Annotated in this window: 80 protein-coding genes and 1 pseudogene (1 of these 81 cut by a window edge); 10 read left to right on the top strand and 71 right to left on the bottom strand. The window is 65.9% G+C overall.

Translation table 11 applies throughout. The features are described 5' to 3' along the window. From ABT130_RS08815 to ABT130_RS08700, 24 genes are all read right to left on the bottom strand, one after another. Positions 1–229, bottom strand: the 5' portion of a protein-coding gene (locus ABT130_RS08815) for a hypothetical protein (RefSeq protein ID WP_350954041.1). 641 nt of this gene lie to the left of the window's left edge; 229 of the gene's 870 nt are visible here — the first part of the coding sequence; its start codon is at positions 227–229; its stop codon lies off the left edge, out of view. A 1-nt stretch (position 230) separates the two neighbouring features. Continuing rightward, positions 231–2,609, bottom strand: a complete 2,379-nt coding sequence (locus tag ABT130_RS08810) for a phage tail family protein (RefSeq protein ID WP_350954039.1) — start codon at positions 2,607–2,609, stop codon at positions 231–233. Between the two features lie 184 nt (positions 2,610–2,793). After that, on the bottom strand, positions 2,794–3,300 hold the full coding sequence (locus ABT130_RS08805; RefSeq protein WP_350954037.1) for a DUF7426 family protein: 507 nt from the start codon (positions 3,298–3,300) through the stop codon (positions 2,794–2,796). 3 nt (positions 3,301–3,303) lie between these two features. Beyond that, entirely contained in the window at positions 3,304–3,771 is a 468-nt protein-coding gene (locus tag ABT130_RS08800; RefSeq protein WP_350954035.1) for a phage tail tube protein, read from the bottom strand. Between the two features lie 74 nt (positions 3,772–3,845). After that, on the bottom strand, positions 3,846–4,292 hold the full coding sequence (locus ABT130_RS08795; protein ID WP_350954033.1) for a minor capsid protein: 447 nt from the start codon (positions 4,290–4,292) through the stop codon (positions 3,846–3,848). Next, positions 4,289–4,648, bottom strand: coding sequence for a hypothetical protein (locus tag ABT130_RS08790; protein ID WP_350954031.1), 360 nt, complete (start codon positions 4,646–4,648; stop codon positions 4,289–4,291). The genes ABT130_RS08795 and ABT130_RS08790 overlap by 4 nt, the downstream gene beginning before the upstream one ends. Further along, on the bottom strand, positions 4,648–4,959 hold the full coding sequence (locus ABT130_RS08785; RefSeq protein ID WP_350954030.1) for a hypothetical protein: 312 nt from the start codon (positions 4,957–4,959) through the stop codon (positions 4,648–4,650). Before ABT130_RS08785 ends, ABT130_RS08790 begins: the two co-directional genes overlap by 1 nt. Next, positions 4,956–5,348, bottom strand: a complete 393-nt coding sequence (locus ABT130_RS08780) for a head-tail connector protein (protein WP_350954028.1) — start codon at positions 5,346–5,348, stop codon at positions 4,956–4,958. The genes ABT130_RS08785 and ABT130_RS08780 overlap by 4 nt, the downstream gene beginning before the upstream one ends. A gap of 3 nt (positions 5,349–5,351) precedes the next feature. Continuing rightward, complete coding sequence (locus ABT130_RS08775) at positions 5,352–5,699, bottom strand: hypothetical protein (RefSeq protein ID WP_350954026.1); 348 nt, start codon at positions 5,697–5,699, stop codon at positions 5,352–5,354. Continuing rightward, entirely contained in the window at positions 5,686–6,009 is a 324-nt protein-coding gene (locus ABT130_RS08770; protein ID WP_350954024.1) for a hypothetical protein, read from the bottom strand. Before ABT130_RS08770 ends, ABT130_RS08775 begins: the two co-directional genes overlap by 14 nt. After that, on the bottom strand, positions 6,009–6,380 hold the full coding sequence (locus tag ABT130_RS08765) for a hypothetical protein (RefSeq protein WP_350954022.1): 372 nt from the start codon (positions 6,378–6,380) through the stop codon (positions 6,009–6,011). The genes ABT130_RS08770 and ABT130_RS08765 overlap by 1 nt, the downstream gene beginning before the upstream one ends. A 77-nt stretch (positions 6,381–6,457) precedes the next feature. After that, positions 6,458–7,396 carry a major capsid protein gene (locus tag ABT130_RS08760; protein WP_350954020.1) on the bottom strand — a complete coding sequence of 313 codons (939 nt, stop codon included), beginning with the start codon at positions 7,394–7,396 and terminating at the stop codon, positions 6,458–6,460. Positions 7,397–7,437: 41 nt separating this feature from the next. Then, complete coding sequence (locus ABT130_RS08755) at positions 7,438–8,256, bottom strand: hypothetical protein (protein ID WP_350954018.1); 819 nt, start codon at positions 8,254–8,256, stop codon at positions 7,438–7,440. 96 nt (positions 8,257–8,352) lie between these two features. Next, positions 8,353–8,517 (bottom strand): Rmf/CrpP fold protein, encoded by a 165-nt coding sequence (locus ABT130_RS08750; RefSeq protein WP_350954016.1) that lies wholly within the window; start codon positions 8,515–8,517, stop codon positions 8,353–8,355. Beyond that, positions 8,514–10,499, bottom strand: coding sequence for a phage minor capsid protein (locus ABT130_RS08745; RefSeq protein WP_350954014.1), 1,986 nt, complete (start codon positions 10,497–10,499; stop codon positions 8,514–8,516). The genes ABT130_RS08750 and ABT130_RS08745 overlap by 4 nt, the downstream gene beginning before the upstream one ends. Then, a complete protein-coding gene (locus tag ABT130_RS08740; protein ID WP_350954012.1) occupies positions 10,499–12,058 on the bottom strand; it encodes a phage portal protein in 1,560 nt (519 codons plus the stop codon). Before ABT130_RS08740 ends, ABT130_RS08745 begins: the two co-directional genes overlap by 1 nt. Before the next feature lie 21 nt (positions 12,059–12,079). Beyond that, positions 12,080–12,247, bottom strand: a complete 168-nt coding sequence (locus ABT130_RS08735; RefSeq protein ID WP_350954010.1) for a hypothetical protein — start codon at positions 12,245–12,247, stop codon at positions 12,080–12,082. Continuing rightward, the gene (locus tag ABT130_RS08730) at positions 12,247–12,507 is read right to left on the bottom strand and encodes a hypothetical protein (protein ID WP_350954008.1); all 261 of its coding nucleotides are present in this window, start codon (positions 12,505–12,507) and stop codon (positions 12,247–12,249) included. The genes ABT130_RS08735 and ABT130_RS08730 overlap by 1 nt, the downstream gene beginning before the upstream one ends. Positions 12,508–12,519: 12 nt before the next feature. Further along, complete coding sequence (locus tag ABT130_RS08725; protein ID WP_350954006.1) at positions 12,520–12,810, bottom strand: hypothetical protein; 291 nt, start codon at positions 12,808–12,810, stop codon at positions 12,520–12,522. Between the two features lie 9 nt (positions 12,811–12,819). Next, the gene (locus tag ABT130_RS08720) at positions 12,820–14,526 is read right to left on the bottom strand and encodes a hypothetical protein (RefSeq protein ID WP_350954004.1); all 1,707 of its coding nucleotides are present in this window, start codon (positions 14,524–14,526) and stop codon (positions 12,820–12,822) included. A 2-nt stretch (positions 14,527–14,528) separates the two neighbouring features. Then, a complete protein-coding gene (locus ABT130_RS08715; protein ID WP_350954002.1) occupies positions 14,529–15,002 on the bottom strand; it encodes a hypothetical protein in 474 nt (157 codons plus the stop codon). Positions 15,003–15,180: 178 nt separating this feature from the next. Beyond that, on the bottom strand, positions 15,181–16,458 hold the full coding sequence (locus ABT130_RS08710) for a PBSX family phage terminase large subunit (RefSeq protein ID WP_350954000.1): 1,278 nt from the start codon (positions 16,456–16,458) through the stop codon (positions 15,181–15,183). Further along, positions 16,455–16,880, bottom strand: coding sequence for a hypothetical protein (locus tag ABT130_RS08705; RefSeq protein WP_350953999.1), 426 nt, complete (start codon positions 16,878–16,880; stop codon positions 16,455–16,457). The genes ABT130_RS08710 and ABT130_RS08705 overlap by 4 nt, the downstream gene beginning before the upstream one ends. 83 nt (positions 16,881–16,963) lie before the next feature. After that, the gene (locus tag ABT130_RS08700) at positions 16,964–17,692 is read right to left on the bottom strand and encodes a ParB N-terminal domain-containing protein (protein ID WP_350953998.1); all 729 of its coding nucleotides are present in this window, start codon (positions 17,690–17,692) and stop codon (positions 16,964–16,966) included. A gap of 88 nt (positions 17,693–17,780) precedes the next feature. Here ABT130_RS08700 and ABT130_RS08695 point away from each other — a divergent pair, with 88 nt between their 5' ends. From ABT130_RS08695 to ABT130_RS08675, 5 genes are all read left to right on the top strand, one after another. After that, a complete protein-coding gene (locus ABT130_RS08695) occupies positions 17,781–18,101 on the top strand; it encodes a PadR family transcriptional regulator (protein ID WP_350953996.1) in 321 nt (106 codons plus the stop codon). Next, the gene (locus ABT130_RS08690; protein WP_350953994.1) at positions 18,098–18,739 is read left to right on the top strand and encodes a hypothetical protein; all 642 of its coding nucleotides are present in this window, start codon (positions 18,098–18,100) and stop codon (positions 18,737–18,739) included. Before ABT130_RS08695 ends, ABT130_RS08690 begins: the two co-directional genes overlap by 4 nt. A gap of 73 nt (positions 18,740–18,812) precedes the next feature. Then, the gene (locus ABT130_RS08685; protein WP_350953992.1) at positions 18,813–19,751 is read left to right on the top strand and encodes a hypothetical protein; all 939 of its coding nucleotides are present in this window, start codon (positions 18,813–18,815) and stop codon (positions 19,749–19,751) included. A 222-nt stretch (positions 19,752–19,973) separates the two neighbouring features. Beyond that, a complete protein-coding gene (locus ABT130_RS08680; protein WP_350953990.1) occupies positions 19,974–20,339 on the top strand; it encodes a PadR family transcriptional regulator in 366 nt (121 codons plus the stop codon). Beyond that, complete coding sequence (locus ABT130_RS08675; protein ID WP_350953989.1) at positions 20,336–20,854, top strand: hypothetical protein; 519 nt, start codon at positions 20,336–20,338, stop codon at positions 20,852–20,854. Before ABT130_RS08680 ends, ABT130_RS08675 begins: the two co-directional genes overlap by 4 nt. Here ABT130_RS08675 and ABT130_RS08670 read toward each other — a convergent pair. From ABT130_RS08670 to ABT130_RS08660, 3 genes are all read right to left on the bottom strand, one after another. Then, a complete protein-coding gene (locus tag ABT130_RS08670) occupies positions 20,844–21,629 on the bottom strand; it encodes a DNA adenine methylase (protein WP_350953987.1) in 786 nt (261 codons plus the stop codon). The two genes, ABT130_RS08675 and ABT130_RS08670, sit on opposite strands and share 11 nt — an antisense overlap. 210 nt (positions 21,630–21,839) lie before the next feature. Beyond that, entirely contained in the window at positions 21,840–22,604 is a 765-nt protein-coding gene (locus ABT130_RS08665; RefSeq protein ID WP_350953985.1) for an endonuclease domain-containing protein, read from the bottom strand. Then, positions 22,601–23,650, bottom strand: a complete 1,050-nt coding sequence (locus ABT130_RS08660; protein WP_350953983.1) for a tyrosine-type recombinase/integrase — start codon at positions 23,648–23,650, stop codon at positions 22,601–22,603. Before ABT130_RS08660 ends, ABT130_RS08665 begins: the two co-directional genes overlap by 4 nt. A 152-nt stretch (positions 23,651–23,802) precedes the next feature. Here ABT130_RS08660 and ABT130_RS08655 point away from each other — a divergent pair, with 152 nt between their 5' ends. Then, positions 23,803–24,360 (top strand): hypothetical protein, encoded by a 558-nt coding sequence (locus ABT130_RS08655; protein WP_350953981.1) that lies wholly within the window; start codon positions 23,803–23,805, stop codon positions 24,358–24,360. Here the strand turns inward: ABT130_RS08655 and ABT130_RS08650 are convergent. From ABT130_RS08650 to ABT130_RS08505, 30 genes and pseudogenes are all read right to left on the bottom strand, one after another. Continuing rightward, positions 24,357–24,479, bottom strand: coding sequence for a hypothetical protein (locus ABT130_RS08650; protein ID WP_350953979.1), 123 nt, complete (start codon positions 24,477–24,479; stop codon positions 24,357–24,359). The genes ABT130_RS08655 and ABT130_RS08650 overlap by 4 nt on opposite strands. Positions 24,480–24,711: 232 nt before the next feature. After that, the gene (locus ABT130_RS08645) at positions 24,712–25,320 is read right to left on the bottom strand and encodes a hypothetical protein (protein WP_350953977.1); all 609 of its coding nucleotides are present in this window, start codon (positions 25,318–25,320) and stop codon (positions 24,712–24,714) included. Positions 25,321–25,568: 248 nt separating this feature from the next. After that, on the bottom strand, positions 25,569–26,294 hold the full coding sequence (locus tag ABT130_RS08640; protein ID WP_350953975.1) for a hypothetical protein: 726 nt from the start codon (positions 26,292–26,294) through the stop codon (positions 25,569–25,571). 74 nt (positions 26,295–26,368) lie between these two features. Beyond that, positions 26,369–27,166 carry a hypothetical protein gene (locus ABT130_RS08635; RefSeq protein WP_350953973.1) on the bottom strand — a complete coding sequence of 266 codons (798 nt, stop codon included), beginning with the start codon at positions 27,164–27,166 and terminating at the stop codon, positions 26,369–26,371. A 57-nt stretch (positions 27,167–27,223) separates the two neighbouring features. Continuing rightward, entirely contained in the window at positions 27,224–28,069 is an 846-nt protein-coding gene (locus ABT130_RS08630) for a collagen-like domain-containing protein (RefSeq protein WP_350953971.1), read from the bottom strand. A 456-nt stretch (positions 28,070–28,525) separates the two neighbouring features. Then, positions 28,526–29,119 (bottom strand): hypothetical protein, encoded by a 594-nt coding sequence (locus ABT130_RS08625; protein WP_350953969.1) that lies wholly within the window; start codon positions 29,117–29,119, stop codon positions 28,526–28,528. A gap of 3 nt (positions 29,120–29,122) precedes the next feature. After that, positions 29,123–29,953 (bottom strand): hypothetical protein, encoded by an 831-nt coding sequence (locus ABT130_RS08620; RefSeq protein ID WP_350953967.1) that lies wholly within the window; start codon positions 29,951–29,953, stop codon positions 29,123–29,125. Between the two features lie 105 nt (positions 29,954–30,058). Continuing rightward, positions 30,059–30,238: pseudogene (locus ABT130_RS08615) on the bottom strand (DnaJ domain-containing protein); the annotation flags it as partial. Between the two features lie 318 nt (positions 30,239–30,556). Beyond that, positions 30,557–31,684 carry a hypothetical protein gene (locus tag ABT130_RS08610; protein ID WP_350953965.1) on the bottom strand — a complete coding sequence of 376 codons (1,128 nt, stop codon included), beginning with the start codon at positions 31,682–31,684 and terminating at the stop codon, positions 30,557–30,559. Beyond that, positions 31,681–32,229: a hypothetical protein gene (locus ABT130_RS08605; RefSeq protein ID WP_350953963.1), complete on the bottom strand. Its 549-nt coding sequence runs from the start codon at positions 32,227–32,229 to the stop codon at positions 31,681–31,683. Before ABT130_RS08605 ends, ABT130_RS08610 begins: the two co-directional genes overlap by 4 nt. Further along, positions 32,229–32,591: a hypothetical protein gene (locus ABT130_RS08600; protein ID WP_350953962.1), complete on the bottom strand. Its 363-nt coding sequence runs from the start codon at positions 32,589–32,591 to the stop codon at positions 32,229–32,231. Before ABT130_RS08600 ends, ABT130_RS08605 begins: the two co-directional genes overlap by 1 nt. Then, positions 32,584–32,877 (bottom strand): hypothetical protein, encoded by a 294-nt coding sequence (locus tag ABT130_RS08595; protein WP_350953960.1) that lies wholly within the window; start codon positions 32,875–32,877, stop codon positions 32,584–32,586. The genes ABT130_RS08600 and ABT130_RS08595 overlap by 8 nt, the downstream gene beginning before the upstream one ends. Continuing rightward, positions 32,874–33,185 (bottom strand): WhiB family transcriptional regulator, encoded by a 312-nt coding sequence (locus ABT130_RS08590; protein ID WP_350953958.1) that lies wholly within the window; start codon positions 33,183–33,185, stop codon positions 32,874–32,876. The genes ABT130_RS08595 and ABT130_RS08590 overlap by 4 nt, the downstream gene beginning before the upstream one ends. Continuing rightward, complete coding sequence (locus tag ABT130_RS08585) at positions 33,182–33,502, bottom strand: hypothetical protein (protein WP_350953957.1); 321 nt, start codon at positions 33,500–33,502, stop codon at positions 33,182–33,184. The genes ABT130_RS08590 and ABT130_RS08585 overlap by 4 nt, the downstream gene beginning before the upstream one ends. Positions 33,503–33,716: 214 nt before the next feature. Next, positions 33,717–34,073 carry an HNH endonuclease gene (locus tag ABT130_RS08580; RefSeq protein ID WP_350953955.1) on the bottom strand — a complete coding sequence of 119 codons (357 nt, stop codon included), beginning with the start codon at positions 34,071–34,073 and terminating at the stop codon, positions 33,717–33,719. 154 nt (positions 34,074–34,227) lie between these two features. Continuing rightward, a complete protein-coding gene (locus tag ABT130_RS08575) occupies positions 34,228–34,776 on the bottom strand; it encodes a hypothetical protein (RefSeq protein WP_350953953.1) in 549 nt (182 codons plus the stop codon). Continuing rightward, positions 34,773–35,015, bottom strand: a complete 243-nt coding sequence (locus tag ABT130_RS08570) for a hypothetical protein (RefSeq protein ID WP_350953951.1) — start codon at positions 35,013–35,015, stop codon at positions 34,773–34,775. The genes ABT130_RS08575 and ABT130_RS08570 overlap by 4 nt, the downstream gene beginning before the upstream one ends. Beyond that, complete coding sequence (locus ABT130_RS08565; protein ID WP_350953949.1) at positions 35,012–35,311, bottom strand: hypothetical protein; 300 nt, start codon at positions 35,309–35,311, stop codon at positions 35,012–35,014. The genes ABT130_RS08570 and ABT130_RS08565 overlap by 4 nt, the downstream gene beginning before the upstream one ends. 53 nt (positions 35,312–35,364) lie before the next feature. Further along, positions 35,365–35,604, bottom strand: coding sequence for a hypothetical protein (locus ABT130_RS08560; protein WP_350953947.1), 240 nt, complete (start codon positions 35,602–35,604; stop codon positions 35,365–35,367). After that, complete coding sequence (locus tag ABT130_RS08555) at positions 35,601–35,927, bottom strand: hypothetical protein (protein WP_350953945.1); 327 nt, start codon at positions 35,925–35,927, stop codon at positions 35,601–35,603. Before ABT130_RS08555 ends, ABT130_RS08560 begins: the two co-directional genes overlap by 4 nt. Continuing rightward, positions 35,924–36,253 carry a hypothetical protein gene (locus tag ABT130_RS08550; RefSeq protein ID WP_350953943.1) on the bottom strand — a complete coding sequence of 110 codons (330 nt, stop codon included), beginning with the start codon at positions 36,251–36,253 and terminating at the stop codon, positions 35,924–35,926. The genes ABT130_RS08555 and ABT130_RS08550 overlap by 4 nt, the downstream gene beginning before the upstream one ends. After that, entirely contained in the window at positions 36,253–36,492 is a 240-nt protein-coding gene (locus ABT130_RS08545; RefSeq protein WP_350953941.1) for a hypothetical protein, read from the bottom strand. The genes ABT130_RS08550 and ABT130_RS08545 overlap by 1 nt, the downstream gene beginning before the upstream one ends. Positions 36,493–36,559: 67 nt before the next feature. Then, the gene (locus ABT130_RS08540) at positions 36,560–36,814 is read right to left on the bottom strand and encodes a hypothetical protein (protein WP_350953939.1); all 255 of its coding nucleotides are present in this window, start codon (positions 36,812–36,814) and stop codon (positions 36,560–36,562) included. A gap of 67 nt (positions 36,815–36,881) precedes the next feature. Then, positions 36,882–37,271: a hypothetical protein gene (locus tag ABT130_RS08535; protein ID WP_350953937.1), complete on the bottom strand. Its 390-nt coding sequence runs from the start codon at positions 37,269–37,271 to the stop codon at positions 36,882–36,884. Beyond that, positions 37,268–38,572, bottom strand: a complete 1,305-nt coding sequence (locus ABT130_RS08530) for a hypothetical protein (RefSeq protein ID WP_350953935.1) — start codon at positions 38,570–38,572, stop codon at positions 37,268–37,270. Before ABT130_RS08530 ends, ABT130_RS08535 begins: the two co-directional genes overlap by 4 nt. Further along, positions 38,569–39,498 (bottom strand): lambda-exonuclease family protein, encoded by a 930-nt coding sequence (locus ABT130_RS08525; protein ID WP_350953933.1) that lies wholly within the window; start codon positions 39,496–39,498, stop codon positions 38,569–38,571. The genes ABT130_RS08530 and ABT130_RS08525 overlap by 4 nt, the downstream gene beginning before the upstream one ends. Then, entirely contained in the window at positions 39,495–39,842 is a 348-nt protein-coding gene (locus tag ABT130_RS08520) for a DUF7574 domain-containing protein (protein WP_350953932.1), read from the bottom strand. Before ABT130_RS08520 ends, ABT130_RS08525 begins: the two co-directional genes overlap by 4 nt. Continuing rightward, positions 39,839–40,054: a hypothetical protein gene (locus tag ABT130_RS08515; RefSeq protein WP_350953930.1), complete on the bottom strand. Its 216-nt coding sequence runs from the start codon at positions 40,052–40,054 to the stop codon at positions 39,839–39,841. The genes ABT130_RS08520 and ABT130_RS08515 overlap by 4 nt, the downstream gene beginning before the upstream one ends. Next, on the bottom strand, positions 40,051–40,245 hold the full coding sequence (locus ABT130_RS08510) for a hypothetical protein (protein WP_350953928.1): 195 nt from the start codon (positions 40,243–40,245) through the stop codon (positions 40,051–40,053). Before ABT130_RS08510 ends, ABT130_RS08515 begins: the two co-directional genes overlap by 4 nt. A gap of 28 nt (positions 40,246–40,273) precedes the next feature. Then, positions 40,274–40,591: a hypothetical protein gene (locus tag ABT130_RS08505; RefSeq protein ID WP_350953926.1), complete on the bottom strand. Its 318-nt coding sequence runs from the start codon at positions 40,589–40,591 to the stop codon at positions 40,274–40,276. 284 nt (positions 40,592–40,875) lie between these two features. On the opposite strand from ABT130_RS08505, the gene ABT130_RS08500 reads away from it, so the two are divergent. Then, positions 40,876–41,400, top strand: a complete 525-nt coding sequence (locus ABT130_RS08500) for a hypothetical protein (protein WP_350953924.1) — start codon at positions 40,876–40,878, stop codon at positions 41,398–41,400. Positions 41,401–41,403: 3 nt separating this feature from the next. Here ABT130_RS08500 and ABT130_RS08495 read toward each other — a convergent pair whose 3' ends face one another. The 3 genes from ABT130_RS08495 to ABT130_RS08485 form a co-directional block, all read right to left on the bottom strand. After that, complete coding sequence (locus ABT130_RS08495) at positions 41,404–42,285, bottom strand: hypothetical protein (RefSeq protein ID WP_350953922.1); 882 nt, start codon at positions 42,283–42,285, stop codon at positions 41,404–41,406. 120 nt (positions 42,286–42,405) lie between these two features. Further along, positions 42,406–42,708, bottom strand: a complete 303-nt coding sequence (locus ABT130_RS08490) for a hypothetical protein (protein ID WP_350953920.1) — start codon at positions 42,706–42,708, stop codon at positions 42,406–42,408. A gap of 46 nt (positions 42,709–42,754) precedes the next feature. Further along, positions 42,755–43,144 carry a hypothetical protein gene (locus ABT130_RS08485; protein WP_350953918.1) on the bottom strand — a complete coding sequence of 130 codons (390 nt, stop codon included), beginning with the start codon at positions 43,142–43,144 and terminating at the stop codon, positions 42,755–42,757. A 353-nt stretch (positions 43,145–43,497) separates the two neighbouring features. On the opposite strand from ABT130_RS08485, the gene ABT130_RS08480 reads away from it, so the two are divergent. Further along, complete coding sequence (locus ABT130_RS08480) at positions 43,498–43,734, top strand: hypothetical protein (RefSeq protein ID WP_350953916.1); 237 nt, start codon at positions 43,498–43,500, stop codon at positions 43,732–43,734. Positions 43,735–43,784: 50 nt separating this feature from the next. Here ABT130_RS08480 and ABT130_RS08475 read toward each other — a convergent pair whose 3' ends face one another. Beyond that, positions 43,785–44,261 carry a GntR family transcriptional regulator gene (locus ABT130_RS08475; protein ID WP_350953914.1) on the bottom strand — a complete coding sequence of 159 codons (477 nt, stop codon included), beginning with the start codon at positions 44,259–44,261 and terminating at the stop codon, positions 43,785–43,787. 436 nt (positions 44,262–44,697) lie between these two features. Here ABT130_RS08475 and ABT130_RS08470 point away from each other — a divergent pair, with 436 nt between their 5' ends. Continuing rightward, a complete protein-coding gene (locus ABT130_RS08470; RefSeq protein WP_350953912.1) occupies positions 44,698–45,525 on the top strand; it encodes a hypothetical protein in 828 nt (275 codons plus the stop codon). 102 nt (positions 45,526–45,627) lie between these two features. Here ABT130_RS08470 and ABT130_RS08465 read toward each other — a convergent pair whose 3' ends face one another. The 6 genes from ABT130_RS08465 to ABT130_RS08440 all read right to left on the bottom strand — a co-directional run bounded on the left by ABT130_RS08465 (position 45,628) and on the right by ABT130_RS08440 (position 49,238). Beyond that, positions 45,628–46,863, bottom strand: coding sequence for a trypsin-like serine protease (locus ABT130_RS08465; RefSeq protein ID WP_350953910.1), 1,236 nt, complete (start codon positions 46,861–46,863; stop codon positions 45,628–45,630). A gap of 756 nt (positions 46,864–47,619) precedes the next feature. Continuing rightward, positions 47,620–47,790 (bottom strand): hypothetical protein, encoded by a 171-nt coding sequence (locus tag ABT130_RS08460; protein ID WP_350953908.1) that lies wholly within the window; start codon positions 47,788–47,790, stop codon positions 47,620–47,622. Then, a complete protein-coding gene (locus ABT130_RS08455; RefSeq protein ID WP_350953906.1) occupies positions 47,787–48,083 on the bottom strand; it encodes a hypothetical protein in 297 nt (98 codons plus the stop codon). Before ABT130_RS08455 ends, ABT130_RS08460 begins: the two co-directional genes overlap by 4 nt. Next, positions 48,080–48,463, bottom strand: a complete 384-nt coding sequence (locus ABT130_RS08450) for a hypothetical protein (protein WP_350953904.1) — start codon at positions 48,461–48,463, stop codon at positions 48,080–48,082. Before ABT130_RS08450 ends, ABT130_RS08455 begins: the two co-directional genes overlap by 4 nt. Further along, positions 48,460–48,726, bottom strand: a complete 267-nt coding sequence (locus ABT130_RS08445; RefSeq protein ID WP_350953902.1) for a hypothetical protein — start codon at positions 48,724–48,726, stop codon at positions 48,460–48,462. Before ABT130_RS08445 ends, ABT130_RS08450 begins: the two co-directional genes overlap by 4 nt. Before the next feature lie 11 nt (positions 48,727–48,737). Beyond that, complete coding sequence (locus ABT130_RS08440; protein WP_350953900.1) at positions 48,738–49,238, bottom strand: hypothetical protein; 501 nt, start codon at positions 49,236–49,238, stop codon at positions 48,738–48,740. Between the two features lie 393 nt (positions 49,239–49,631). Here ABT130_RS08440 and ABT130_RS08435 point away from each other — a divergent pair, with 393 nt between their 5' ends. Continuing rightward, positions 49,632–50,048, top strand: a complete 417-nt coding sequence (locus ABT130_RS08435; protein ID WP_350953898.1) for a hypothetical protein — start codon at positions 49,632–49,634, stop codon at positions 50,046–50,048. Between the two features lie 114 nt (positions 50,049–50,162). Here ABT130_RS08435 and ABT130_RS08430 read toward each other — a convergent pair whose 3' ends face one another. From ABT130_RS08430 to ABT130_RS08415, 4 genes are all read right to left on the bottom strand, one after another. Continuing rightward, positions 50,163–50,501 carry a hypothetical protein gene (locus ABT130_RS08430; RefSeq protein ID WP_350953896.1) on the bottom strand — a complete coding sequence of 113 codons (339 nt, stop codon included), beginning with the start codon at positions 50,499–50,501 and terminating at the stop codon, positions 50,163–50,165. Positions 50,502–50,518: 17 nt separating this feature from the next. Further along, on the bottom strand, positions 50,519–50,935 hold the full coding sequence (locus ABT130_RS08425) for a hypothetical protein (RefSeq protein ID WP_350953894.1): 417 nt from the start codon (positions 50,933–50,935) through the stop codon (positions 50,519–50,521). Then, on the bottom strand, positions 50,932–51,177 hold the full coding sequence (locus ABT130_RS08420) for a hypothetical protein (protein ID WP_350953892.1): 246 nt from the start codon (positions 51,175–51,177) through the stop codon (positions 50,932–50,934). Before ABT130_RS08420 ends, ABT130_RS08425 begins: the two co-directional genes overlap by 4 nt. A gap of 90 nt (positions 51,178–51,267) precedes the next feature. After that, entirely contained in the window at positions 51,268–51,591 is a 324-nt protein-coding gene (locus tag ABT130_RS08415) for a hypothetical protein (protein WP_350953890.1), read from the bottom strand. Between the last annotated feature and the right edge of the window lie 154 nt (positions 51,592–51,745).

The raw sequence follows: 51,745 nt of genomic DNA, 5'->3' as shown, positions 1-51,745 counted from the left end.
CGTGCCCACCATCGGCGCCGGCCGGAGTCGCACCGGTCAGCCCGAACGTCAGGCCAAGCGTGGTGGCGTCGTGGTCCAGGCCGACGAGCGGAAGCTCCCCCGCCCGGCCCGGCATCGTCACGTGGACGGACCGGATGCCGGGCAGGGGCCTGCGCTGGGTGCCCTTCTTGAGCTTCCAACAGCCCTTCGGATGGTCCAGGGATACCCCGTCGAGCGTGTAGGTCGGCATGTTAGACCACCCCCAGGGCCCCGGTGTATTGCAACCCGCGGTTGACCGTCACCGAGGTCGGCTCGGCCTGCGGGTAGTGGTTGACCACGTTCACGACCGTCCGCGCCGACGCCTGACCGCCCGCGAGACCGTCCGGAACGTTAACGCCAGGCACCACCATGTCGGGCATGGTGGTCTTGCTGACCATGGTGGTCAGCTTGTCCAGCGACGACATGACCAGGCCGGACGCCTGCTGAATGCCGACCGCCATACCGGCGGGCAGCATCCGGCCGATCGCGGCGAAGACCTTCGACGGCGACGCGATGCCGAGGGCTTCCCGCACCCAGTCGGGCATGATGTTGCGGAAGAACCCGAGAAGCTGCTGCTTCAGCCACGCACCGGCTGCCTGCACGCCCTGCCACAGACCTGCCAGCAGATCACGGCCCGCGCTGGTCAGCAGGGTGCCGAGGCTACCGAGAGCGGATTTGATCCGGGCCGGAAGGCCGACGACCCACGTGACCATTTCGACGAACTTACGGACTGCCGCGTCCTTGGCCGCTCCAACCCACTTGTCGAAGCTGGCTCCCAGCTCGCCGAACCAGGCCAGGATGCTTTTGACCTTGGCGACCGCTTCGCTGATCTTGGTTCCGACCCATGCCCACGCGGCGGCGGTCGCAGCTTTGATCTTGTCCCAGTTCAGGACGATCGCCGCGACCACGGCGACCACCGCAGCGATGATCAACCCGATCGGGCCCATCGCGATCAGCCAGGCCGCCGCCATCCGCGCGGCCTGAGCGAGAGCCTGAGCGCCCATCAGCACCCAGCCCCCCACGACCTGAGACGCTGCGACGATTATGGAACTGGTGGCGGCGATCCCGGAGGCCATCATGCTGCTGGTGGCCGTCACCGTGGCAGTGGCGGCGGCCGTCACCGCTGGAACCATCGATCCGAACGCCCCCACGACACTGATGATCGGGCCGACGATCGAGCTGATTTGAAGGCCGGTTGCGACGAGCGCGGCCAGCGGAATCAGCACCGGCCCCATCTGAGCCAGAGCCGCCACGAGCTGCACGACGACGGGCACCAGCGGTGTGATCGCGGTCAGCGTGGAGGCGAAACCTTGACCGATCGCGAGCAGCCCTTCCTGAACAGCCGGATCGGCGAGCGCCTGAGACAGAGCCGCCGCGAACGCGGTCAGCGCGGGGCCTGTCGCGGCCAACGCTGGCCCGAGCGCGGACACCGCTGCGGCGATGCCAGGGCCGAGCGCGGCCGCGATGTTCGCGGCGTGCGGCGCGACCAGGGCAAGCGAGCCGGCGAGCGCCGCGAAGATCGGGAACAGGGCGCCGCCGACCTGCTGGATGCTCTGGAAGATCGCGACGAGCGTCTGCTGCCCCTCGGCGCTCTTCAGGAAGGCGTTGACCTCGCTGGCGAGCTGCCCGACGATGCCGAGCGCCCCGCCTCCGGAGGTTTCCATCGCGGCGAACACCGACCGGACAATCCCGCCGACGTCGCCCAGCAGCGAACCCAGCTGTCGGAAGACCGTCAGGGCGTTCTGAACCCAGATGAGCGGCTTACCAGCCTCCGCTGCTGCGTTCAGCCAGGCCGTGAACCGCTCGGTCAGGGTGTTGATGCCGCTGCCCAGCCCTGCGAAGGCCGGAAGCGACGAGGAGACGAACGCGGCGACGGCCTGCAGCAGCCGCTGCATCGTGCCGGACTCCAGCCCGCCAACGGTGTTGGTCAGCGTCTGGAACACGCCGTTGACCAGCGAGATGGCCGCTGCGCTCTGCCCGAACTTCAAGACCTCGCCACCGAGCCGCCCGAACTGGGAGGCCGCACCCGACATGCCCGACTGAAGCGGACCAATCAGGGCGTTCGCGGCGGCGGTGATCTGCCCGGTCAGCGGGACGAAAAAAGCATCCTGGACCGACGACTTCAGCCCGTCGACGGCTGGCTTCAACCCGCGAACGTCTCGCGTGGCCGCCTGCGCGGCTGGCGACAGCCCCGCGATGGCCGCCTCGAACTTTTTCGGGTCGTCTCCGAGAGCCGCCTTGAAGGCGTCACCCACCCCGCTCAAAGCGATCTTGAACGTCATGACCGCTGCCGCCGCCAGGGCGAACGCCGCAGGTAGCGCGGCCACGATGCCCCCCGCAGGCGCGAGAGCCCCCGCGAACGCGACCACGCTTTGCGCGGAGACCGCCATCGCCCCCGCCATCACCGACGCCTGCAGAGCAGTCGCGACGAACCGCGCGCCCATGGCGGTCGCGGACTTGGAGATGGAACCGGCCGACCCGTCGATCTTGCCCGCATGCTCCCGGAAGGCGCCGGAGATCCGCCGCATAGCGGCCGTCGCGCGGTCTCTCACGTCGATCGTGGCGAACAGTTCGCCGATGTTCAGCGCCACGTCCTCCCCCTCCGCTTCGGCTCGTCGTCAGGGGTCAGGGCGCGGGCGATGCGGGTGTCAGCGAGCAGCAACCCGAACAGGCGGGTCCGCAGCCACCGCCAGGAGCGGCTCCGCAGCAGGCCGGGCTCGCCGAGGTCGACGCCGTACTCGGTATGGAGATCGGCCTCAACCAGCGGCCAGCGCGTCAGGAGGTCGTGCCAGGCGACTTTGCGGCCGTCTTCGACCGAGAGACCGTCGTCCGGGTCGTAGTAGTCGCGGAGCCCCGTGACCGGGTCGATCGGGCCGCCGCTGCCCGCCTCGTCGCCCGGTTCGGGGCTGGCGCTTCCCCCGACGTCGACCAGAACTTGCCCGCCGCATCAGTGCCCGCCGCGACCCAGATGAGCGCGGTGGTGCCGACGTGCTGAATCTTCGGCCAGGTCAGACCATCGGCGAACAGCTCGTCCCAGACGGGCCCGAGGATCCGCTTGTAGAGGTCCTGCTCCTGGTCGTCGTCCAGGACGACGGCCGCCAGCTTGGTCAGCTCCTCGCCGTCGACCTCCTCGCCGGCCTCAGCGGCGATGCCCGCGTTCATGAGCCGCTGGCACAGCAGGCCGACCTCGGCGTCCGGGGCGGGGATGACGTACGTCTTACCGCCGACCGGCAGCCGGAGCGAGTCGTCGAAAAACTCGTCGAGATCCTTGAAAGTCGCCATGGGTTACTCGGCCACCGGGTTCTCGATCTCGGCCGGGGCGCCCTGGCCAAGCAGCGTGAAGTTGAATGGCTCCAGGTCGGTGACCGCGCCGCCCTTGGTGAACTCCGACACCGTGGCGGTGCCCTCGTAGGCGTCCGGCGCGCCGTCCTTGCGGTACCAGCGGACCTTGATGTTCGCGCCGAAGCCGACGACACGGCCCGCCTGGCGAATCCGCTCCTGACCGGGGTCCGGGGTGAACACCGAAGCGTCGGAGCGCTTACGGCGCCCCTCAGCCTCGATGGACCACGTCCGCTGGGTGACGACGGTGGAGCCCCAGCCGTCCGACTCGAAATCGCCGTCGTCCTCGGTGTTGTCGTCCGTGGTCTCCGAGAAGGAGGTCAGGCCCTTCACGGGCGTCCAGGTCGGGGTCTCCACCGGCCCCGTGTTGACTTCCAGGACCCAGTCCTTGGCCAGCAGAGAACGCAGCGCCATGATCATGTCTCCTTGTTGAGCGCGTACCGAAACGCCGATAGCGGAACCGCTACCGGCAGGGGAAGAAAGAGAGGTCAGAGGCCGCGGTTCGGCGACGGCCGATGCACCATCAGGTCGTAGCTGTCGGCCCGCTCCCACCGGCCAGAGCTGTCACGCCCCAGCGGAGCGACGATCGTGCGGCGCGACAGCAGCACCAGCACGCCCGTTGAAAGCCGCACACTGGACAGGCCATGCAGGGCGTCGAACACCCCATCAGCCAGGTCATCCACCACACGCGGGTCAGACTTGGCCCGCATACGGACCTGCAGCTGCACGCTGGAGTCGGCCTGCTCGACGTCGTCGCCCGCCTGGCCGACGCCGTACACCGCGAGCGTGACCGCCTCGTCAGGTTTCGTAGGCAGACCACCGATCGTGATGGCCGTCTGCGTGTCGGCGTACATGCCGCTCGGGACCCAGTCGCCCACCGCGGCGCCGGCCAGCAGCTCAGCCAGGCCAGTGAGCAGATCACGCGTCCAGCTCACCGGAACGCCCCTTCCAGGTGCTTGGCGAGGATCTTCAGGACGTTCGCGGCTTCCTCAGCGAGCGCCTTCTCCAGGTACTTCGCCCCACCCTTCTTCGGGTGGTCGTAGTCCATCTCCTCGTGCTGGCGCACCGCGTACGGCGTGTCAAAGGACACCGCAGCGACCAGGCGAGACGCGTCCACGCTGGGCGCTCCGGACCGCTCCAGGTCACCCGACTCGTGCGGGGCGTTATGCCGGGCCGTCGCCAGTACCGCTTCAGCCGATTTACGGAGCCCGAGCACCGCTGACCGTTTGATCTGCGCGGACAGCTGCTCCGGGCTGACCTTCTCGTTGTATTCGACGTGGCGGGAAACCATCAGCGGCACACCACCTCAACGTGATCAGGGGTCGGCAGGCCGCCGGCGTCCCGGTCGAACGACGTGATGACCGTGGTGACCCGGCCGTTGACCGTGACCCGGCTTCCCTCTGGGCACCGCGTGCCAGGGCGGAAGAAGATCGTCGTGTCGGACACGGTCTCGGCGCCCTGCGCGTCGCGCACCAGCCGCCGCTCGTCGTCGACGAGGCACCGCTCCGTCACCGCAGGCCCGTACACCGCGCCGTACGCGCCGTCACCCTCGAACGGTTCGATGATCGCGGTGTGCCGCAGCAGCCACTCGGGAAGCGTCACCAGGGGCTCCCGTCGATGACATAGCCCGGCAGCAGGCCCGCGAGCTGCAGGATCGACGACGCATCCGGCGCGTACCGGGCGGGCGCGCTGTCGGCCGATCCACCGCGCTCCAGGCGCACCGAACCGATCGACACCGTCTTGAACGCCGACGCGACGCCGAACTCATCGCCGACCGCGAGCGTCCACGCGGCCTGCGCGCAGGTGGCCCGCTGCAGGGCGTCGATGTCGGCTGGTCGGGTCGGCATGCCCGCGTCGTCGACCGGGTAGACGGCGCTGGTCAGTAGCTCATCGATCCGCTCGGATGCCCGCGACAGCCGCCGGTCGATATCAGCAGGGGGCGTAGCCTGCCCCGTGAATTCCGTGTACTCGGCAGCAGTCGCGTACGTCATCGGCTACGCCACCGGCAGTTCGTACACGGCTACCGACACCCCGACCGGGTCGGAGTAGTCGATGAACACCTTGCCGTTGGCCTGCCGGTACACGTCGGGGAACGGCGGGATCAGCACGTCACCCGTCAGGGCCGGGATGGTGTACGGCCGGTCCTCGACGTCCTGGCCGTCCACGGTGGCCGGGATCTGCACGGTCACGGTGCGGGCGGCCGCGTTGGTGTTCTTCACCCGCAGCTGCCGCCGAGCGGAGTGAACGAACGCGTGCCCGTCCACGTGCGCCGGGGTCAGCGTGGCCGCCAGGTTCAGGCCGGCGCGGGACATCGCGACAGGGGTCAGGTCAGTTCGAGCCATCGTCGTTCTCCTCGTCGTCCTGGCCGAACTCCTCGATCAGCGCCGCCTTCGACAGTGCTTTCGCGTCCGACTCGTCCATGCCGCGGGCGGCCGCGTACGCGACCCATGCGGCCTTGTTGTCGTGCTCGGACGGGCGGGCCGGACCCGCAGCGGAACCCGCTGCGGGCTCGGCCGGTGGCTCCGGCTCCGGCGCGGGCGCGGGAGCCTGGAGGCACAGCCAGACGTCGAGGTTGTCCAAGCGGATGGACCGCTCGGCACGTTCGACCGTCTGGCCGGTGCGCGTGTTGCGGTAGACGTAGCCAGCACTCATCAGGTGTTGGCGTCCTGCTCGATGTCGACCTGGATGATCAGGTCCGTGGGGCTGCCCGCGACCGACACCACTTCAGCGGTGAGCGTGTCGCCGACGGCGAACTTCAGCACGCTGACACCGTCCCCGTCGAACACCTTGGTGGCTAGGACGCCAGCCGCCCACGTGGACGCTGTGGTGACCGACAGGTCAGCCGAGCACAGGTCAACGCCGTTCTTCGCGGCGTTGACGACCGCACCGGTGCCGCCGAGGCGGTAGGCCCGCACCGCCTTGACCCTGCACGCGACCGGGGCGCGCCACAGGACATTGACGGAAGCGCCAGCGGGTGCCTTGAGAGTGAGAACCTTTTCGGTGAGACGAGCCTTGACGGCCATCGCGCACCTTCCTTCCAGAATGCGAAAAGCCCGCCGGGTCGGCAGGCTGCGGGAGGTTCGGCGTAGGTGCGCCAGGGTCAGGAGGTCTTGTCGACGCCCTTGATGAGGACGGCCCTGTTGGCGTCGATCGTCTTGGTGCCGTAGAGGCAATCGACGCTGACGATGTCCTGCTTCTGGTCGATGTCGTAATCCATCACGACGCGCAGACCGAAACCCTTGTAGCTGGCGACGGCCGCGTTGGCGGCGCCCTGCGGCAGCACCAGCGGGCGCGTGACCAGGGCGAACGCCGTCCTGTGGAAGGACACGCCGACCTCGGTGGTGCTGTTACCGATGACCTGCGCCGGGGTGTAGATGTTCTGGGTCTGATATGCCTCGTGGCCGAAAACCCTTCGGCCCAGGTTGGCCTCACGCAGACCATCGGTGTCGCCGCGGGTCTCCGCCGAGTGGAACAGCGGGTCACCCAGCCACTGGGCCTCGATCTCCGGGCCGACCACGAGGTAACGGTCCGCAGACGGCACGTTGCGCTGGTTGAGCACGCGGCGCGCGTCGATCGCGCTGCGCGGGTTGGAGTGCGCGAACACGTTGACGCCGACCGGGTTCCCGGCGAACTGGCCGGTCACGCCGACTTCCTGCGTGATGTCGTCACGCAGCGACAGGATGTCCCTGTCGATTTTCTGGCTGATCGCTTCCATCGCGGGGTTCAGCAACTGGGTGCCGAAGTCCTCGATCCGGAGGGTGAGGTCTTCGCTGGTCACGGCGAAGGACACGTCGGCGAAATGGTTCAGGGTGACCGGAATACCGGTTTCGGTCGCGTTCTGGATCTCGATGCCGACCGCGCGATCGAACTCCTTCGCCTGGAAAACCGCAGGCTTCCGCACGTTGACCGTGTCGCCGATCTTCGCGGCGAAATCTTCGTCGTAATCCCTGTGGACGAGCTGCGCCATCACGCAGGTCTCATACAGGGTGGCCAGCGCCGCACGGGCGATGACGCTGGGGGTCAGGAAGTTGTTAGCCATCGGGCCTTGCTCCTCACAGACGGAAATCGGTAGCGGGACCGCTACCGGCTTGACGACCGCTTCTTGAACTGCGCGCGGAAGTCGTCAACGGACTTGGACTCGGCGTCGTTGGGTCGTCCACCAGGCCCGCCAGTGAACTCACCCCCGGAACGCGCGGGCGGCCCCGCCTGGGTGGCCGCCTTGAACTTCGGGTTGTTCTCCACCGCGAGCTGAATAGCGTCGGTGAGCTGGGTGGAGAAGTCAGCGCCGTCCGGGTCGAGATCCCGGACGACCTTCAGGAAAGAACGGCTGTCGAGCAGCGCATCAGGGTCAGCGCCGACCTTCGTACTGCCCCGGTGAACGGCGAGCTCGATCAGCGCGCGGCGGTGCCTTTCTTTCTCCTGGTCACGCTCCTTGGCCGTCTGGTCCTTCTCCGAGGACAGCTGATCGATGACCTGCTGCGGGTCGAGCGGCTGCTCCTCCTCGGAGATCAGCCCGAGCGCCTTACCGATCTTCTGCGCGAACTCGGCCTGAGCCCGCGCGGTGACCTCCTCCGGCGTGGGACCAGTCGTGGCCGCAGACTCCTCGGCGGCCTTCTGCGCGTCCTTGAGCTTGGTCCGGAAGTCAGCCGCCTCCGCCCGCGTGTCCTTGATCAGCTTCTTGGCCCACTCGGGAAGGTCATCGACCTTCTTCGGGTCAGGGCGGCCAGCATCGGACTCCGTGGTGACCTCGGGCGTGACCTCGGCCGAAGGGGACTCCTGCGGCTGGCCTCCGCTCGGCTCGTCGTCCGGAGCTCCACCGGCCTGCACACGGATGGGCTGGCCGTTCTTCCTGTAGCCGAGGATCGCACCGGGCATCGTCGGCAGAGTGTTTTCGATCATGACGGGATGGCCCTCCTGGGGCTGTCGCCGGACAGAGAAAGAGCCCGCGCCTGGCGGGCTCACGGGAAATATGGGGGTCAGCTACCAGCCGGAGACCTACTGGTCCGGCAAGTAGCGGTAGTAGACGCGCATCCACAGCAGCCGCAACGCCCGCTGCCGAGGATCACCTTGGGCCTTGTACGGGCACGACGCGACCGGCATACCGCGCTCCCCGGCCAGCCGGCCGAACGTGATCGCGGCCCGGCGGTCAGTCTCGGTCATAGGCCGAACTCCCTACCTGGGCTGCCCGCACGGATATTCGCCGCGGCCTTCTTATCGGCGTCCCGGTTCAACCACAACGCCCGGAACTCCGTCAACGTCAACCTCGGGTTGTCCTGCCACCAGCGTTTGAGTTCCTCGCTGGCATACGCGCGAGCCCGCGCGGTCGGCCCCGAGAACAACGACTTGTCGTTGACCCCGCTGGCCTGGCCCTTCTTGTTCAAGAAGACACCCCGCGTCGCCGCCTCAGCCGCGTCGTACTGCTGATCCAGCCACTGGGCGTACATGCGGCGCACCGTCTGGTCGACGTCCTCGCCCGGCCAGGCTTCCGCCTGCACCAGGGCGCGGCGCTCCTGGCGCTCCAGCTCAGCCGGATCCAGGCCATGCACCTCGGCGTACGCCTCCATGTAGGAGTAGCGGCCCGTCGCGATCAGGTCCGAGATCCGCCTGTCCTCCGGCGTTTCCTCGTCCTTCCAGTTCCACGACCACTGCTGACGCTCCTTGGTCGCCGCCTCGATACGGTCCAGCTCAGCGAGCATGCGGACCATGCCGTCCTCGTCGTCCTGGTAGCGCAGCATCAGCGCCGTCAGGTGATCCTCGGTCAGGTCACCCAAGTCGTCGACCTGCGCCAGGAACTCGATCGGGTCGTCGGCCGCCGCCGGGCCGGCCGCCTTGCGTTCGGCCTCACGCTCGTCGGTGCGGCGCTGCGTTTCCTGCGTCAGACGGGCCGTGATCTGCCCGTCGCCTGCGAACCGCTCCTTGAGCCGGTTGATTTCTCCGTCCGGCAGCTGCTCCAGGTTCCTCGGGGACGCGTCGATCCGTTCCCGAGCCGGAGTCCGCCGCAACCCAGTGGCCTTGGTGTGCTCACGTAGCCGCTGCTGGTAGCCGGCGATCTTCCCCTCGGCCTTACGCCTGGCCTCAGCGTCCAAGGCGACGGCCGCGCGCCGCTTGTGGTCGCGGACCTGCCGCTCCAGGTAACGCTGCTGCTGCGAGTCACCATAGGACGCGGCCCGCTCCTGAACCTCCCGCGGCCGCGTCACGCCAGGCAGGTACACCGACAGAGAATGACCGCAGTTCGGATGCAGCAGACCCGCCACGCGGGCCTCCTGCACCGTCCCGGCGACATCGACCTCGACCATGCTGTCGTCGACCTCGGACGGCTCCATCCGGACCCCGGCCCGACCCGACTGCGACAGGATCTTGCCCTCCCACCGGCCGCACGTAGAGCACGTGTACGGCAGGCGAGACACGATCACCAGGTCCATGCCCGCGTCACGCAACGTCGCCATGTGCCCATCGGTGGCCGCCCTGGCCATCGCGGTCCGCATCGCCATCTCGACGTACTGCGGCATACCCCACGTGCGAGGCTCCCGGTCGGGGGTCTCCCGCGTCTTGAACCCGGTGATGCCCTGCGCCGCGAACCGGTTCAACGCCCGCTGCGCCGCATCGCGGCGCGTCTCCGCACCCACCAGGGCACGGCCCGCGGTCTCCGCGATCACCCGCCGGTAGTCGTCCTCGGTTGCCCGCAGCGCCGCTACCTGAACCGAGGTGATCATCCGCACCGTTTGCGCGGCCAGCTCAGCCACACCCTGACCAGGGTTGATCAGGGCCTTCGAGCCGAGCTTCCGCGCGTCCCTAAGCGTCCGCTCCAGCCGCTTACGGACCCTCTCGTCGTGGACGCCCACTACCGCGCCCACCACCGCAGAGTCCATCCCAGCAGCCCAGGCTTCCAGCACCGCGCGCTGCGCTGCCACCTTCGCAGCCGCCTGGAGACGGTTGATGATCCGCTCTGCGTCCTTCCGGAGCTGACCGATCTCACCGAGCCGCTTCGCCTCCCACAGGGAGGTGTCGTCATCGTCGAGACCCTCAGCGACGCGGGCCGCCACCCGGGCGAGCAGCGCCTCCTCGGCGTCGGCGTACATCGCCGCGACCAGTCGCGCCTGCTCCAGCCCTTGCGTTACCGCCTCAGCCGGAGTCCCGGCCATCAGTCGTCGTCGCCAGAGGCCGACGGAATGAACGCCTCGGCCAGCTCAGCCGGGTCAGGAACGTTCAAGCCCATCTCGTCGCGTAGCCGCTCCTTCTCCGCCTGCACCTGATCGGCATCCCATTCGGGGTGCAGCATCCGGATCCGGGTGTCCAGCGACACCGACTGAGCACGGACCAGCATGTCGAGCGTGCGGCTCAGCGACTCAGGGTCAGGCATGACGCCGTCCGGCCACGCCACGGTGGCCTTCTCGGCGCTGACCTTGCTGCCGTAGATGTGGTGGTCGACGGCCAGCAGGACCTCCGACAACCAGGACAGGGCGGGCGTCCAGTAGCCGACCTTCCGGCCGCGCGTGGAGTACGACCGGTGGCGCTGCATGTGGATCTCGGTGGCGGTCTGGGCCTGGCCGTCGCCGCCCTCACCGAAGCTCTGCACGCTGTAGCCCGAGCCGCGAAGGATCTGCGCGATCAGGCTTTGCGCCGTGTCGCTGTGCTCCTGCACGCGGATCGCGAACTGAGACATCGTGATCATGTTGGAGCCGCCACCCGGAGGCGGCAGCATGCCGAGACCGGAGTAGATCTCCCTGTCCGGATCCCACATGCTGCCCCGGCCGCGCCCCGTGTTCTGCAAGTAGACCTCGGGGACGATGACGCGGGCCTTCGCCAACCTCAAATCCCGCATCCAGGACGTCCACGTCTCATCCAGCGCGTCCATCAGCGGCTCAACACCCGAGTAGTCCGAGCGGCCGAGCGACGTCCCCCGCAGCAGCCGATGCGGCCGCATGTTGGGCACGTAGTGGACCAGCAGGCCCCGCTCGTAACCCGAGTCGAAGCCGCCCTCAGCGTCCACCTGCGGCGCGAAATGAGCTGTCGCCGGGTGGTCCTCCAACGGCACCTGCTGACCGAGGTGATCCTCATCGCCCATGTAGAGGCCGTGGTAGACGCGGCCCTTCTCATGGCATTCCAGGTGGCGCCACACCTGGCGGTCCTCATCACGGACGACCCGGTGAAACGTCACCGCCGCCAGCCGGCCGGAGCTGAACTCGGGAATGCCCGCGTCGGCGGGCAGCGCGTCGAACACCGGGTGGTCGACGCCGGTGTCCCAGCCGATCCGTAGATACACGCCGCCGTAGGCCGCGCCCAGCTCGGCGGCCTCCAGCAGGCCGCCGTAGATCCCGGCTTCGTGCAGGATCTTGTCGAGCCGCGCCTGCCCCTTCTTCCCCGGAACCTTCAAAGTCGGAGGCTCGCTGAACAGCAGGTCGGCGCTCGTGGCCGCGATGTCGCCCGCGATGGGGACATGGAGCTTCGTGCTTCGGCTCTGCCCGGCCGGCGTCGGCGCAGCCCAGAACCAGCGGACAACCCGACCCATCACGCCACCAGCGCGCAGCGGCCGGTCCCAGCCCTTCAGGTCCAGGCCGATGCCCGGCGACACGCCCGCTCCGTACACCTCGGCGAGCCGCTCCGGAGAGCCGGAGTACCACGCTCCCCACTGGTTGTAGAGCCGCATCTCCGGACGAATGGCGGGCGGCGGCCACTCCTGGTCAGTAGTGGGGAGCGGCATCAGACGCCCTCCTTCCGTTGATCACGTGCGCTCCATGTCCGCCAGAGCAGTAGCCGGTTCGGTCCACCCACCGGCGATGCGGACCTTCGCCTCGACCATGTCCGGGTTCGGCTCGCAGTCCGCTCGCTCGAGTACTTCCGCCGCGTAGGACGCGGCCTCAGTGGCGGTGATCCGCTTCAGCTCAGGCATCAGACCCGCTCCGGCCAGTGCCAGGTGCCCGGCGTGTCACCGGGGGGCACGTTGAACTCCTGGAAGGAGCCGACCGCGCCGGGGGTGAAAACCTCCAGGTGAACGTGCTCAGGTGAGTCCAGAGCTGGTACCGCGCCGACCGCGACGCCTTCAGGGTCCAGCGTGTGAACGTCAGCGGTGACGATCGCCGCCCGCACCGCGTGCAGGCCGTGCTTACCGCCATACCGGACGATCCGGCCCGTCGTCGGCAGTGGGGACATGAGGGTCTCCTGTCAGGTGATGGGGACGGGGCCGGAAGGCAGCACGGGCCGTTCCACGGCTCCGTTCACCCGCACCCACGCCATGTAGGTGCCGTCCGGCAGTGCGATGACCCCGCCGGGGCCGATGAGGATGCGGGCGCGGGCGCCCGCCGCGGTGACGTTGGCCCACTCGGCGGGATGCCAGTCGTCTTCGGCCGGCTCGGCGCCGAGGTTGACGAACGCAATCTCCACGTCCTCCGTCCCGGATGCGCCCTTGACGGAGATGTAGAGGTATGGGCGAGACAGCGAAGAGATCGGTTTCACGCGAAGTCCTTACGTTGTCGGCGGGTCGGCCGACCATCCGGTGCCAGGCGAGGACGCCTCCCACAGCACGAAAGGCGCCGACGCCTCCCACAGCACGAAGGGCGGACTGACCTGCAGCGGCGCGGTCAGCCGCGTGATGCGGGTCGCGGTGTCGGCTTCGATGGCCTGGCCCAGCAGATGGGTTTTACGGCCGGTCAGGGCGTAGGCGGCGCTGACCTCAGTGGCCTGGCCCAGCAGCGCAGAGCGAGCCGGCCGCAGCGCAGCCGGGGCGGTGGTCTCGATGGCCTGGCCCAGCTGGTAGACCTTGCGGGCGATGACCGGCAGCGCCGCGCTGACCTCGGTGACACGGCTGATGGCGGCCCCGGCTGACCCGGTGACCTCGTGCGCGCTGTCAGCTTCAGTGGCGTGGCCGAGCCGGTGGGCGTGGGCGGGCCGCAGCAGAGCGCTGATGCTGCTCTCGGTGGCGTGGCCCAGCAGCCGGGTTTTTCTCCCAGTTAGGGGAGGTGACAGGCTGACCTCGGTGGCCACGCCGAGAGCGCGGGTTTTAACGGCCCGCAGTCCGGCGGCGGTACCGGTTTCGACGACCTGGCCCAGCTGGTAGACCTTGCGGCCCGTGACCGGCAACGCGGTATTGGTGTGGCTGACCCCGGCGATGGGTGCGGTGATCTCCGGGAATGCCGAACCGAGTTTGACGTTGCTGACTGCGACGCTGTCCAGGTACCAGTAGCCGCCCGTGTCCCTGTGCAGATGGAACTCGGCGTTCTTCGGTTTGCCGCCGGGGAACGTCAGGGCCGCTGAGCTGACGTACTCGCTTTCCACCGCGAAGTGGGGGTTGAAGTACTGCCACATCTCGACGGTGCCGCTGCCGAGTGCGTCGAGGGTGTAGCGCAGCTCGAGACGCACCCACTGGTTCAGCGGGACGACTTGGGTGAAATTCGCGGCGGCCGGTGAGGAGTAACCGCCGTATGCCCAGATCCTGCCGCTGGGTTGGAGCCAGACGCCGGAGATGACAGCGCTCTCGCCGATGAGCACGAACACCCGCTGGGGGCCGGCGACGTTCGCCACCAGGTACATGTACAGCCGCGCGCAGAACACGTTCCCGGGCTGGCCGACGTTGTTCCAGTCCAGGTGGGTGTCTGCGCCTGAGGTGGGGTTGAGTGCCGACAGGCCGGAGGGGCCGACGAACTGCGCGGCGCTGAACTGTGGTGCGCCGACGATGGCGCTGAACGCGTTGCCGGAGCTGCCGCCGGAGTTGCCGGTGGTGATCGTCGCGCCGTTGGTGCCGCCGTTGAAGGTGTTGCGGTTGGTGATCGGCTCCGGGGTGGTGAACACCACGTCGTCGATGTAGGCGGCGTCTTCACCGGCGGTCTGGGAGGTGTCTTTGACGTAGCGGAAGACGACCTGTGTGGCGGCGGCGACGCTGATTTCCGCCGACTGGGTCCAGGCCACGGTGCCTGACGTCTCCAGCACTTGGACACCGCCGACGAGGACCCTGAAGAAGTCATAGCCCGACTCCGAGCTGACCCGGTACCAAAACCGTAGGGTGGTGGCGCCGGTCGGCACGGTGATCGCCGCGTCCGTGGTCGCTGAGTGGCCGATGGTGGCGGACTTGAAACACCAGCTCCCGGCGCGAGGAGTGACCGAACTACGCGCCCAGGTGCCCGCGATGGTGAAGGCATAGCTGGTGTCTTCGAAGTCCTCACTGATGGAGGCCATGCTTACTGCGCTCGGTAGAACCCGGCGGCCGCGATCTGCGCGACAACGTCCGTGCCGTCAGGGATGATCGGGAAATCGTGGGCGCTGATCGGGATGATCGCTGAGTCGGCGGATGCGGTCGCGGGCCGGTAGCAGACCAGGAACTTGCTCCAGGCGCCGCCGGTGCTTTGCACACCGGTCCAGGTTTGGTCAGCGATGTCGAGGTCAATGCGGTCGTTGACGTCGTCGGGGGTCAGCGCCGCCAGGTCAGCGGCGGCCAGGACCTTACGGCCGTATCCGGGGTTCGTGGCTTCGTTCGTGGTGCCCGCGACGACGTCCGCGAGAGAGTCCTTGTCCTTGAGCACGGCGTCGGATTCGACGCCGGTGGCGGCCAGGACCACGACGAGCAACGCCGCGGTGGACGGGTCGCCGCCCTTGACGCGGTGATAGAACTCCGCGGCGCGGCCGAGGGCGACGTTGAAGGTGAAATCAGCCACAGGGGAGCCTCTTTCTGCAAAAGGGTGGGGTGGTCCGGATGGCTCCCTGGCCTGTCGATGCCCCTCAACACCGGCAGGGCAGGGAGCCACTGCGGCTCGACGCACACCCGCAGGGAAGCAGAACGGTGTGCGGAGCCGACACGTCCCAGGTGTGCGAGAAAGCCCTGGGACGTGGCTTTTAGGCGGCGATATCCATCAGCGGCACCCAGGCGGCTTGCGTGGTGTGCAGCGCGTACCGGACGGCGTCGAGTGCGTGGTCATCGACCTTGACGGGGGCGTCGTCGCCCCGCTCGGCTTTCTTGTCATCCCACGCATATGAGCCGATCTCACTCAAGAATCCTTCGCAGGAGCGGTGCACCCTGAGCTGATCGGCGGCGATGAGGTTGGAGACGGTGCGGATCCCGTCGATCACGCTGTTGTCGCCCATCGTCGGCGCGTGCCCGTCGCGGTGCAGTTGCGTGATGAAGCTCGCGGCGGACGGGTCGACGATCATCCACTCGGGGACGACCCCGCGCGTGCCTGGCCCGTAGGTGTCGGGCAGGTCCTCCAGCCACCGGGTGAGCCGCTTGGAATATTCGGCGTCGGTGAGCTGTCGGCGCTCCACGCGGGAGTCCCACCGCCATTCCGACGCCAGGTAGACGCGGCGCTGCCCGAGCAGGTCCGGGGTGGAAACACCGACGAGGACCGCGTCGAACGGGTTGACCGTCCCATAGTCGATGCCCAGCGACAGCCAGCGCTCCATGGGCGGCAGCGAGTCCACGACCATGCGATCCGGATCCCACATGTCGTAGATCGCGCCCTCGGCGACGACCCACAGCCCGAGAATGAACCGCTTGTACCAGAGGCCCGTGTACTCCAGCTTCAGGTTCTGGACGTACAGCGGATCCAAGGCCGGGTTGTCGTCCAAGGTGAAGTGCCAGTGGTTCAGGTCCAGCTCGTCGGCCCGGTCGAGGAAATGCTTCTTCAGCCAGTGCGTCGGCGAGTCCGGGTTCGTCGAGGCGAACAGCTTCGCACCCTTGACGCTCAACCTGGCGAGGAGCTGGTCCCAGAAAGACCGCTCGATCAGCGTGGCCTCGTCAACGTACGCCCCGGCACACGTCATACCCCTCAGCCTGTTTTCCGCGCGCGCATCGTTGGAGCTGATGATTTCCACGCGGCGGCCGAGGATGTTCGCCGTTGGAGCACCTCTGGTGTAGAGGATGCGGCGCGACAGCGGGCCGGTGATCGCCGGATCCATCAACGGATCGAAGATATTTCTCGCGATCGTGTCGGCCGTCTTACCGACGACCACCAGGGCGCCACCGCGAGGAGCGTTCGCCACGTACATCAGCCACCTGAGCAGGGAGGCGATCGTCTTGCCCGACCGGATCGCGCCGCTCCAGATGTTCAGGCGGGCCGAGCTTTCGGCGATCGAACGTTCCTGCTTCGGCGACAGCGACACCACGCCGAGGCTCACGCGTCGTCTCCGGACTCGATCTCGGAGACGATGTCGGCCTCCACGATCGTGTCGACGTCGGGATCAGCGGGGATGTACCGGGACTGCAGCTGCGCCAGCATGCTGCCCAGCAGCGATGCCATGTCGGTGTCGGCGACCCCGTTGCGGTTGATCAGGTCCAGGCCCAGCAGGGCGGCCCGCCGGTTGATGGTCTTCAACGCGGTTTCGCAGGCGGACACGTCGGCCTTGATGACCTTCGGCCACAGCGCCGCCATGATGCGGTCCAGCCGGTCGATCTCCAGTCGCAGCAGGTGCTCGCTCGCGAGGTGCTCCTGCTTGGCGGCCCGCTGCAGCGCGCGGTCAATGTCCTTGCTGACGGCGGCCGCGCCCGAGTAGCCGAGACGTTCCGCGATGACCGTGGGAGACACGCCCGCGGTTCGCATCTGTACGGCCTGGTGACGGCGCTGAGAGATCTCGACTTGCCGAGACTTGCTGACAACCATGAGGGGATGCCGCCCTTCGTGCGTCAGGCGGCATGGGCGCGTAGTGCCGCGATGATGATCTGCGTGGTCGTGGCCTCGCCGTCGCGGGCCCGGACCTTCCCGAGGAGGTCGGTTAGTTCGTCGTGTTCGGCGGCCGTCACGGTGAGGATCAGGTCCGCAGTGGTGCCCGCCTTCGGACGAGGCGCCGGGGAGGTGTCCACCTGGCCGCCGTCGTCTTCGTCTTCCTCTTCCTCGAGGTCGTCTTCCTCGTCGGGGGGTGGCGAGCTCGGCTGGCTGCTGCTCGCGCTTCCCGGTTCGGAGACAGGCGGGGTGCGAGGGGCCGCAGGCTGGTCGTCGACGACCTCGACGCCGCCGAGGTCGTCGAGCAGTTCGGTCAGGTCGTCGTCGGACCAGCCGGTGCCGTCGAGGTCGGGCAAGCTCTGCAGGAGGTCGGCGAGCACCTGATCGTCGTAGCCGCCGAACTCCGCTGTGCGGTTGTCGGCCAGCATGATCCTCACGGCCGCCTCATCGTCCACGTCTAGGAGAAGTGCGGGAACCTCGGCCAGGCCCTGCTCTCGGGCCGCGATGATCCGGTGGTGCCCAGCGAGGATCCGCATCGTGCTGCGCTGGATGAGGGGCGCCCCGTAAAAGCCGTTCGCTTTGACTGATTCGGCGATGACTTGCGTGTCGCCGTGGTGTGGGTTTTCTGGGTGCGGGACGAGGTGGTCCACCTCGACTATGCGGTACGTCTGCTCAACAACGAGGCCAGGCACGGCATCTCCTGCGGAATTTTCGAATTAAGTCGTTCTCTACCTAGGGGCTTGGTAGAGTTAGAGCATGGAGAGGCAACCGAGTCCCCGCATGACGCTGCCCACGCAGCTCGTCCTGCGCGCCATGCTCGAAGATCCCACCCGCGAAATGTACGGCCTGGAGATCTGCGCTGTCGCTGGACTAGCCAGCGGCACTATCCATCCGATTTTGGCCCGCATGGAGGGCATTGGCTGGTTGGAATCACGTTGGGAAGAAGGAGATCCCCATGATCAAGGGCGACCTCGTCGCCGCTACTACCGGTTCGCTTCGGATGGCGCCGAACAAGCCCGCATCGCCCTCGCTCAGGCCCACACCAAGGTGACCAGCCTTATGGGGCTACAGCGGCGGCGGCTAGCTGGCGGTGAGGTGTGAGAAAGCCTTGTTTTCAGTTTTCGTTTAAAAAAAGTTCAAAAATTGATATTTGCATACGAGGCGCTTTACTGATCGCCGACAAATTCAACGAAAAGGAGTCTAGTGAGCTTGCTTTAGCCGCTATAGAGACCCGAGAAACCGTTACTAGAATCTGTGAATTAATCGATGGCCTCGATCTTCAAATTTCTTTTCGCATCACCAAGGATGCGACGTTCAGGGCTACGGAACGCGAACTAGCATCTGATTTGCTAAATCACTTCAACCGGGCCGATTCGTTAGCTGATAAACCGGAAAAGCGAGATTTCTTTGAAGCTTGCCGCATGGTGCATTTAGTGGCCAGAGTGCTTGCGGAGCGGCTTAATGAAAAAAGGGTGCGGGTATTAAAATCCACCGAGATCGCTTCCAAGCGGATCTCGGTGTCTAAGCCAGCGGGGCGTCTGGTTATCTTGCTCACGCGGGTGCTCCCCTTGCGACATCGGAACCGCTATATAGAGGAATTGCGCGGTGAGCTATGGGAGTTGGCAGCAGATGATGTCTCAAAGTGGGGTCAATTCATGTACGCGGTGCGGCAGTTCACCCGAGTCTGGGAGCTTCGTGTCGAATTGCGGAAACCCGCCCAGCACAAAGCGAGGGCATGAAAATGGATTTCTTACCTAGCGTTAGTTTAACCAGACCGATCGGACTGTGTCGCGGACCTGTCAGCGGTGGCGTATGAGCGAGGAACAACTCCTTGAACGTGTACTCGGTTGCGCCACCGACCTCAAATACGCGATTGATGACACTATTAATCGTGCCCACGACCTCGACCAAGCCTTTGTTCTCGATTCCAGCATCATCCTTGACGTCGGCGTCGACTTAACCCATATGCACTCTCACGCCCTTGATCTCTGCCTTGAATTCGCCAATCATATCCGCTACGCCATAGACCGAGCCAAGACTCTCGACCTCATCAGCAACCTCGACTTCGTCAGCACCCTCGACCTCGCCCATGACCTTCATTACGCTCTGCGGGGGCCTCGCGATCTCGCCAAACAACTTAATTTTGACCGTGCTTATGTCCATGCCCTCATCGACACCCTAAGCAGCGCCAGCGATATTGTCGGAGAGATCGTCAGTACTCTTGATTTGAAACTCGCCGTTCTTTGGGAAGTTGAGCGAATTAACCAAGCACGCACAACTAGCTCGATCGAGGCGCCCACTCGTGTGACTGTTGCACCGCTGGCACAAAAATTGGTCGATCTTACAATGCGGGCACTTCCCGTAGCACATCGAAGACGCTACATTGAAGAGTTGCGCGCCGAGTTGTGGGACTTGGCTGCAAAGAAAGCTACCCCATCTATGCAGGTGCTGTACGCAATTCAGCAATTGGGCCGCGTATGGCAATTGCGCTGTGAGTTGCATGCTCCAGGTCATCGCCGATTTGAGGTGTTGCACCAGGCAGTGTGTTGGGTGCTGGCTTCGCAGGCGCGGACGTGGGGACTGATCGGCTTCGTGACGATCACGGCTCTGTTCGACGTGGTCCTGCAACAGGGCCCGGGGTCAGCGTTCTTCGCGGTACCGACTCTCGTGGGTTTCCACTCGGGAGTGGAGTGGCTGCGGAAGCGCTGGAACGTGACGGTCGAGAGTCGGAGTCGGTCCGAGGACGAATAGCGCAGAAGGTCAGTTCCCAGCCTTCGGACAGTAGCCGTACCGGGAGCGTATCGTCGACATCTTGGCGGCGATGGCCGCGTAGGCGTTCGTTGTCCATCGGTCCCGCGAGGTTCGAGCCGTCCCGCCAGCGAGGCGTGTGTTGCGACCAGCAGCTGCTCATGGCCCAGACATGCCAACGGCAGGATGCACACAGCTCTTATCTTGAGTAGGTAAGATAAGAGCATGGCAGAGATCAAACGCGTCACCCAGCCGACGCTGGATGTCCTAGAGGTGCTGCTCCGCGCCCACCAGGAGGGCACTACGATTCACGGCTGGGCGATCATGAAAGAGGTCAAGCGCTCCGGCCCGACCGTCTACAACGTGCTCGACCGACTCGAAGACGCCTGCATGATCAGCGGCGAGTGGGAAGAGGTCTCCCCTGAGGAGAACCGGCCGCGCCGTCGCCTCTACCGGCTGAGCGGGGCGGGTGTTCCCGCAGCGCGTGCGCTGCTCGCGGAACGGCGTCCGGCAACGTTCAAGGCCAAGCCCGCTTTCGGATTCCTCCAGCTCGACTGGATACGTGCCCTGCTGGTCGGCGGTAACCGGTGACCGTAGGGGAAATCATCTTCGCCATCGGCGGTGGCCTCTTAGTGAACGAGTGCTGTGACCTCTCCCCCTGGGCGGCCCGAAAGGTCGTCATCTGGTCAGCGCGCCTACGCTACGGCAAGTCGGATCGAGCTGATATTCGCGTCGAGGAACACGCCGCATTGATCGACACTAGGCCCGGGAAGTTGTTCAAGCTGGTCACGGCATTGGCATTCGCCTGCGGAGCAACAGCTGTTCGAACGCAGCGGACCATGCTCCTCGCGCGGCTTTATCTCCATGTAACAGGCAACGAACCAACGAATGGCACGCCGAACAAAGCGGTAACGCTCGTTTACCTCAGCAGCCAGGGGTCAGCTACCGAATGCACGATCAAGGAACGGAGGGAAATCCTCGTAGTCTCGACACAACTATCTGTCGGCGTGGACCTTGGACCGGTTGACCACATCTTCACGCATGTCACCCCTGCGGATAACCTGCTACAACTCCCCGGGCGCGTAAACCGACGCTTCAACGGTTGATCCACAGAGACTCGACAGCGTGGACTCGGGCGTCGGAGGCGGACTGCCTCACCCGGTAGTCGATGCGGCGCCATCCGGCCAGGGCCTCGTCATACAGGGGCGAGCGGTAGCCGGACAGGACGATGCCGCCCCGGCACCGGGTGATGAGGTCGAGGAGGCGGCGGTGCTCGGGCGCCTCGTCCATCTCCTTGACGTAGTGGCCGGAGCCGAACGTGTTGCGGGTGGACCGCAGGTACGGCGGGTCCAGGTAGAACGTGGTTTCGGGCGAGTCCATGCGGCCGATGAGCTCGAAGGCGTCGACCTGCTCGATGAACGCGTCCCGCAGGCGAGCGGCGTGCCAGCGCAGAGCCTGGCCGGCCCGCTTGGAACCGGCGGGGTTGTTGACCCTGGTCCGCGACGTCGGCCGCCGCCAGGACGCCCCGGCTTCCCCGGATCGCGACTGGCTGCACTGGATCCACCAGCGGCGGGCGCGTTCGAGGTCGGAGGCCGTGGTGTCGCCGAGCTTCGCGGCGGCGTGCTCGGTGCGGGCGTAGGGGGTGAACTGGATGGCGCGCTGCAGCGCCTTCGGCTGGTCGCGGAGCATCCGCATGAAGGTGACGAGGTCGCCGTTGAGGTCGTTCAGCGTTTCGATCTTCGCTGGGGTCTTCGCGAAGAACACGGCGGCGGATCCGGCGAAGGGCTCGCAGTAGACCTCGTGGGCGGGCAGGAGGGACACGATGAACGGGGCGAGGCGGCCCTTGGCGCCGTAGTAGGAGAACGGTGGGCGTAGCACCACGGCGAGGGGCCTCCGTATTCGGTTTTGTCGGTATGTCGGCAACCAGGGGAAACGCTCTGAGATCGTTTCTAGGCTGATCATCTTCTGAGTGATCGCGTCTACGCGCGTGTCCCTGATTGCCTGTCAGAAACGACTACAGGGACGCGCACGCACGCGCGTCCCTGTCCGGAAACCGACCGTACGCGAGGAACGTCTGATTCCGTCCCCGACCTACCAGACTCGGGTCAGCTTGAACTGCTGCACGTCGTCGGCGCCCTCCACGGAGAACCGGCAGCCACTACACACGGCGTCGCGCTTCCACGACCCCAGGTTGATCGCCCCACAGTGATGGCTCCAAGCATGCGTAGCAGCAGCCACAGGGCCTCCCGGTTCAGTAGCCGACGCGATGAGCTGCGACGGGTCATCCTCCAGTCGTAGCTCTGACCTGGGCGCGCCCAGCGAAGGACGTCCGAAGTGCTCGATCTCCAAGCCGAGGATCTTCGTCGGTGGACGCTCACGGTACCGCTGGAACAGCCCACCGCCACCCGGCTCCTGCAGGTTGCAGCTCACGCACAGCAGGCCCCGAACCAGGTCGGTCGCGTGGTCGTGATCCCAGACCTTCTCACCATCACGTCCGCCGCAGACTCCGCACCGACCGTCCTGCCAGTAGGTCAGCGCGGTTGTCGGCTTGTCGTTTTCCAGCGGCCCCAGCCGAAGCGGCCAACCCCAGCAGGCTGGTTCGCGTGCATCCCGCCACAGCTCCATCGCGGCTTCCTGCTCGGCGTCCACCGCGTCGAGCCGCGCGGACTCCGCCCGCTCCTCGACAGTCAGGTGGGCCAGGCAGGCCGGACGGTAGAACGGCACCAACGCCCGGCACGGCTCTGCCGTGACCTTCTTCGGTCGGCCGCAGCGATGCGTAGTCGGCTGCCCGCGCAAGCTCCGCTCGGTCTTCTCCCGCGCACGGTCGGGCACCGGCACCTCGCGCCAGTTCGTCACTGGGTCACCTCGCGCGTGTGCGCCGCCTCGCCGCGGGCGAACTCCTGGCCCAGCTCGTAGGCCGGTGACCGATCGAGCGCATCGCGGGCCCGGTCGTAGCGGCGGGTGGTGCGAGGGTCGGCGTGGCCGAGGAGGTCCTGCACGACGTGCAGCGGGTGTTTCTCCAGCAGGTGCGTGGCGATCGAGTGCCGCAGCGAGTGCGGAGAGATCGAGTCGCCGTGCGGAACTCCGGCCTTGACCGCGATGCGACGTAGCAGGCGGAAGATGGACGGCTGATCCATAGGCTTTCCGGTGTCGGTGCGAAACAGCGGACCGTCGTCGACGCCGCGCACTTCGAGGTAGCAGTCGAGAGCGACGGAGGCGTACGGCGGGATGATGAACCGCTTCGTGTTCTCCTCACCGCCGCCCTTCACCGGGAGGTCGATCACCCGGTGGCCACGGTCGTACCCGAGAGCGGAGCACTGGGCTCCGATGACACCGCCGACCCGGCACGCGGTCACCACGAGCATGCACAGCAGCGCGTACGTCCGAGGCGTCTCGTAGTCGTGGGCGTGGGCGAGTATCCGGTCCAGCTCGTTCTTCGACAGGCCGCGCGTCTTGGACGCGTCGGAGGTCTTCGGCCGGTCCATCTTGGTGAACGGGTTGCGGGCGGCCTGGCCGGCCCGGACGAGGTAGTCGTACCAGGACGAGGTGGCGGCCAGTCGTCGTGAGCGGGTCGATGCGGCCAGGCCGCATTCACGGAGCGCCGAGCTGTACAGGTCGGCCTCGGATGGAGCAACGTCGGCCGGGTGGAGGCCGCGGCCTTGGAGGTAGGTGATCCACCACCCGAGGTCTTGGATGTAGCCGCGCTTCGTCGTCTCAGAGGTGCGCTTCTCACTCGACAGCCACGCACCGGTCGCTTCGAGCGCCTTGATGGTCATGCCGTTGCTGCGCATCAGGTCGGCGAGTTCGTGCGGGGTGCGCGCGGGCGGCGTTCCTCGGAGGAGAGGGCCCGTCGCGGGGGCGAGATCGGCCCCTGAGGGGATTTGATGATCTTGAGGGGTCACGTAAGCGACAATACATGATAAGAGACATTGTCATGTATCTTTAACGATCATGAACGCGTGACCAAACCGAACGCGATTCGAGGCGCTGAACGCCCGATTCCAATTCGATCACTCGCCGCTGGAGAACAAGCCGAACGCGATGCAATGTGGGAATGAAGCTCCGAAACAAGCTCACGATGGCCAGCATCACCCAGTCGATGGCATCGATCGTCACCACCGGCATCGTGCTGTTCGTCGTGGCTGGGGTTCTCATGTCCGGCTGGTCACCGGAACAGCTCAGGCAGTTCCCAGGTATTGCCACCATGGCGGGCCTCATGCTGGGATTGCTGCTCCTGTACTTCTGGATAGCGCGAGTTGCAGACCAGCGCGTCAAGGAGGCGGCGGAAGACCCCATCGAACTACTCCGGCGCCGAATTCAGCGCGTCAACTCGGCGTTCACCGAAGCGGCCGCTCTTATGGACGAGCTCCGGCGCAGCCTCGAAGCGCAAGAGACCGCACGCGAGGCACTGGTCGCCGAGGCCGAACGGCAGCAGCAGCTTCTCGCAATCGACCAGGAGCAAGCCGAGAAGATCCGGCAGATCCTCGTCAGCGAGACCAAGGAGACCATCCGCGCCGAGCGGCGTCAGCAGTGGATGTTCTTCGCCCTTGGCTTCGCTGCGTCTGCTCTGGCGTCCATCCCCATCGGCATCTGGGTCAACAGCATCAGCTAAGCCGCCGCGGCCGCGAGCTCCGCGCGGAGCTCGTCGCGCCCCTCCGGCGTGACCGGCACCGGATCGCCCCGCCAGATGCAGCCCTCGATCGTCGCGAGATCCGCGAAGTCGTACACCACGGCGCGCTCCACCCGAGCATCGAACCGGCGAACGTCATACCGGCGAGCCCACTGACGAATCGTCACCACAGACCGGCCCAGCCGCGCCGCCGCCATAGCTGCCGTCACAGGGGACACAATCACCCCCGGACAACAGAAAAGCCCCCAAGCAAACAGCTTGAGGGCACACGTCTCTCCGTCGAGCCGAAGTGTTACACAGCCGCTGACCAGCCGCAAGCCGGTAGCGGAACCGCTACCCGGCTTCGTCCGCGACCAGGCCCCGCTCCTCCACCTGCGACACATGGCGGCCGCACGCCGAACACACGAAGAACCCCACCTGGGCGTCCCAGTTCAGCACCCGCTCACCGCACCGGCACCGCGCCGGCGACCACCCAGGCTCCTCACTCAGCCGCCGCAACCAGCCCAACGCCACATCGACCAAACCCACCAGCTCGGCGTGGGCGAGCACCCCCTCCAGGTGATCCACCAGATACGACACCGACCGCGACCGCACATCAGCGCCCCGGCCCAACGCCGATCGGGCCGGCCACCTCACCGCGCGGCGATGCCCATCCTCGAACCGCAGCAAATCCCCCACCAGATCGTCCAGCAGCTCCGCCACCGGCGACACCGCAGGCTTCGGCCTCGACCCCGACACGCGCGACCACTTCGTCGGCGGCCGATGACCATCCACCTCCCTCGCCGCCTTCGACGCCAGCACGTCCACCTCCAGCAAAGCCGACCGCGTCGACGCCCGGCAGAGCCCACACACCAGCGGATCCCCCGGCAGCCACACCACCGCAGGCGTCACCGGCTCCGGCGGGCACTCCCCCACCTCACCGCCCAACACCCACGCATCCACCGCATCCGCGTGACGCTCACGCGCAGCCAGAAACTTCCCCCACACCTCGCGTGACCTGGCATTACACGGACCCACACACGCAACCGACACGCACACCTCCCGAGGGAACCGAAGACCCCACACACTACAAGATCATTTACTTTCGTCGAGAACCAAGACGGAGGCACCCCCGGCCCCCTGTCGGCACGGAGGGGGCGGGGCGCGCGAAAGCGCCGGTAGCGGAACCGCTACCGGCGCTCACGTGCGGGTTACGCGCCTGGCGGTCGCGTCGCCTTCGCTGCGAGGCGGTCACGCGTCACGCGCGCCGCGTGCGTGAGGCGGGCAATGGCCTCGTCGGCTCCCTGTCGCGCGTAGGTGGCAAGGTGCTCTAGGGCTTCCAGCGTGGCCAGCACGTAGGACGCTCGCTCGCTGTTGGCCGTGTAGTTGGAGTACTTGCTCCGGACGGCGTTGCTTCGGGCCTGAGACATGGCGCGACTCGCGTACGCGACCGTGACGTGTCCGCTCTCCTGGGTGTTGACCATGATCTCCATGGGCGACTCAAGCACCGTGAGGACGTGCCCGATCTCTCCGGCGGCGGTCCTCACCAGGACGGCGAACCCTTCCGGGTCCACGATGGCTGACAGGCTGATCTCGCGCGGCTTGACGCATGAGAGCTTGTTCTTGTTCGGCCTGGTCAGGATGTACGCGCGGGCGTCGCAGCATCGGCAGACCCCGCCGATGATCCAACCGCCTTTCTTGCTCTGACGGTTGCCGGTGTACCGGACGTAGGTTCCCGGCGGGGCGTAGGCGCGTAGGGCGTCGGCGCTTCCCCTGGTCGCGTTCACTGCCTCCGTCAGGAGGTCCATGCGGCGGTCACACGGGGTCGCGATGCTGCACGAGGTGCAGACGTCGTCATGGGTGCGGAACGCAACCCATGCGGCGCGGGCCTTCTCTGCGGCGTCCTCGGCCTGGGCCAAAAGCGGGTTGATGGTCATGATCTGCCTTCCGTGGCGTGGTGGTGGCTGCGGGGGCGGGTGCCCGTGCGTGGCTCGCACGGGCACCCTGGGGACTAGTTGGCGGGGGTGTCGGTGGTGGTGGGGACGGTGAGGCGGAACGTCAGCTTTCCGGCCTCAAGGGCGGTGTTCACCATGTCCAGCGTGATCACGCCGGACGCGAGAGCCTCCGCGATGACGGCCCTAACCGGGGTGTCGATGATCTCGCCGGACATGCCCGCGCGCTCCATGCCGCGCACCACGTCAACGGCGCTCTTGGTTGCGGCCTTGGCCGCGTCCTCACGGGCCTTCTTGGTCGCGCTGTCCCTGGCGGTGGCGCGCTTGATGGCGGCCTCCGTCTTGTTGGTCTCCGCCAAGAGGGACATCAGCTCACTGTCTGACGGCTCCCACATCGCGAGAGTGTCGGTGGGCTTCAACCCCAGGTAGGCGAGTCCGGCCTCTCGGTGCTGCATGGCCTTGAGGCGGGGCGGAACGGCGTACTTGCCGCCACGCTTGACGTTGCCTTCCTTGTCGCTCGTCTCGGTCGCCTCGAACGGAACGACCCCGTCCAAGATGCCTCCCTGCCACTGGGGGACATCCGGGCGGGCGCCCTGCACTGCGGCGCGCAGTGCGAGCGCAAGGGGGGAACTGTTGCCGATGACGTGACCCTTCACTGCCTCCGACAGGGTGGTGAGAAGGGCTTCCATGCGGGCCGCGTGGATGGCGGCGGTCTCGGTCTCGACGTCCTCGACGGTCGGCTCGGTCGCGTCGGGCTCGACGGTCGGCGCGTCGGGGGTCGCGTCGGTCGGCTCGACGGTCTCGACGGTCTCGACGTCAACGGCCTTGGCGGCTTTGTTGCGGGCGGTGTTCGCCATGTCAGGCGTTCCTTTCGGGTGGTGCCCCGGCGCACGGTGCGCCGGGGCGGTTGGGGTCTAGCGGTCGGTGTGGAGAACTGCGGTCGGCTCGTCGCCGGTCGCGTCGTCAGTAGCGGAACCGCTACTGACGTGCTGAGCCTTGCGCCGCTTGGCCGCAATGCCCATCCCGGCGATGCCGACCAGGAGGGCTACGCCGCCAAGTGCATAAGGCAGGTAGGGCGTGGTGTCCGCGACGGTGTCAGCGTCAAGGGCGGTAGTGCCGTCCTCCGTGCCGTCGTCCGTGGTCGGGTCCGGGGTGATGCTGACCCGGTCCCGGTAGGTAGAGGACGGTTCGGGCGTGGGTCCGGCGGGCCCCTGCGGTCCGGTAGGGCCGATGGGTCCGGCGGGTCCGGCGGGTCCGCGCGGTCCGGTGGGTCCGGGCTCGCTCTTACCGGTCCCGTTACCCGAGAGCCCGCGCGGTCCGGTGAGTCCGCGCGGTCCGGTGGGGCCGGTCTTGCCGGTGGCTCCGGTCGGTCCGGGCTTGCCCGTGGGGCCGGTCGGTCCGGTGGCTCCCGTGGGTCCGGCGGGTCCCGTGGGTCCGGCCATGCCGTCGTTTCCGGCGGGTCCGGCGGGTCCCTGCGGTCCCTGAGGTCCGGCGGGTCCCTGCGGTCCCTGGGGAAGGGCGGACGGGTCCGGGGTCGGGCCTGCGGGTCCCTGGGGTCCCATCGGTCCCTGAGGTCCAGCGGGTCCCTGGGGTCCGGCGGGTCCGGGGTCCCCCTGTGGTCCCTGCGGTCCGGGCTCGGCCAGCAGGGAACGAACGGGGTCGGTCGCGATGATCGCGCCTAGCGGTGTCTGGAGTGCGGCGAACGCGAGCAGGGCGCCGGTAGCGCCTGCCGTGATCGTCGCTCTCGTCTGTGTGTTCATGGGGAGGACGCTATGGTCACAGCCCCGGAAATTCGATAACGGTTCTACGCCAGCTTTATAACGGTTACAGTACGACTCTCTGACCTGGGGATTCCTGCCCCGCCAGCCGATCAATTCGCACACACATTCGATAAAACGCACTGTTCCACACGTTGTGCGTTGGCACACTTCCGGCCACTTTCGCGGCAAGCGAGCAGCCTGGCAGTCTCCCCTCTCTCGTTTCCTCACCAAAGCTCTGTGATCGCTTCTAAGTGCTTTGGATCATGCAGGGTACTCCTCGTACCAGACATGCCCTGTTCGTCTCTCGGTGACGCTCTGAGAGCGTTCCGTGTGGTGCGTTGGTCTGCGTCGTGTGCGTCAGACGCGTTCTGATGCGTCCGGAACGCCAAAAACCCGTCAGCGACGAGGGGGCCCTCGGGGTTCGCTGACGGGTTTCCGTGGTGGGGTGGCGTGATCTTACGCCGTTTCGGTGCTCATCTGGTCGGCTCGTGTGGTGCCGCCAGCGGCGTGGTCGCGAAGCAGCTTCTCGAGCTGGGTGGCGCGTCGAGCGAGTTCGGCCAGCTGGTCGGCTTCTTCAAGGAGCTGCTCCGGTGTTCGGCTGATACCGCCGTCGTAGGGGTCGTTCTCGTGCCCGCTGGTCTCTTCGGCTCCGAAGGGGTAGTCGTCGAGGCTGACGTACTTGGCGAGGTCAAGGCGAGCGGCGTCGCGTTCTTGGGGCAGGACGAGGGTTGGCCATTCGTCGCGGATCTTGAGTGCGAGTTCCCATGAGTCGGGCCAAGGCTCGATGAGGCCGTTCTCCCAGTCGCGATCGAACAGCTCCCGGGCAGGTTCGGAAAGTGTGCTGCGAAGAGGCGTGAACTCAGGAATGTCCTCGGCATACGGCAGGTTATCGCCGAGCTGCTTGAGGAAGGGGTCGTCGGCGGCTTCAGCGGCAGCGAGGCGGGGGGCGCGTTCGGTGAGCCAGGCCTGGTAGTCGTCGGCGTGGTGTGTGGGGCAGGGGCCGATGGCCGCTTCTTCGTAGTCGCAGTTGCAGTAGGTGGCGGTGGTCATGGTTCATCCTTTCGCTTTGCTGTCGGCGGCGCAGCCGATGCAGGGCTGCGCCTGGTGGTGGATGGTGCAGCGGCGGCCAGCGCCGACCGCCGCGATGGTGGGCTGGGGCAGGTAGGGGCGGGCATCTTGTTGGAGTGCGCGTCGGAGGTAGGCGCTGCGGTCACGGATGGGGCCGCGGGCTTTGCCGAGGATCGTCTGCCGGACCCATGCGGCGTGCTGGGTGGTGACGGGGTCCGGCGTGAGCGTAGCGAGCAGGCGGGTGATCATTTCGTCCAAGGCCGAAAAGTCATGATCATCAGTCCGGTCGCCGACCACCCCACTACCTGTAGATGACTGACTAGATGTAGTTGCACTAGGGACCGGGACGGGACGGGACGGGACGGGGTTACGAACATCGTCCGAACGTTCCGCGAACGTTCGCAGCATGTTCGCACGAACATCTGACAGGTCAGGAGCAGGAACCAGCTCACGCGATTCCGACGTTTCCCCTGATGAATCAGGCTGCTCACGTCGCCGCGCCCGCAGCTTCCGCATGCGTTCCCGCGCTGCCTCCCGATCCTCGCGCACCTCCTCAGCAGTGGGGTTGTAATCAGCCCAGTCATGAAAAGTAAAGCCCTTGTCAGTGCGTTCCCACAGGCCCGACGTGACCAAATCCTTCGCGAGACGCTTCGCCCCAGGCATCAACCGAGGCAACACAGCGTCCGGAATGAACCCCTCCGTGAGGTTCGCCGACGACCACGACCCAGCCACCACCCACAACCCCAAGGCCGCCGCCTTGGTAGGCATGACCTTCAGGTGCGAATGGAACGCGTCGTCGACCTTGAACCACGGCATGCAGCCGCCTCACCTTCGTGTCGTTCAGTGGAGCCACCGAGGGAAGAGGCGTCCAGCCACCGTAAGCGGTTCCGCTTCCGGCGGTCATCTCGGCCGCCGCCCCGTCAGGTCGTAGATCCTCCGCTTGGCCGGGTCGGACAGCACGGCATACGCCTCCGTCACCTCCTTGAAGCGAGCCAGGTCGGCCGGATCGGGGTTCACGTCCGGGTGCAGCTCCCGGGCCAGACGCCGGTACGCCTTCTTGATGGCGGCCTGGTCGGCGTCCACGTCGACGTCGAGCACCACGTAGTAGGCGCCCGCCGCCGGCGTGGCCCTCGGCGGCGGCCGCCGCGGCGGCGGCTTCGGCCGAGGAGGCGCTTTGCACGTCGCGATGTGCGGCATCATCAGCCGCTCATACGGCAGCAGCGGCCGGTCAGCGGTGACGCGACGCGAGATCAGCTTCCCGCGCACGTCGCGAAACACTGCGACGTTGCCGTCCGGGTCCGGCGCCAGGTTCACCGCGAACGCCATTCCGGCTTCGGTTTGCGTCCACCGGACCTTCTGCCCGCACGGCCGTTTCCCCCGGTACCCCCGGCACAGGCCGACGTCAGCCTTGGAAAACACTCAGCTCCTCCGCGTCGGGAGCGGTTCCGCTACCGGCGTGCTGCCGAGGCCGAGCTTGCCGAGCATGGTGTTGATGAGGTCCAGCTCAGCCTGGGCTTTGTCGCGGTCGGCCACCGCCTGGCCCAGCTCGGCGCGCACCTCGTCCAACTCGGTCAGCAGGTCCGAGCGCTCCCCCCGCGCCTGGTCGAGCGCTTTCTCCGCGTCGACGGCGCGCTGCTCGGCGGCGGTGATGCGCTGATCCAGGGCGCGCAGCGCGGCCAGCGCACTGCCCGGGGCCGCGGCCGGCTCGGGCTCCGGCTCGGGCTGCTGGGGTTCCACTCTCTCGAGGTCGCCCTTCTTCGCGGAACGGGTGACGGTGAGTCCTCCGTCGTTCCAGGCGTTCGCGAGCCACCACACCGGCGGCTTGGCTTTGGGCCGCTGGCAGTGGGTGTGCTCGGTGCGGTTCAGGTACTGGCGGACCTCCTGCACGTGGGCGTCGTCCCAGTCCTTGCCGATCTCCTGCACGATGTGGATGAGCGCCCCCGTCCACAGCACACCGGGAACGCCCGCGTTGGTTCCGTGCCGGTCCCCCTGCTTGCGGGCCTCGTCCCGCAGGAGCTCCCACAGGGCTTCCGCGTCGCCCGCGATGTTCCGCACGGGGCCGGTGCGGTCGATGCGGGCGGTCTCAACAATCTTCGGCACGGCCTGGTTACCTTCGCTCGGGTTGGTGGGGTTGGTGTGTGAACGGGTGAGGTGGGCGATGACTTCGGCTTCGCGGGCGTGCAGCATCTCGGCGACTGGCTGGGCGTCGAGGTCGCCGTGCACGTGGAGGATTCCGCCCGACACGTAGGGGCGCAGGCCCTGCATGTGAGCGGCGGCGAGAAGGTCTTCGACCTTCCACCAGGTGTCGCGGGGCATGGAGTCTGTTCTCTCGGTGGCGGCGAGCATGAGGCTGGGTGCGGGGCGGAGACTGCGGAGCTGCGTGCGGAAGTTATCCAGGGACCGACCGGCCCCGTTCTTCGGCAGGAACTTGACCAACCCTGTGGCGAGGTTGGTGACTTTCCACTTACGGCCGTGGGACTCCACGAGAAGGTCGTGTTCCTCGGCTTCTTTGTCGAGCAGGTCTTTCACGTCGGTGGCGCGGCTCATGACGCGGGCCTCTTCCACACCGGGACACCGAGGTGGTCAGCGAACGCGGCCGTCCCAGCGGCGCCGCGCGACTTCTCATGCAGGTGAGCGAGCATTCCGTGCGGGCCGCCCCGCCCGAGGACCAAGCCCAGCATGAGGCCGCCCCGGAACAGGCCGGCCGTGCGCTTCAACAAGGGCACATGCCACGGCGCGGGGTGGGTTTCCACGGTAATTCCGGGGGTGAGGGTCGCCCACGCGTAGGCGTACCGGTCACCTCCGGCGGGCTCGTCCTTCTCGACGTTGTATCCGACGACGAGGTGGAACGGGCCGACCCGCTTCAAGACGTCGTTGAGGTCCTCGTAGACCCGTTCACGGCTCGCGCCGCGCCAGCCGGTGTAGAGCAAGGTGAACGGCCTGGGCCCAGACCAGTTGTCGACCTCGGCGTCGAAGTTCGCCAGCACGTGCGTGGCCAGGTCGACGCTGATGGGGTAGTTGGCGAGGATCCCCTGGAGGATGTTGCCCAGCTGCTCTATCTGCTCGGTGGTGAGGATCGGCTTGTCACTCATTAGTTCTTCGCCTCCGTCTTGGCGTACTTCGCGCGCCGCGCCTCGTGGTCGACGTACAGCTGCAGCCCGAAGTTGGGACCCCGCCCCACGGGCATCCACTCGGCGGTCACAACCCCCTTGGCCAGGTCCTGGGTCTTCAGGACCACCATCAGGTCCGCGAGGAACATCGGGAACAGGTGGCCTTCCTCGTCGATCCACGTGACGTACGTGGCCCCCCCGACCCGGATGGACTTGCCGAGGGTGAGGGTCGCGGTGAACCGCTCGGCCGGCCGCCTGTGGATCGTCTCCTCCGGGTGGAGGTTGCTGTATGCGACGGGGTTGCGGATCAGGTTGCCGAAGCTGTCGTAGGGGATTTCAGTCATGCGGGTTGTCCTCCTGGTCGTCGTTCGCTGGTTTCTGCAGGAGCTGGCGGGCGAGCGCCACACCCCTGTCGTAGGTGTCCGGCCTTGGTCGTGCCGTGTTCTTCGGGGCCTGCCCGGCGTTGGTGCAGCGCCAGCCCTGGCCGCGTAGCGTCATCACGAACTCAAAGGCGAAGTCCGCGGGTGCGGGTCGCTCGGCCGTGTCCTGCTGGTCGCGTCCGTAGACGCGATGCGCGAGCGCCCGGATCGCGTCCTCGGTGTCCCGGTTCAACCCGGTCCCGCCGGTCACGATGCTTCCCGCGCGTCACGTAGCTTCTTGCGATGCAGCGTGCGGCGTTCCTCGGCGGTCAGTCCACCGCCGACGCCGTACTGGTGAGGGCCGAACGACAGGTTCCACTCCAGGCATTTCTCCATGACAGGGCAGGCATGGCAGATCTTCTTCGCTTTCTTCTCGCGGGCCTCACGCTTGCGGGTGCCCTCGGGGGGTTCGTCATCGGTTGGGCCGTAGAACAGGGAGAGGTCCTCTCCTCTGCATGCGGCGTCTTGGTGCCAGCCGACCGGGGCGATGGACCTGCGCCGTACCTGTGCCTTCTTCACTTTCGCCGCCGGTCCTCCAGCAGCCCGAAAGCGCGAGCCGCTGCGGCATGCCGCTCGACCGTACGCACGGACGTGCGCAGCTGGGCGGCGGCCTCCTCGTTGGACTTTCCGGAGCTCAGGACCTGCGCGCACTGCCGTACCTTTTCCATGCTGCGGGCGGTCGTCGGCATCCACTCGGGGCTTTTCCGCTCGGCCGGCGGCAAGAGCGCGTATCCGGCGTTGGCGAGAGCCTGCAGGATGTCGAGGGCGCTGGGCTGATCCGCCGCGAGTACCTCGTCAATGACGTCCGTCGCGGCGAGGTCGGTCGGGGTGCTCATAGCTGGTTGCTCCTGTTCCGCATGGGCAGGTCGAGGGGGGAAAATCGGTTCCTGGTGGCCGACGAGCTGGCCTTCGACGATGACCGGGATGCCGAGGTCGCTCACTGGGCCACCGCCGGCCAGCCCTTCACCTTGGCCAGCACCGCACGCTGCGCCTTGGGCAGGTCAACGACCGGGTATCCGAGCCAGTCGCAGCCCATCGCGCGGATCCACCTCATTGCGACTCCTCTCCCATACGCGACGCCCAGGTCTTGCCACGGCTGATCAAAGACACGTGGCTCTTGTGAATGCCGACCGCCCGCGCGATCAGCTCTTGCGGGACATCGGCCGATGCCAGCTCACGGATGGCGTCCACCTGATCTGCGGTCAGCTTCGCGCTGCCGTGCTCTTCGCCCTGGAGGGAAACCTGGCGACCCTTCTGATCCCGATCGGCGTTGTTATCCGCGATGGTGCCGAGAAACAGGTGCGCCGGGTTGCAGCACGGCGGGTTGTCGCATCGGTGGCAGACCTTCATCCCATCTGGGATCGGGCCGTTGGCGAGCTCCCAGGCGACCCGGTGGACGAGACGCATCGTGCCTCGGTCCCAGATCTGACGGTGGCCTGACCTCGTCGAGGCACCGCCGCTGTAGGGCCAGCACGCTTCCGGGTCCGACGTGTCGAGACGAGCAGCGAGGCGCTTACTCACTGGCGTTGACGAGCGGAGCCCCTTCCCCCGTCCACTCTTTTCAGCCACGGGAAACTCCATCGGGAAGGTTGATCTTGCCAAGTACGGACCTGTTCTTCGCGGGCAGCGGGAATTGGGGATGTCCCAGCAGGTCGAGTCCGAGCCAGCGCATCCAAGCCGCGTCGCACTCATCTTCGGTGGGGAACACCAGGCCAGTCCGGCTCTGCGCGCTGGTGGCCATCTCGCTCTTAGTCGCGCCCCCCTTGCCGGTGGCATAGATCTTGACGTACTGGACGTTGGCCAGCACGACTGGCACATCCGCCCGGTAGCAGGCCAGCCGGACCGCGCCACTGATCTCAGCGAGCCGGTGCGCGGCCGCGCTACGGATACCAGGCGCGTAGTCCTCGATGACGGCCAGGTACGGCTCGTTGAGGAAAAGCAACGCGGCGGCGCGATGCGCAACGTGGTCGAGGCGTTCCATGTCGTCGGCGAAGGTCCGCTTCCTGCCGGTGACCTTCTTCGCTTTGATCACCGCAGTCGTGCCGTCCGGCAGAGCAACTCCGGACTGCTCAGCGGCCAGGTCCCAGCCCATCACGCGGGGCAGCGTCACGGCTTGTCCTCCTTGTGTGTGTCGAGTTTGTGCAGGTCATGGTCGGTCCAGAAGTCGGACCACAGGGCGATGTCGGCGGCGACCTGCTCGGCGGGCTGCTGGGCCCGCTGGTCGCGGTCGGCCCGCTGGCGTCGGAGCGCGTCCCGGTGGAACATCCCGCCGAGGAGTAACGCCCCGACGGCGATCAGCACGCTGAGCGCACCGATCACCGCCAGAACGTCCCAGATCGCGTGGATCACGCAGCGTTGCCCGCGTACTGGGCGAGCTGCGCGCGGAGCTTCGTCTTCTCCGCCGTGGCGGTGAGCAGGTCGCGTTCGGCGCTTTCAGCACGGCCGACGAGCTGGGCGTTGTCAGTGTGGAGCTGGTCGACGAGTTCGGCCGCCGCGGCGTAGTGCGCTTCAGCGGTGGCCGCGCGAACGTGACCACGGCGGCGGCCGAGTTCGGCGCCGGCCATGACGCCGAGCGAGACTCCCACGGACAGGGACATCGCCGCGAGGACGAGCGCCCACATACCCGCGAACAGCGCGAGCGCCATGAGAGTAGCGGTTCCGCTACCGATTACCCATACTTTCTGAGTCGGCGTGAGCTTCATCGACCGGCCTTTCGGGAGGGGGTGGAGGCGCGGATCTTTTCCGCGATCAGGTGGGCGGACCGGTCGATGGAGGCCGCGTCGAGGGCCATGCGGTATACCTCGTCGACGAGTTCCTCGTGGCGGCGCAGTGCCCGGCGGTCAGCTCGGACGCCGCGGGCGCGGGTGTCGAGCCACTTCGTGAGCACGATGCAGGCCACCACCAGGGCGATGGCGCCGAGGAGGATCAGCGGCTTCACTGCTCACCTGCGTTCTTGGCCGGGGCCGCGCAGTCGTGGCCCCATGCGGCGGCGTTCATCTCGTCCAGGCCGGTACCGGCGTCGATCTGCAGCAGCGGCTCCTCGCAGCCGCCGCAGGTCAGCCACGGGTAACCGTTGTCGCTGTTGGTGTAGGCCGCGGGGCGGGGCGCGTCGAGGGCGTCCAGCAGGCCGGCCACGTCGGCGTAGGACGTGATGATGCTCATCGCTGCCTGCGGGCCGTGGTCACGGTCGGCGCGCAGCGCAGCCCGGATGCCTTCGCCCATCATCATGTGGAACTGCTCCATGCCCTTGGCGGTCGTCATCGGAGACCGTCCTGAAGTGCGGCGGTAACAGCGGGACGCGGAACCGCACCCCGTGAGCTGTGGTGTGCCTTGTCCTGCTGCAGCTGCCACAGCACCCGGACGGGCAGGTCGATGTCCAACTCGGCCACGACAGCGAGCAGAACCTGCGTCGAGGGGATTTCACCGGCTGTGATGCCGTAGTGGAACGCCTTGACCGGCTTGTCGTCGAGGCTGATCGGCACGTCGAACGCGAGCACGCTGTAGGTGCCCAGGCTGGCGTCCCAGCAGGCGCTGATGAAGCGCCCCTTCGGGCTGCCGGGAGGAGTGGGCAGCGGGTAGTGGGTCACTATGCGCTCCTGTTGGCGACACGGTCACGGAGGAAGTCCGTGCCGCTGTCGGTGTGGGCGGCCAGCTCGTAGGCGGCCACGTAGGCGGGGTACTCGGCGGCCAGCTTGTTCCGGTCCGGCGCGTCTGCTGCGGCGATGGCCGCCAGCAGACGCTGGTGGAACGTGCTGGAGATGCGGCCGCCGTGTCGGAAGGCGAGCACGTCGGCGGCGATCTGCGGTGTGATGTGTCCGGACGTCATCAGGGGGCTCCTGCTGTCGTTGTGGCGTGGACGGGGCGCGGGCCCGTTCGGCCCGCGCCCGAGGTGATCAGGTGGTGGCGTTCTCGCGGGCTTTTTCTTTGGCGTCGAGCTTGCGGAGCGCGGTCACGATGTCGCCGCGCCAGGCGTGGTTCGCGGCGGCGATGGCGTCGGAAACAGCCAGAGCCACGAGGAGGGTCTGCTTGTCGGTCAGCGATGCCGGGAACCGGCGGTTGCCGATCGCCAGGGTGGTTTCGGTGTCGGACAGTGAGCGGCCGATCCGCTCGGGGATCACGTCGTCGTACTCGACCACGATGGTTTTCACTGGGGGCTCCTGGTGGTGGCGGTGGAGGCGGCCCCGCCGCATGTCGCGGCGGGGCCGGTGTACTTGGTCAGAACGGCGGTTCATCCCGGCGGCGCCATGCCTCGCGGTCGCGGACAACGTCGCCAATGGTCCGGAGGCGGAGACGGCGTGCGATCACGCAGCCAGAGCATTTGCACTGGGCCTGCTCGTCGGGCTTGCCGTGCTTGTCGTAGGCGTAGGTCGGGTGACCCTCCAGGACCTCGTTGAACATGCGCTTGGCGTGCTCCCACTCGGCGCGCTGCTCGCTGACGTTCTCCGCGAACATCGCTTCGCGGCAGTCGCACGCGGTGCGGTGCTCGGAGCAGGCGTCATAGCGGGGGTCGAGAGTGTTCGCGGGCAGCGGCTCGTCCAGCATGATCCGGTCGTCCTGCTTGAAGCGGACGAAGCGCCGTTCGGCGAACGGCGATCCGGGGGTCACGCTTCACCGCCAGGGGTGACCTTGCCGTCGTTCACCTTGGTCAGGAACGCGGCGAGCTGCTGGTTGGTGGCCTGCGTGTGCGAGACCTCCATCTGCTTCTGGAACTCGGCGGTGAGCTGCTCGTTGGTGCCGCCCAGGTCCGACCAGACCTGCACGATCCGCATCCTGAGGTCCTCACGGCGGGCCGCCGCCTGCTGCGTCAGCAGGCGGATCGCCTCGTCAGCGTGGGCGGCGTTGAGTTCCTTGGTCGAGGTGACCTCGACGCCCAGGTGCTCGGTGATCCACGCGAAGCGGGCCGCGTCGTTCTTCGCCTTCATGCCCGTACCCGTGTGGTGGGTGATCCCGGCCTCACCGAACCAGACGCCCATCTCGGTGTGCTGTGCCTTCCGGCTGGGCGGCTCCTCCTTGGCCGGGGCGGCGGCCGGCGACGCGGTCACCGTCTCGGCGGCGGGCGGCTCGGGCTGCTCAGGCTCCCCGGGCTCCTCGGAGGTGGGCAGGTGATCGCCCCGGTTGAGCGCGTTCTCCACCTGCGAGACCTGCGCGGCCGTCAGGTCCGCGCTGGACTTGAACGTGTAGTCCGGCAGCACCTGGTGCAGATAGCCGAGCTTGTCCGTGACGCCCTTGTCGGTCATCAGCTCGGCGAGCCTGCGAAGCTGCGTGGTGGAGGCCATCACCGTGACGTTGGCGTCGCTGATGGTTTCAGCGGCCTCCCGGATCGTCTGGCCCAGCTTGACCTCCCGCGCCTCGGTGATGACGACTGAGCCGTCCTCGTTCACGACGGCGCCCAGCTCCTCGGGCGTGTACCCGAGGCCGCACAGGGCCTCCTTGCAGGCCATGCGCGCGGCCTCGGTCTGGCTGCGGGCTACGAGCATGGCCTCCGGGTACTTGCCGTAGTTCTCGTTCTGCTTGAGCAGCCCGGCAGTCTGGGCTCGGACGATGGTCCACTCGGAGCGGAACTCGAACTCCGGGTCGTCGCTGCGGTGGACCGTCGAAACGGCCTTGAGCAGGGCGCCGTTCTCGTCGCGCTCGACCCAGGTCCGCATCCGGTGCCCGGCCTTGCGCACTAGGCCGCTGACGAGGCCCGCTGACGAGGTCGGCTTGCCCTTGATGATGTGGACCTCGGTGATCGCCGTCATCGGGTCGACCCCGACGGAGCGGCCGAACTCCATCGCCCACAGCACGTTCGCGGGCTGCTTGACGTACTGGGGGGGCAGGAGGGTTGAGAAGGCCAGTTGCTGGGAGTACTCGATCCGCTGGGCAAGCTCGGCGTTGCGGATCGCGGGCAGGTTGTCAGTGGTCATGCTGCGGCTCCTAGCGGTTCAGGGACGGTGGGGAGGTTCTTCTCGACGACGAGGAAGGGGTTGCCTTCGCCCTTGGCCTGGCGGCGCGCGATTGGCTCTTCGTCCCAATAGGCATGGGACGCGTTTCCCATCGCGGCCAGCAGCTTCGCGCGGGCCTTCTGCGCGGCTTCCTTCGCCGCCTTCTCTTCGGTCAGGGCAGGCAGTACCTCGGCGGCGAGGTCGTCCGGCAGGGTGAACTTCTCGTTGGGGTTGATCAGCGGGTGCAGCTTGCGCACGGTCCGGTAGGTGGCTTCGTGGCCGTCGACTGTCGGCATCTCGTCCCACGCGATGGAGCGGAGAAATTCCTCGGCCGTGGCGCGCAGATACAGGGTGTCGTCGATGTCGGGGTAGACGACGTATTCGGCGAACTGGAGGTGTGACCCCAGTACGGCGACCCGCCACTCGGTCAGGCCCAGCACGTCCATGTACCACCTGACCTGCGTCAGGTAGTACAGCGGGATTTCGTCGGTGCCAGGCTTGCCCCAGTCGCGGCCGTCAACGTCGGTTTTGATCTCCAGCCCGGCGACCACCTGGCCGTCACGCAGGAGGAGCCGGTCGGGGTTGGCGAGCTGCCAGTCCCGTTCGGGGTCGACGTGGGTCCACGTGCCTGTCTCGACGACCTCGACGTCGGGGTGCTGGTAAGCGAACCAGTTGGCGACCCCCGGCTCCAGGAAGTGGCCGCGCGACTGCTGGCTGTTCGGCGGGTCAGGCTCGACCAGCCCGGCCTTCTCGCACCACAGGGCGTACCGTGACTGCCACTTCGACAGGCGGACGATCGCGGCGACGTCGGACCCGCCGATGCGGTGCTGACGAGCCTCGTACCATTCCGGCGAGTCGGCTGCCCACCGGCCGAGGAACCGGCCGGTGGGCGTGGCAAGGGTGGTCACCAAGCGATCACCCGTCCCACCAGGTCGACGATCCTTCCGGCGCGTTTGTTGCGCTCGTCGAGGTCCCACTCGTCGCACGATTCGGCGGTGCCGAATGTCGCGCCGAGCCGCTTGTCGAGGTGCGCCTGCAGCTCGGCGGACGTGCAGGCTGTCAGGTCGGGCAGGCCGGTGTCCTCGAACTGCGACGGGCAGGAGCAGCCGGAGTCATCGGCGTAGAACAGCTGGCCCTTCTGGTCGCGCCAGACCACGGTCAGGTCGAACCGGTAGCAGCCATCCGAGAAGTCGACTTCGCCGACCGTTTCGAGGCCGAACTTCTGCGGCGCGCTGTAGATGGTGAAGCTCACCAGTTGCCCTTGTCGTTCTGCTCGCCCCAGCGGTAGGCGTCGTTGTCGGCCCAGGTGAGCATCTGCTCGGCGGGGTTGCGCTCGTCGCGGTAGCCGGGCCACAGCGGCGCCGCGGGAACGTAGGGGTGGGCGCGGTCGTCGGCGGCCTGGATGGCTTCCAGGTACTCGACGAGCTCGTCGTCTCCCGGGACGGCGAAGGTGGTTGATCTCACTGGCTGACCTCCTGTCCGGTCTGGAACTGTCGGCGGACCTTGTCGATGAGGCGTTCGGCTTCCACTTCGTCGATGAGCCGGTCGGCTTCGGCCTCGTCGCCGTCGAGGAGTTCGGTGAGGATGCCACGCCAGATGAGCCCGGCGGGGCAGAGCTGGTGTTCGACCGCGCGTAGTGCGGCGACGCCGATCACATGCTCCGTTGCATCAGTAGCGGTTCCGCTACTCATGTGCGTTGAAGCGGACGAAGACGCGGATGACCTTGCCGTCATTGCCGTCATCGACGCGCTCGGTGCGGGTGGTGACGTGGAAGGTGCCTTCGGGGTCCGAGAAGCCCCTGCGCTTGTACTTCACGACGCCGATCAGGGTGGCGACGATACGCCTTCCCTCCTTGGTGTTGGGGTGCTCCGCGATCACAGCGGATTTGCCGGGGTTGGCGCGAATGGCGTCTGCGAGGTGGGCGAGGTCTCGCGAGGCCGTTCGGAGCGGCGCGGGCTCTTCCCAGCGGATGATTTGCGGGGCGGCGATGGTGGCGTTCATGCGGTTCCGTTCCTGGCGGTAGGGCTGCGTACGGTCCTGTAAGCGATCAAGAACCTTGATCATCTACAGGTGTACCGACATGACCGACATTACCGTCTTTCGACGCATGAATCAATGTCAGATCGTTCTAAATGCGTCTACTGCGTCTGAGGTATTAGTCATTGATGTCACACAAAGTAACGAAACGTTGCATCTATATATGTACTCTGCGACACTCTTATTGATAACGTGGCGCCACACCGCAGACAGCACCTACAACCGCCACGAAAGGACAGTGCGACACCGTGGCCACCACACCGAAACCGCCACCCGTAGCACTCCTCATCCAGGAACGACGAGAACAGCCAGGAGCACTCAAGCGGAGCATCGCCGTACGCGCGGCCGCCAAGCGCGCTGCCCAGTTATCCGGCGAAAGCTTCTCCGAGCCCAACTGGCGACGCATCGAGGCTGGCAGAAAAACCGCCACCGACCGCGAAATCGTGTTCATGGCCGCCGCGGTCAATGACCTTTCGCGCACCGACGCCATCACCCCCGACGACCTACGGAAGGCCGGCGGCGACACCGCCGCCGACCTGTTCAGCAACTACATCAAGGAGCAAACCGAAGCGGACCCGGTGGCGGCGGTCATCGACCCGAACATCACTCCTGAATCGGTGCAGCAGTCCTTACAGCAGATGCTGGAGGAAATCCGAGCCCTACCTGGGGTGTCGGCCGAGGAGCGCGCCCAGATGGAGAAAGTCCTCCTGTCGCAGGCCCACGGCATGCTCCAGTCGTTCGGTGCGCAGCTGCGCATCCTGCGTCCGCGATGACCGTCAGCTCAGCCAATGGCGGCCGGCATAAGTCCCGAGCTGGAACAGAGTCTCCGCTCCCGCCCTCTGCTTCAGCCCGTCGACCTTGCGCTCCACCGTCCGCTTATGAACCTTCAACGCACTGGCGATCCGATCCACGTGGGCGCCACCTGACAGCATCTCCACGATCAGCATCTCGTTCGTATCCAGATCCCGGCCGTTCTCAGTGAACTGGCCGGGATCTGTCTGCAGCGGCAGCGCCCGCTCCCATTCGGTCTCGAACGCCATGATCAAGAAGTCCATCATGGTGCCGGGGTGGATCAGCAGCATCGGCCGGCTGTCGGGGTGCCCCCGCGGGTATCTCGGCGTCATCGCCAACTTCCGGTCCCCGATGAGGAGCTTGTGAGGCAGACGGTCCGCTAAGCGGACCTCACAGCCACGCTCCACCGAGTGTGTGAGCCCGGCGACCGCCGCGGCGTTGTCGAAGACTCGCTTCTCGTAGATGACCCGGCATTTGGCTGGGTGGTCTTCGTCGGCGTCGGCGGACATGGCCGGGCTGCTCACGGGGCTCAGAGGGAGAAACGGGTGGGTGACGAGCTGCATCACCTCGTGCCGGGCGGTGGCGTGGATGTGCTCGAAGTACTGCTGGATGCGGTCAAGCGTCACCAGTACCTCGACGGGGTTCCCATCGGGCGGGGAGTTGCTGGCGTCGTACAGCTCATCCAGCTCGTCGACGTAGGCGATCAACTCCCGGAGCCGCGACTCTCTCTCCAGGAGGTCGCCTTGAAGCGCCCGCGAGGGACGCCTCGCCACTGGAGGATCGCTATGGATCAGGCCCCGCTCTCGTAGCGCCCATAGGTCGTCATGGACTGAGTCCTCATCGCCCTCCGCCCCCAGCTTCTTCACCAGGTCGCTGTAGCTGGTGAACCCTTCGGTGAGCAGGTGCCGGTAGAGGCGTCCCTGCCCTTCGCTAAGGCCGGGGACCCGGTGCAAAGTATCACTTCCCATTGTCCTGTTGCCGGATGATCAGCTCAGCATGGCAATCCCATGTGACATTTTCCTGTGTATGTTGTCGAGGTTCTGTGCGTGCCGTTGCCCCAGCTCGTAAGCCTTTTTCAGGGTGATGCTGTGGAGTTGCCACGCGATCAGAACAGCTGTGGTGGGTGCCGGGATGGCAATGACCCACATGAGCAGCAGGAGGACGCCGTTAACGCTCATATCTACGTCATGGATGACGGGGAGCAGCGCAGTGCCAGCTGCGGTGGCCCAGCCGACCACGGCCACGCTGAGCGTGCTGATCAGCCAACTGCGATGATCACGGCGGGTCATGGTGCCTCCAGGTCGATGAAGTGGTCTTAGCTGTCGATTTCGTGCTCTACATGCCGCCGGTGTGGCCGTTCGTCTGCTCCGGAGGGGACGTGCTCGGCGTCACGGTTGGGGTCGGGGTTCCAGCTGCTTCGGTGGTCACGGTCTGGGTGATGGTGCTCTCGGTGACGGTCACGGTCTTGGTGACGGTCACGGTGCCGTCCGGATTCGTCGTCCTGCTTGTGGTCTCGGTGCGGGTGTTGGTGACAGTCTTCGGGCTGGGGGTGATCGAGGGGGTTATGGTCGGGCTCTGCGTGGGGGCTGAGGTCGTCTCAGGCGCCTCTGTCGGCGTGGGAGCGGGGGTGGGGCCGGCGTACGACGCGGGGGCAGCAGCCACGGCCAGCAAGCTCGCAGCGGTGACGGTGGCGAGGACTCTGCGCAGGCCAAACGAGGTCTTCATGGTCTCTCCCGGGTGGGTGGTACGAGATAGGCGGGCGTTACTAACCGCCCGCCTTGACTGTTGGAGCGGTGTGTCACGCGCCCAACGAGTGACCATAGAAGTAGTTTCAGCCACCCCTGTCTACATTTTTAGCCCGCCGTATTTCCGACATGCCACTTATACGACATGGAACGATTCAAGGGGACAAGCCATTCGGCATGCCTCATTCCGCCTGATGGGTGCGAAACCGTAACGATGTAGTGTCATCACAGGGTGTCGGCGTAGCGGGAGATTCGCCTCGCTGACAGTGTTGACGTGTAAGTACGGAAAGTTGACAACGCGAGAAAGGCACCATGAGAGCAACTGTGACTGTGGTGGCCGTGATCACCTTGGCCTTCCTCGCCGGAACAGGTACGTACATCGCGCTAATGGCCGAGGGGATCTCAACCGATCTGGCCGATGACGAACCTGTCGCTACTGCCGTGTTTGTGGTGCTGGCCTGCCTCGCAGCAGCAGCCGCAACCATGACGGTCCTCCGGCTCCGCCCGGCCCGGCTCACTACAGCCGAGGCCTACGAGCAGGGCCTCCAGGACGGTCGCACGGGAGACTGAGAATGGACACGGAGCCGCCGTGAACTTCAGGTTCTAGGCGGCTCCGCACTTCATTCCGGTAGGTCGCGCTTTGCAACGAACGTCCCTATGGCGGGCACTGTGTAGACCAGTCCCTGTTCCCGCAGGAGAGCTATCGCGGCCCGTACCGTGTTCTTCGCCACGCCGTATGTTTCCATCATCTCGTTCTCGGACGGCAGCACCGTATCGGGCTGGTACTCGCCGCCACGGATCAGTTCGACGACTTGCGCGGCCACCCGCTCGAATGGCCACGGCTCCCGAATTCGTGGCGCATCCTCAGGCCCGATGTAGGACCCTTCGGCATGCCGGGTGTAGATGACGCCCTCCTCGCGGAGCACGGCGAGAGCGTTGCGTACAGTCACCCGCGAGGCGTCGTGCTGCTGGGCGAGGACAGCTTCCTTAGGCAGCGCCTGGCCAGGCTTGAGCACGCCGGCCGCGACGTCGGCCTTGATGGCGTCGATGATCTGCCGGTAGACCGGCACGGGGCCGCGGTGTCCTCGCCGTTTCATGCCGAGCATAGTATTACATTCCAGGTATGTAAGCACACTTTCCCTATACGGGCTCCATGGGGCCGACCACTAGAAATCGCATGCCGCACACTAACAATTAGAGGACTGTCTAATAGACGGCCCTGTCTCACTTTCGATGGTGAGGGCCTTGCCAAGTAGTCCGCTCATGAAAAGTGAGACAGAGCCACTCCGGCATAGCCACGGACAGCGTTGGAGCACATCGGTTGTGTGGGGCCCGGCCCTCCAGGCGGTGAAGGCGCGGCTATGGATGGCTTTGTCTTACCGGGAGTCACCTCTCGTCCGCCACCGTCCTCCACAAGCTTGCCGTGACCAGGGCATCCAGGGTGAAAAAATCTCAGTGAACCATACGGTGTGGTGGGGACGTCTTAGATGCATGAGCCGACGTCTGGCACGTAGTGCCGTCCCATCTCTTGCCGTGTCGCTGGTGCTCGTAGCGTGCAGTTCCGAGACTGTTACCAGCACCGCTGGATCCATGACCCGTTATACGGCCACCGTCACGGTACTGGAAAACCGCCAGCACGGACCACAGATGTGTGTCGCCACCACCCTCTCGAATCCACCGCAGTGCGTCGGGGCGGACGTCAAAAACTGGAATTGGAAAATAGTCGAGTCGGAGGCCGCAGGAGACACCAGGTGGGGGATTTACCGCCTCGTCGGTACCTGGGACGGCAAGCGGCTCACGCTTACGGAACCCCCGGGGACACCTTCTTCCGCTCCGCCGACTCCTCCCAAAGGCCTTGATGAGAAGTTCGCCAGTCCGTGTCCTGAGCCAGTCGGAGGATGGAAGCCGGTCAATCCAGCGAAAGCCACGGAGGGGGCAATTCGTAAGGTTATCGAAAAGGCGCCGACAGTGAAGGGGTTCGCAGGCGCATGGCTCGATCAAGGCTATCTCAAAGGGTACGAGTCAGGTCCTCAAAGCGTAGATGGTGCCAATGATCCGACCAAGTTGGTATTGAATCTCAAGTTTGCCGGGAAACTCTCTGGTCATGAACGGTGGGTGCGAAAGATATGGGGTGGTGCACTATGCCTAAGTGGCGCTGAGCGAACCGATACAGAGCTCCGAAGAATTCAAAAAGACCTTCGCGACGAGGTGGAAGAGATCCAAACATCCGACATCTCAATTGTGAACAACCGGGTGGAAGCGCAAGTTTTTGTGGCAACCAATGAGCTTCAGCAGAAGTTTGATTTCCGATACGGAAAAGGCGCCGTAATTCTGCAGAGCCTCATGAGGTCGGTTGGTTAATCTTGGCCGAAAATCCTCCTAAATTATTACTCCGCTGTGGTGTGGCATGCGGAAACGCGGATGGCCCGCACGTTCTATGTGCGGGCCATCCAAACATATACCTTATGTGAGGGGGGCGATGTTGGTAAATCCGTCCGAGAGTCGGATTCTTCCGAAGTCCATGAAGTAGAGGACTTCATAATTGCCGTCCACGCCGGGATCGAGGCGCGCGTTCATAATACCTTGCGCCCAGACATCGCTTCCATTCAGGCTGTATACAGCCCCTCCGCTGTCACCTGGCCGAGTCGCTGTAGCGCCCGTCGTATACGTTGCCGCACTCAGGTCTTCTATTCTGGTTGAAGTAGTGTCTCCTGGCATACTCGCATTCACCCATTTTGTGCGATAATCGGTCACCCGCATCGAGCAATGGGCGCCGGATGTTGCTCCTGAAATGCAAAGCATCTCTCCGACTGCTGTATTGCGCCATCCGGAGACGTGTCGAGCGTTGTTATCGTTGTTTCCGTCGAACATGTAGGGAAGAGCATTTGCTTTGACGAGCATTAGGTCGTGGGACTTGTTCCCTCGCGCCACTGTTCCTACCGGATCGCCGTTGCCGTCCTGAATGGAGTTACCCACCTGGCCGCAGTGGCGGGCGGTTAAAAGATACTGAACTCCGCTTTCGTGGACGCCGAAAGCAAATGAACATGTAAAATTAGCAGAAGAGCCAATGCAGGTGCTGTTTACGCCGACCGATGTGTTGCGGAACGCGCCTCCCCCATACCAAGGGGAACTGTCGTTGCAGCGAGTGATCAGCTCTACCCTCGGGCTTTCAACCGTTTCGAGGGGGACGCTGCTTTCCACCATGCTCAGAGTCTTCGCCTGATTGGTTCCGGGATTGGTCATAATCCGAAGACCACTCCCGTTCACAGGAATTTGGACACCGTGGATGGGTTCGTCGGTGCCGACTTGGTTTTTTATGTTGTCGGCAGCGACTTCGAGTTCTTTTTCTGAGTAGCTGGCAGGACCAATCTCAACGGGAGCGATCTTCCGGGCTTCGGAAAGAGCAGCTTCGACCTTTTCGGAGATAGGGGCGCCCTTTTTCCACCAAAGAATTACTTTGGAGTCGTCAAGGTATTGTATTCCTGTGAACCCGGTGACGGAAGTCCGGTCTATGGCGTTGAACAGGATGTCCGACGCCTTTTTCAGGGGTTCCTGTGCGAGGAATATCTTTTCGTCTTCGGGCGTCAGGTACGAAGGTTTTTCATTGCTGACGATGGGTTTGGGTTTTTCCGGGGAGGTGGGATCTGGGCTACTTGCCCCGACAGCCGGAGTCGTACCTAGTGCGAATGCCATGATCATGGCGGTTGAGTAAGCTAGAAGTTTTTTAGCCACTACGCACCCCAGCGAGATAGAAGAATTACTAAAAGAGAAGAGTTTTATGTCGCAACTCTTCGCAAAACAGATCTTTACTCATCAGTCACACATGATCAAGTGTTGACTTTTTTTGTTTCGTGATGTAAGTGCTGAGCGTGGATTCTGTCGACTCACTGAGGGTGAAAGTGTCGATACACTGAGGGTGAAAGCTCGGCATTGCCTGTGATCATGCCTCTGACCTGGGGGGCAGATGTGTTCCGGGTAACGTCAACCTTTGATCACCAGCACGTCTGATGTGGTGTAAAAATCCACAAGACGGCCAGCATGAAAGCGCCGCAGGATCCTTAGATGTAGCATCTTCCAGTTCTTCAAAATTGCGGCGGTGCGGTTCGTCGAAGGTGCGGATGCGAGTGCGGTTGACGTACTTTCTGTCGCGCGACTGTCTCGGACAGTGGCGATAGCGCTTGAACGGCGTACAGATCGTGTCGCCCGTGCCCTGACAGCCCTTGTCAGTGAAGGACATCGCGCCCACGCTAATCACGCTCCGAGCAGCTACTCCCACACCTCACGCAGTAGTCACTGGAGAGCGACGTGTGGTGAAATTCGCATGCGTCGTTCGGGTTGGTGTCCCACTTCGTGTCCGACTTCGTGTCCGTTGTTCTCCTCCTAGCTGGTGAGGACACCTGCCCTGCCGTATGGCAGGGCAGGTGCGGTTCCCGCTGAGGTGCGGGAACCGGTTGATCAGTCGTGGGTCGTGAAAGGGCTGACTACCTGTCCCATCCCGACGTCACCTGTCTTCCTCGACCAGGTGGGAACCTTCACCTGCATGGGGATGAACGGCTTCTTGGTGCCGGTCACCTTCTCCAGGTGCTGGGTGAAGGTGCCTTCGACGCGCGGGATTCTCCGCTTCACTGAGAGCTCTCCTTGCCGGTCAGGTAGTCGGTGATGGCCTGGACCCGGTCGGGTTGCAGCAGGGCCAGCGCCCGCTCGCGTACCTTCACGGGGTCGACGTGCGGGCGGCCGGCCGCCGGGTAGAGGAGCGTGCCGAGCATTCCGGCCGCGTAGCGCAGCCCGTCGAGCTTGTCCGACGTCCACTCCCAGTCGCCGCGCTGGAGTCCAGCGGCGACACGGCCGGTGTAGTCGAGGAGGTCGGCGACCTGCTTGGCTACCTGCTCGTCGTGTGGAGTCACGGGGCTTCGCTTCACTGGTCCTCCAGGGCGGGCTTCGCGCGGGCCGAGCGCCGGAGCGGGTGGCCTGCGTCGCCGCCGTAGATGTGGATCTGGCGCTCTTCGTCGGTGGTGAGGATGACCGCTTTCAACGCGGGAACGCCCTCGCGGAGTGCGCGGTAGATGCGGTGCCATCCGTCGACGGGGAAGTGTCCGGCATCGTCGATAGGCACGACGATGAGCGGCTCACTGAGGTTCACCGTGGCGGCGTGGCCCTGGTCGACGTCAACCATCGACGCGACCCCGCGCCATTCAGGCACGATGAGGTTGCCGGTGGGTTCGTTGGCGGCGCGTTCCTTCGCCGCGGTGATGTCCCAGGCGTAGGCGAGGAAGTAGAACTCCTCGCGTGGCGGGGTCACTGCTCCTCCGGGGCGGGTGTGGTCTCGCCGATCTGGGTGACGCCGTGGAAGGTGAACGGGAGGCCGCTGGCGCTGTCGTCCACCTGCAGCGCGAAGCTCTCGGGGTTGCGCCAGGCGGTGACGGTGCGGGGGGTGAGTTCGACGGTGTGGGTCCGGCCTTGGTGGAGGGGGGCGCGAACGGTGAGCGGCTTCCCGAGCCGCCTGAACACGTAGTCCAGGGCGGCGCTCGCGTCGTCCTGGTTGTTCAGGTCGAACTGTTCCATGGTGGGGCTCCTCAGCAGTGGATGATCTCGATGGCGTCGGGGATTTCAACCTCGCGGCCGCATTCGCACTCGAAGCGGTCGGTGTTGAAGGTGGCGTCTTCGTCGCTGGCGCTGAGCGTGTTGTCGTCGTCCACGGTGAGCATGTGGGCTTTGAACGCTTCGGCGTATTCGAGGATGCGGTCCTTCGCGCCGCACAGCGGGCAGATCAGGTGCCCGGCGTGGATGAACGCGGTGTTCGAGCCGATGAGCTGCGCCTTGATGACGAGGAGCCGGATCATCTCCTCGGGTTCCACGTCGGTGGCGGGCCGCAGGTCGAGGATGTTGGCCGAAGTTTCCTCGTCGCGGTCCCGCTCCCAGCTGGGGCTGATGAGGCGGACCATCTGATGGTCGTCTTCCGTGATGATCTCGACGATGACGCCGAGGCTGCGGGTTTCGGCGTTGCTGAAGTCGACGATCTCGCCGTTTTCACTAGTAGCGGAACCGCTACTAGTGAGGGTTGATGTGGCGGTCATGTGGCGTCTCCGCTGGTCGGGGGGTGATGTGCGGTCAGGGGTGATCTTGCTCTGTACACTCAACCACCTATACCGGATAATACCATGGTTGAATGTCTGGAGATCTTCCCTGAATGGGTCCAGAGAGCACGGAGGGCGACCAGGAAGCATAGAAAGCAGACCGGAGCGCAGAGAGCACCTATAGCAGACATGGCAGATATAGCGGACAAACCGGAAAGACGACAAGAACGGTAAAACCACGTACCGTGGAAACACGCCACACCACCAGCCATGGAGCCACGCCACATGCCCCGCCCGAACACACCCCTGCCACAGGTCCTCTTCGCCGAACCCGACCTCGAGACCGCAGCAGCGCCGGTAGCGGAACCGCTACCGCGCCGAAACCCCGCGCCAGTGCGACACCGCGAAGCCGTCTGGACGAAACTCAAGTCGACCGGTGCCTACATCCGCGCAGACACCGACACTCGGCTCACCGCCGCCTGGGAGCAAACCGGGCTGGGCCTGCAGGAGACCTTCGAGGCCGCGCTCAACGCCTACTGCTCCAAGCTGAACGTCCCCCAGACCATGAAGCCCGACAGCGACCTGAAGGTCCCCCGCAACCCTGACCTCGTGCCTGGTGTTCCCAACGAGTACGCAACCCGCCAGGTCGTCGTCCGGCTCCAGCCCAACACCAAAGCCCGGCTCGTGGCCGGCTGCAAGCAGGAACAGCTCGGCGGCACGGACTTCGTCAACGACGCGCTCAACGACTACTTCGACGACCTCGGTATCCCCGCCGCAGACAAGCTCGGCCCGGCCGCGGGGCAGGAGTGAGCGCGCCGCGAATTCTCCGCGCGCACCGGGCCGACGGAGGAATGTACCTCAGCCCGGCGACAAAAGCAGGAAGCCCACAGGATTAATCCTGCGGGCTTTCCGTGGTGCTGCGCGTCACCTCGGAGCGTTGCTGCCGGGCCGCCGAACACGCGCGTCCCTGACCCGCGTGCTGACCACGTGTTCGGGGACGCCGAGCCTGTTGGCGATCTCGGTGACGGGCTCGTCGTTGGCGTACGCGGTCAGCAGGTCCTTCTCCTGCTCGGCGGTGAGGCTCCATTTGGTGCGGGTTGGCTTCAAGCCGGCGGGCCTGCGTACGCCCGCGTTCTGAGCGATGGTGGCGACGCTGGCCACCTTGAGGCCGAACCGCCCAGCGATCGACGCGACCGGCTCGTCCGTCTGGTAAGCCTCCAGGAGTTCCCGGCGCTGCTCGTCGGTCAATTTGATTCTCGGCATGGGTGCCTCCAATCGGGCTACATGTCGTCGGAGATCTCGATCACTTGCAGGTGCTCCTCGATGTGGCGTTGCGGTTCCTCCCACCGGGAGGCGTCGAGAGTGAGGATTGCGCCGATCTGACCGAGGGCTTCGGTGGCGGCCTGAGCGTCCCAGACGTCCAGGCCGGTCCTGCTGGTCATGTCGGCCAGGGCGATGCTCTCCTCGGGCCCGTCGAGGGGGGCAACGGTGACGCCTTCCATCAGGGACAGGCCACGCAGTGCGTCGGCTGCCTCAGGCGACTTGTTGTCGAGCATGACCCCGGTGATGGCCAACGCGGGGATGATCATCGGCTGTTCGCTGGCGTCGAATATCTGGATCAGGTTGATCAGTGCGGCATCGCCGCGGGTGAGTTCGCCCAGGACGGTCTTGTCGAGGATGAGCGGAGGGATGGTCACCCGAGTTTCGCCCTGACGTTGGCGGCCATGCGTTCGGCGCGGGCGACTGCGGCGGGGTCTTCCTGCGCTTTGGCGACGAGTCCGCCCCAGGTGGCGCGGGCGCGTCGTTCGCTGCGGACGCGCGCCGCGAGGGCCTCGTTGACGTAGGCGGACAGGGAGCGGGCGTCACCGCCTTCTACCTGCTGTTCGGCGTAGTCGATCAGGTCGGTGTCTACCGTGACGGTGACGGCTCGTTTCCTCATGCTCGAATTATATAATCAGCATAAGATAACCGGCCAGGGAACGAGTGAAAAAGGGCGCGGGCCGCCCAGCACGGCCCACACCAGTCAGCGTCACCAGCCGTGCTTGAGGAACCGGCGGGCACGCTCAGGCATCTGACCCCACCGGTAACTCCTGTCGTTGAGGCGCTGCAGAAAGACCATCAGCTCAGCGGCCCGCGCGGTGAACCGGCTCCGGACCCGCCGGGGCGCCTGGGAGAAGACGCAGCGGTTGCGCAACTCGGCCTGGTTGATGCCGAGCCGGCCGAGGATCGCGCCGTCGACGCACGCGTGGGCGCCGTCGTCGTCGCGGTACCGGCCCTCCCCGACCTGATCGGGGTAAGCGTCGGCCAGCTCCCGCAGGACGGCCATGACATCGTCAGGGGTGAAACGAGGCATGAGGGTTCCTTCCCGGTAGGACAAGAACGGGCGCGGACCGTGTGGTGGGGCGCCCGCCGTTGTTGGTGGGGGGGAAACGATATAAAACCCGCACTACACCCCCCAACAAACGGCCCCCGCCCGCGGCCGCCCGACGGGGCGCCCCCCCGAGGGG

It is taken from the genome of Streptosporangium sp. NPDC001681, assembly GCF_040298085.1.
Lineage (GTDB): Bacteria > Actinomycetota > Actinomycetes > Streptosporangiales > Streptosporangiaceae > Streptosporangium.
Note: the sequence above shows the minus strand (reverse complement) of the source record. Positions and strands in the feature narration are given on the sequence as shown.

Excerpts from the sequence above, each read along its gene's own strand:
- ABT130_RS08805 (WP_350954037.1), bottom strand. The coding sequence starts at position 3,300 with ATGGCGACTTTCAAGGATCTCGACGAGTTTTTCGACGACTCGCTCCGG.
- ABT130_RS08800 (WP_350954035.1), bottom strand. The coding sequence starts at position 3,771 with ATGGCGCTGCGTTCTCTGCTGGCCAAGGACTGGGTCCTGGAAGTCAAC.
- ABT130_RS08790 (WP_350954031.1), bottom strand. The coding sequence starts at position 4,648 with ATGGTTTCCCGCCACGTCGAATACAACGAGAAGGTCAGCCCGGAGCAG.
- ABT130_RS08780 (WP_350954028.1), bottom strand. The coding sequence starts at position 5,348 with ATGACGTACGCGACTGCTGCCGAGTACACGGAATTCACGGGGCAGGCT.
- ABT130_RS08775 (WP_350954026.1), bottom strand. The coding sequence starts at position 5,699 with ATGGCTCGAACTGACCTGACCCCTGTCGCGATGTCCCGCGCCGGCCTG.
- ABT130_RS08770 (WP_350954024.1), bottom strand. The coding sequence starts at position 6,009 with ATGAGTGCTGGCTACGTCTACCGCAACACGCGCACCGGCCAGACGGTC.
- ABT130_RS08765 (WP_350954022.1), bottom strand. The coding sequence starts at position 6,380 with ATGGCCGTCAAGGCTCGTCTCACCGAAAAGGTTCTCACTCTCAAGGCA.
- ABT130_RS08760 (WP_350954020.1), bottom strand. The coding sequence starts at position 7,396 with ATGGCTAACAACTTCCTGACCCCCAGCGTCATCGCCCGTGCGGCGCTG.
- ABT130_RS08755 (WP_350954018.1), bottom strand. The coding sequence starts at position 8,256 with ATGATCGAAAACACTCTGCCGACGATGCCCGGTGCGATCCTCGGCTAC.
- ABT130_RS08750 (WP_350954016.1), bottom strand. The coding sequence starts at position 8,517 with ATGACCGAGACTGACCGCCGGGCCGCGATCACGTTCGGCCGGCTGGCC.
- ABT130_RS08745 (WP_350954014.1), bottom strand. The coding sequence starts at position 10,499 with ATGGCCGGGACTCCGGCTGAGGCGGTAACGCAAGGGCTGGAGCAGGCG.
- ABT130_RS08740 (WP_350954012.1), bottom strand. The coding sequence starts at position 12,058 with ATGCCGCTCCCCACTACTGACCAGGAGTGGCCGCCGCCCGCCATTCGT.
- ABT130_RS08735 (WP_350954010.1), bottom strand. The coding sequence starts at position 12,247 with ATGCCTGAGCTGAAGCGGATCACCGCCACTGAGGCCGCGTCCTACGCG.
- ABT130_RS08730 (WP_350954008.1), bottom strand. The coding sequence starts at position 12,507 with ATGTCCCCACTGCCGACGACGGGCCGGATCGTCCGGTATGGCGGTAAG.
- ABT130_RS08720 (WP_350954004.1), bottom strand. The coding sequence starts at position 14,526 with ATGGCCTCCATCAGTGAGGACTTCGAAGACACCAGCTATGCCTTCACC.
- ABT130_RS08705 (WP_350953999.1), bottom strand. The coding sequence starts at position 16,880 with ATGCGAACCGCGGGCGTGTCTCCCACGGTCATCGCGGAACGTCTCGGC.
- ABT130_RS08695 (WP_350953996.1), top strand. The coding sequence starts at position 17,781 with ATGACGCTGCCCACGCAGCTCGTCCTGCGCGCCATGCTCGAAGATCCC.
- ABT130_RS08685 (WP_350953992.1), top strand. The coding sequence starts at position 18,813 with ATGAGCGAGGAACAACTCCTTGAACGTGTACTCGGTTGCGCCACCGAC.
- ABT130_RS08680 (WP_350953990.1), top strand. The coding sequence starts at position 19,974 with ATGGCAGAGATCAAACGCGTCACCCAGCCGACGCTGGATGTCCTAGAG.
- ABT130_RS08655 (WP_350953981.1), top strand. The coding sequence starts at position 23,803 with ATGAAGCTCCGAAACAAGCTCACGATGGCCAGCATCACCCAGTCGATG.
- ABT130_RS08640 (WP_350953975.1), bottom strand. The coding sequence starts at position 26,294 with ATGACCATCAACCCGCTTTTGGCCCAGGCCGAGGACGCCGCAGAGAAG.
- ABT130_RS08635 (WP_350953973.1), bottom strand. The coding sequence starts at position 27,166 with ATGGCGAACACCGCCCGCAACAAAGCCGCCAAGGCCGTTGACGTCGAG.
- ABT130_RS08630 (WP_350953971.1), bottom strand. The coding sequence starts at position 28,069 with ATGAACACACAGACGAGAGCGACGATCACGGCAGGCGCTACCGGCGCC.
- ABT130_RS08625 (WP_350953969.1), bottom strand. The coding sequence starts at position 29,119 with ATGACCACCGCCACCTACTGCAACTGCGACTACGAAGAAGCGGCCATC.
- ABT130_RS08620 (WP_350953967.1), bottom strand. The coding sequence starts at position 29,953 with ATGCCGTGGTTCAAGGTCGACGACGCGTTCCATTCGCACCTGAAGGTC.
- ABT130_RS08610 (WP_350953965.1), bottom strand. The coding sequence starts at position 31,684 with ATGAGCCGCGCCACCGACGTGAAAGACCTGCTCGACAAAGAAGCCGAG.
- ABT130_RS08605 (WP_350953963.1), bottom strand. The coding sequence starts at position 32,229 with ATGAGTGACAAGCCGATCCTCACCACCGAGCAGATAGAGCAGCTGGGC.
- ABT130_RS08600 (WP_350953962.1), bottom strand. The coding sequence starts at position 32,591 with ATGACTGAAATCCCCTACGACAGCTTCGGCAACCTGATCCGCAACCCC.
- ABT130_RS08585 (WP_350953957.1), bottom strand. The coding sequence starts at position 33,502 with ATGAGCACCCCGACCGACCTCGCCGCGACGGACGTCATTGACGAGGTA.
- ABT130_RS08580 (WP_350953955.1), bottom strand. The coding sequence starts at position 34,073 with ATGCGTCTCGTCCACCGGGTCGCCTGGGAGCTCGCCAACGGCCCGATC.
- ABT130_RS08565 (WP_350953949.1), bottom strand. The coding sequence starts at position 35,311 with ATGGCGCTCGCGCTGTTCGCGGGTATGTGGGCGCTCGTCCTCGCGGCG.
- ABT130_RS08555 (WP_350953945.1), bottom strand. The coding sequence starts at position 35,927 with ATGACGACCGCCAAGGGCATGGAGCAGTTCCACATGATGATGGGCGAA.
- ABT130_RS08545 (WP_350953941.1), bottom strand. The coding sequence starts at position 36,492 with ATGACGTCCGGACACATCACACCGCAGATCGCCGCCGACGTGCTCGCC.
- ABT130_RS08530 (WP_350953935.1), bottom strand. The coding sequence starts at position 38,572 with ATGACCACTGACAACCTGCCCGCGATCCGCAACGCCGAGCTTGCCCAG.
- ABT130_RS08505 (WP_350953926.1), bottom strand. The coding sequence starts at position 40,591 with ATGAACGCCACCATCGCCGCCCCGCAAATCATCCGCTGGGAAGAGCCC.
- ABT130_RS08490 (WP_350953920.1), bottom strand. The coding sequence starts at position 42,708 with ATGACCCGCCGTGATCATCGCAGTTGGCTGATCAGCACGCTCAGCGTG.
- ABT130_RS08485 (WP_350953918.1), bottom strand. The coding sequence starts at position 43,144 with ATGAAGACCTCGTTTGGCCTGCGCAGAGTCCTCGCCACCGTCACCGCT.
- ABT130_RS08475 (WP_350953914.1), bottom strand. The coding sequence starts at position 44,261 with ATGAAACGGCGAGGACACCGCGGCCCCGTGCCGGTCTACCGGCAGATC.
- ABT130_RS08465 (WP_350953910.1), bottom strand. The coding sequence starts at position 46,863 with ATGATCATGGCATTCGCACTAGGTACGACTCCGGCTGTCGGGGCAAGT.
- ABT130_RS08445 (WP_350953902.1), bottom strand. The coding sequence starts at position 48,726 with ATGGAACAGTTCGACCTGAACAACCAGGACGACGCGAGCGCCGCCCTG.
- ABT130_RS08440 (WP_350953900.1), bottom strand. The coding sequence starts at position 49,238 with ATGACCGCCACATCAACCCTCACTAGTAGCGGTTCCGCTACTAGTGAA.
- ABT130_RS08430 (WP_350953896.1), bottom strand. The coding sequence starts at position 50,501 with ATGCCGAGAATCAAATTGACCGACGAGCAGCGCCGGGAACTCCTGGAG.
- ABT130_RS08420 (WP_350953892.1), bottom strand. The coding sequence starts at position 51,177 with ATGAGGAAACGAGCCGTCACCGTCACGGTAGACACCGACCTGATCGAC.
- ABT130_RS08415 (WP_350953890.1), bottom strand. The coding sequence starts at position 51,591 with ATGCCTCGTTTCACCCCTGACGATGTCATGGCCGTCCTGCGGGAGCTG.